The following is a 41,587-nucleotide window of genomic DNA, read 5'->3' on the forward strand; positions in this document are numbered from 1 at the left end:
AATCGAGTAGAGGTCCGAATGCATAGATTCGCACCCCTCTCACACCACCATACAAGCCGTTCGGCATATGGCGGTTCAACTTATATTACAGTATGCACTTTTAGATAGTAATCTAAGGCAAAGGGGATCCCTCTTTGCTTTAGTCGTTCATTGGATAGGGCTCTGTGAATCACTTTCGATAATCCAATAAATCGATAACCTTTTCGACAGTAGGTTAAGCCTTTGGCTTCTTCCTCTGGTATTCCCAACTGAACCAAGGAACAGATTCTTTTCCTATAGTTCTTCCACTGCTTCCAGATAATGACTCGAATTCTTGATCGAAGTTTAGCGTCTATTTCTGCGAGTTTCCTTTTCATTTTCGCTTTACGAAAATAGTTTACCCAACCATAAATGACTTGTTTCAGTTTCACGATTCGCTCATCAAGAGAAATACTTTTGTTTCTTTTGGTGAGCTGACGCAATTTCCGCTGAAATTTTTGGACAGACTCCTCATGGGGTTTTGGTTGATATTTCTTTGTGTGTTTGTCGTAGTAAAATCCAAAACCTAAAAATTTTGTTCCATTCGGACGGCTGATTCTACTCTTTTCCGCATTGACAATCAGCCCTAATTTCTTTTCGATAAAGGCCGTTATGGACTGTAAAACTCGATGTGCTGCCTTTTCACTCTTGACAAAAATAATACTATCATCTGCATAGCGAACAAAATGTAGACCTCTTGATTCTAATTCTTTATCTAATTCATTTAACATAATGTTGCTTAACAGAGGGCTCAGATTACCACCTTGCGGGGTACCGATAGGTGTGTCTTCATATTTTCCTCTTTTCATTACGCCACTTACTAGATACTTTCGAATGAGAGAAATGACATCTCCATCTTCTATTGTACGCGAAATAATTCGCATAAGTTTGTCGTGATGGACAGTATCAAAGAATCGTTCTAAGTCAATATCCACTAGCCAATCATATCCGTTATTCATATAATCCACTGTTTGAACAATTGCCATTTCACAACTGCGGTTTGGTCGAAACCCATAACTATACTCACTGAATTGTTCTTCAAATATAGGTGTAAGAATCTGACTAATTGCCTGTTGGATAACTCTATCGACAACAGTTGGGATACCTAGTTGACGCATTTTACCATTTCCTTTTGGTATTTCAACACGTAAGGCTGGTTGCGGATTGTACTTACGTTGGCGAATTTGAGAACGAAGTTCTTCTTTGTGTTCCCGAAGATGGGATTTTAATTCCTCCACAGTAATTCCATCCACACCGCTTACCCCTTTATTACGATAAACTCGTTTGTAGGCTTCGTTCATGTTCTGATTACTCAAAATTTGATCTAAAAGTTTCATACTCGTTTCCTCCTTCCTCTCACGTAACGAAAGACATTTCTCTTTTGATTATCTTCTGAGATACGCTCATACTTTCATCATTAACACATTCAGAAATGTATCTTTCGTGCATTTGTGGTGCAGAAACACTATAAGTAGTTCAGTCCTTCGTGGAAAAGTATTTCCACTACTATGACGTCGGCTGACTTCTCACGATAAACCTTTTTCGACCGATTTTCTTAATAGGGAACTCCTTAATCGTTCGTGAGACCTCCCAGGGTAAGACAACTAACTTTCATCTTTTACTCGCCTGATTTACTAGATAAGCTTACGCACATCTTTTGGACTTTAGTTTGTATTGGAACCTCATCCACTTATCTAGCCTTCGTATCAGATTTCTGTTCGTCGAGCCAAGAGTTTGATACACGCTTCCTTCAGCCACATCCTCATGGATGCCACCTTGCGTTTCTCTAGCGATTGGTCGATGTGTACCCTCGCAGTGGACTTTCACCACCTAGTTAGTTGCCATGCCTGGCGCACAATAAAAAAACACCTCAAATGAGGTGTTTAAAGTTCAACATTATTTTACAATATTTACTGCTTGAGGGCCACGTTGACCTTCTTCAATATCATAAGTAACTGCTTGGCCTTCATCTAAAGACTTGAAGCCTTCTCCCTGGATCGCTGAGAAATGTGCAAATACGTCATTTCCATCTTCTCCAGTGATAAATCCAAAACCTTTGTCTGAGTTAAACCATTTTACTGTACCGTTATTCATATATATTTCCTCCTGATACGTATATAATACGTGTTTTGTTGCAATTAATATTACTTTGTAAAAGGAGTTTTTATAGTGTGAATATATCGCTCAGATTACGTTTCAAATTAGATTACTTGTTTAGTATAACACGAATGTAATGGTAACACAAGGCTAACACGATTTAATATAAAGAACTATATTTAAGCATTTAGAAGAGTTAATTGCAGAACGAAAATACAAATACAATACTGATTAAAATTAAATAAAAAAACCACCTTTTGGAGGTGGCCCACAAGGGACGGCGTACTTACATTACGCTTAATAATTATTATCGTATTCCTTGTGTCGGCAGTGCGAAATTAATTCGCCTGTAAGTTAATCATAAAGTAACTATCTGCTAAATGCAATAGTTATGCTTAAAAAAATTTAGCTTATTTTTTAAGGCAACCTCATACAAGAATGTTCCGGTATATTTCTCATTTCTCTGTTATCAATCTTGAACGATGTCCATAATCTGTTTGCCAATATATCACTAGCTTGTATCAAATAATTATGTTTAGAATCGCAATAAGACACATTTATTTCTAACTTACCTTTCCAAATAGGTTCATAAAATACACCATAATTAAAATTATGAACACCATTTTTTAGTTCTTCATATACTGATTCTTCAAAATTATAATAGCCATTACTTGCAGTGGCTTGCTCATCCACACAGATACATAGCTTTAAGTCGTCCTCTGGATTCAATAATCCTCTATTTATCAGCAACTTAATTTTTTCTTTGACCAGTCTTTTTAATACATAATCTTTATATCTGTGTATTGATTTTTTATGATCTAAAATATTTGACTGTACCCTTTTGATATCAACTGTTAATCCCATACTATGTTCGTTTTTTAAAACCCTGTATAATTCGTATTTTTCACTTTTATCTAAATAACAAGCTTTTAATTCTTCTCTGTTACCTCGTTTGGTTTGGATTCGTTGAACCACTTTTTTATATTTTCTTTTTGCAATTTCTTTATTATCCTTGCCAATGAATGCGTATCCAGCGTAGACAAAAAATCTATTAGGTGCATTCCTATGCAAGACGCCTGAATCATCAAAAAATAAATGTAATTCTTCCAACAGCCGCTTCTCCGATCATTTGTTATAAATATATGTTAATTTTACATCTTAGCCGTCTTTATAACAATAACTAAAATTGCAGATGTAGCCTAATTATATGTACTGCCCCTCAACGAGGGGCCATTTTTTATCGTTGCGGAATATTTAAATACCAGCGTTTATCATGAAAATCTTGTGCTCCGCCTTTAGTGTTCCCTTCTGGATCATTCGTTGCCCGCATCATTACATAGACTTTCTTATTAGGAAAATTACGCATATTGAAAGATACATGATAACCAACATTTCCAGAAGTATTATAAGCTTGGTTTACATCTGGTCTATAAATTCCATCAGCTCTTACTCGAGCTAATTCTTTCCCAGTATTGTAGTCCATAATGAAAATATACTCGTATTTATAGTTAGCAATGTGCCATCCAGCCACATGCAAGTTTGCGTTTTCGATTTCCCCAAACTGATCAATGTGGGCGTAATTTGTTCCATCTGTCAGCGTAGGATTTGCTGCACCTGCTCTAGTTGGATCAATGACTGGTTTATCATCTGAAGTTGTCGGATTTTCATCGGTAAATCCATGAGCTAAATCATATGCTAATTTTTCTTTACTTACGCCCATTTCAGAAAGATAACCATAAGGATCTGTATGATCGCCCCAGATGTTTTGTGTTACCCATAAATGCGATTTGATTCCCGGTTGGTTATAAGGAGTGTCCAACGTTAATGGAATACCATATTTCATTGCTGAATCTCTAGCCAATTCAACGTATGCCTTGTAGTTTTTCTCAAACGTTGCTTTATCATGTGTTTGTTGTAACTCAATCTGCACAGGACTGTTGGCATTAGCATACGAACCAGCACCGTACTGTACATAACCAGGTTGTCCAACTTGGTAAACAATTCCGCCATCACCCACAATGTAAGCAGTGTAAGCACTGGTCCATGAACGTTGCATATACTGCGCTTCATTGCGTCCTGTTGCTGTTTCATTAGCCGTTTCATGCAGTAAAATGTACTGATTATTTGCTATTTGTGAGCTACCTTCATTTGCGCCCAAATTAAATTCATTATTGATCGTATAAGCAAAACCATTAATCGGCAATAAAAAAAGAGCCGTTAACAGGCTCATCGCAGTAATAGTAATTTTCTTTTTCATTTGTTTCCTCCTATTTTTTCAAATTATAAGCCGACACACCAGTGATAACGCCTAAAAATGTTGCTACTGCATTGATAGTGAGTACTGTCATATCTGTTCCATTCCATCCATAGGCTTTCCCTAACGTTGCTACTAACACAGAAGCAGCTGGCAATACTGTTAAAACTGTCCATTTAATGACTTGATAATACTTATCGGGTAAAATCATTTCTTCTTAACTCCTTTCTTTTTTACCTAGACTTTTCTCTAAATAAAGTTTTAATTTGTTGCGTGTGTTCCACCAATTTTTCTGCATGTGTATCTAATCTTTCATCATGTTTCTTCAATTCTTCATGAATAGTAATGCGATCAGATTTGCTTGCTTCTAAATCTTTAGTCAGTAAATCTAAATTTCGGCTTACTTTTGAAAGAGTCTCAGTAATCTTCGAGAAAGATGCAGTAATTGGTTTTATTACTAATAAAATCAAAGAAACGATAGCGGTTATTGATCCTGCTATCGCTCCCCATTCCCCTAAATTAATCATGCGACAACTCCTTGAATCAAATCGAGTAGAGGTCCGAATGCATAGATTCGCACCCCTCTCACACCACCATACAAGCCGTTCGGCATATGGCGGTTCAACTTATATTACAGTATGCACTTTTAGATAGTAATCTAAGGCAAAGGGGATCCCTCTTTGCTTTAGTCGTTCATTGGATAGGGCTCTGTGAATCACTTTCGATAATCCAATAAATCGATAACCTTTTCGACAGTAGGTTAAGCCTTTGGCTTCTTCCTCTGGTATTCCCAACTGAACCAAGGAACAGATTCTTTTCCTATAGTTCTTCCACTGCTTCCAGATAATGACTCGAATTCTTGATCGAAGTTTAGCGTCTATTTCTGCGAGTTTCCTTTTCATTTTCGCTTTACGAAAATAGTTTACCCAACCATAAATGACTTGTTTCAGTTTCACGATTCGCTCATCAAGAGAAATACTTTTGTTTCTTTTGGTGAGCTGACGCAATTTCCGCTGAAATTTTTGGACAGACTCCTCATGGGGTTTTGGTTGATATTTCTTTGTGTGTTTGTCGTAGTAAAATCCAAAACCTAAAAATTTTGTTCCATTCGGACGGCTGATTCTACTCTTTTCCGCATTGACAATCAGCCCTAATTTCTTTTCGATAAAGGCCGTTATGGACTGTAAAACTCGATGTGCTGCCTTTTCACTCTTGACAAAAATAATACTATCATCTGCATAGCGAACAAAATGTAGACCTCTTGATTCTAATTCTTTATCTAATTCATTTAACATAATGTTGCTTAACAGAGGGCTCAGATTACCACCTTGCGGGGTACCGATAGGTGTGTCTTCATATTTTCCTCTTTTCATTACGCCACTTACTAGATACTTTCGAATGAGAGAAATGACATCTCCATCTTCTATTGTACGCGAAATAATTCGCATAAGTTTGTCGTGATGGACAGTATCAAAGAATCGTTCTAAGTCAATATCCACTAGCCAATCATATCCGTTATTCATATAATCCACTGTTTGAACAATTGCCATTTCACAACTGCGGTTTGGTCGAAACCCATAACTATACTCACTGAATTGTTCTTCAAATATAGGTGTAAGAATCTGACTAATTGCCTGTTGGATAACTCTATCGACAACAGTTGGGATACCTAGTTGACGCATTTTACCATTTCCTTTTGGTATTTCAACACGTAAGGCTGGTTGCGGATTGTACTTACGTTGGCGAATTTGAGAACGAAGTTCTTCTTTGTGTTCCCGAAGATGGGATTTTAATTCCTCCACAGTAATTCCATCCACACCGCTTACCCCTTTATTACGATAAACTCGTTTGTAGGCTTCGTTCATGTTCTGATTACTCAAAATTTGATCTAAAAGTTTCATACTCGTTTCCTCCTTCCTCTCACGTAACGAAAGACATTTCTCTTTTGATTATCTTCTGAGATACGCTCATACTTTCATCATTAACACATTCAGAAATGTATCTTTCGTGCATTTGTGGTGCAGAAACACTATAAGTAGTTCAGTCCTTCGTGGAAAAGTATTTCCACTACTATGACGTCGGCTGACTTCTCACGATAAACCTTTTTCGACCGATTTTCTTAATAGGGAACTCCTTAATCGTTCGTGAGACCTCCCAGGGTAAGACAACTAACTTTCATCTTTTACTCGCCTGATTTACTAGATAAGCTTACGCACATCTTTTGGACTTTAGTTTGTATTGGAACCTCATCCACTTATCTAGCCTTCGTATCAGATTTCTGTTCGTCGAGCCAAGAGTTTGATACACGCTTCCTTCAGCCACATCCTCATGGATGCCACCTTGCGTTTCTCTAGCGATTGGTCGATGTGTACCCTCGCAGTGGACTTTCACCACCTAGTTAGTTGCCATGCCTGGCGCACAATAAAAAGACCACTCAACGAGTGATCTAAAAAAATCTAAAAGATGTTCATCAGTGTTTTAGACTTATGTCATTCATTTTTTTGGTCTTTTTCAAGTAACTCAATTATTTTATCAATAGAACTATCTAGTCCCGTGAATTTATAAACTCTTTTTGTTATTTTGCTTCCCTCGCCGCTTAATCCTAAATTACCAGATTTATTTTTTCCATCAATAGTAACTCCTGTACCACCTTTGCCATTACCTTCGAAATACTCTTCTATTTCGACAATTTCTGAATTATTGATACGTTCAGCAATTGCAATTTCTTTCAATAAATTTGCAATATCCATATTAACTGGTTTCGTTAAAATATCTGAAGTCATATCGCTTGCTTCTTGAGGATTCCCTTTTCCTTCATCATAATTCTCTTTAGTTTTGATTAAGCCAATTAAGTCAGAAACTAGATAGAAAGTCGGTGGCACACTTGCTTTCGCTACTGCCGCCCCAAGTTGTTTATAGTCAATAGGCATTTCTTTTTGCCTCCTTTTAGATTTAACAGTTTAATAATAACTAATAATTGTATAATAAAGCAAGTCTACTTTAAAACAGAAACTACTTGAAATATAGCCAAATAATCGAGTAGAGGTCCGAATGCATAGATTCGCACCCCTCTCACACCACCATACAAGCCGTTCGGCATATGGCGGTTCAACTTATATTACAGTATGCACTTTTAGATAGTAATCTAAGGCAAAGGGGATCCCTCTTTGCTTTAGTCGTTCATTGGATAGGGCTCTGTGAATCACTTTCGATAATCCAATAAATCGATAACCTTTTCGACAGTAGGTTAAGCCTTTGGCTTCTTCCTCTGGTATTCCCAACTGAACCAAGGAACAGATTCTTTTCCTATAGTTCTTCCACTGCTTCCAGATAATGACTCGAATTCTTGATCGAAGTTTAGCGTCTATTTCTGCGAGTTTCCTTTTCATTTTCGCTTTACGAAAATAGTTTACCCAACCATAAATGACTTGTTTCAGTTTCACGATTCGCTCATCAAGAGAAATACTTTTGTTTCTTTTGGTGAGCTGACGCAATTTCCGCTGAAATTTTTGGACAGACTCCTCATGGGGTTTTGGTTGATATTTCTTTGTGTGTTTGTCGTAGTAAAATCCAAAACCTAAAAATTTTGTTCCATTCGGACGGCTGATTCTACTCTTTTCCGCATTGACAATCAGCCCTAATTTCTTTTCGATAAAGGCCGTTATGGACTGTAAAACTCGATGTGCTGCCTTTTCACTCTTGACAAAAATAATACTATCATCTGCATAGCGAACAAAATGTAGACCTCTTGATTCTAATTCTTTATCTAATTCATTTAACATAATGTTGCTTAACAGAGGGCTCAGATTACCACCTTGCGGGGTACCGATAGGTGTGTCTTCATATTTTCCTCTTTTCATTACGCCACTTACTAGATACTTTCGAATGAGAGAAATGACATCTCCATCTTCTATTGTACGCGAAATAATTCGCATAAGTTTGTCGTGATGGACAGTATCAAAGAATCGTTCTAAGTCAATATCCACTAGCCAATCATATCCGTTATTCATATAATCCACTGTTTGAACAATTGCCATTTCACAACTGCGGTTTGGTCGAAACCCATAACTATACTCACTGAATTGTTCTTCAAATATAGGTGTAAGAATCTGACTAATTGCCTGTTGGATAACTCTATCGACAACAGTTGGGATACCTAGTTGACGCATTTTACCATTTCCTTTTGGTATTTCAACACGTAAGGCTGGTTGCGGATTGTACTTACGTTGGCGAATTTGAGAACGAAGTTCTTCTTTGTGTTCCCGAAGATGGGATTTTAATTCCTCCACAGTAATTCCATCCACACCGCTTACCCCTTTATTACGATAAACTCGTTTGTAGGCTTCGTTCATGTTCTGATTACTCAAAATTTGATCTAAAAGTTTCATACTCGTTTCCTCCTTCCTCTCACGTAACGAAAGACATTTCTCTTTTGATTATCTTCTGAGATACGCTCATACTTTCATCATTAACACATTCAGAAATGTATCTTTCGTGCATTTGTGGTGCAGAAACACTATAAGTAGTTCAGTCCTTCGTGGAAAAGTATTTCCACTACTATGACGTCGGCTGACTTCTCACGATAAACCTTTTTCGACCGATTTTCTTAATAGGGAACTCCTTAATCGTTCGTGAGACCTCCCAGGGTAAGACAACTAACTTTCATCTTTTACTCGCCTGATTTACTAGATAAGCTTACGCACATCTTTTGGACTTTAGTTTGTATTGGAACCTCATCCACTTATCTAGCCTTCGTATCAGATTTCTGTTCGTCGAGCCAAGAGTTTGATACACGCTTCCTTCAGCCACATCCTCATGGATGCCACCTTGCGTTTCTCTAGCGATTGGTCGATGTGTACCCTCGCAGTGGACTTTCACCACCTAGTTAGTTGCCATGCCTGGCGCACAATAAAAAGACCACTCAACGAGTGATCTCATATGTAATAGCAACCTACACACAAACAAGTCTGATACTTCCTGCACCTCACCACTGCCACATCCCTCGGTTGCTAACGAATACTGAAACAGAATACCGTCTCTGTTCATGACCAACGCGACAGTACAAAGCTTTGTCGCAAGCAGGTTATCGTATTCCTAATAACCCCAACTAATGTTTCTCTCCTAACCTACACCTGAGAGTGGCACACGTCTGCGCTAGTATTTTATGCCTTCTAACTGCTAGTAGCATCCCGACTAGTCAGCCAATTCATCGGCATCCGATAAGATGAATTGTTTCCGTAGGTTCCTTAAGTCACTGGCAATGAATCGAACATTGCATGGTCAAATCATAAAACGTTAAGGTTATCCCTCGACGTATTGACCTTATTTTTAAGCGTTACCCTTTCCGCCACAGTGACAAAATTAATATTGTGAAAATAAATACTAAGCGTATAATTTTAGTTATCAGCGAGTGGTCCGCTGAAATAAATTAAAAGGTGGTGAACCATTTGAAAAAAGTTAAAATTAAAGTTAAAACACCTAGTAAAACTAAAATCAGACGCGAATTAACTAAAGCTGTACGAAAAAACCTTCTTTGTTTTAATTGTGGAAGAAAATTACCTAGCGGAGTTGCTAGTACAGTTACTTGCCCAAGCTGTGGTGCAAAAACAAAACTATAGTCAATCTTCGTAAAATTCAATTTCTACTGCTCGCCCAATTGCTACTCCTATAGCGATTAAGGCGAGTATTTTTATTGTTTTTTTCATATTAACCCCTCCCTATTGCAATGAATGACATGACTAAATAAGACGACTAACTTCATTTGCTAGGGAGTTCATTTCAGCTGCTTTTTCTACCAAAGCAGTTGAGATACTTTCTAGCTTTTCTGATTTAACAGAATTAAATACTGGCGTCTTGATACTAATCGATACATCTTGACGAGGATCAGGACTCGTTGCTCTATTTTTTTGCACCACTGATCTGTACTTTTCTACTGAATGATACTCAATTACTTGTTCTAAATGTTTTTTGTACTCTTTACATACAGCTTCTTTTTGAATCAATTCTAAACGTTGTTGCTCAATAATATCAATCAACCGTTTTCGATCCATACCTTGATACTTTATTTGTTCGACTTGGTCACTAGCCTTGTTGAGCAGTTCTTTTAGTTCAGTCAAATCTAATTTGACAGTTGCTTTGATTTCTTTATCCATCAGCTTTTCCTCCAATACATAAATTAATAGACAGCAGCGGATGATAGATAATAAGAACAATTTAGAAGGAGTTAAAATTCACATCCTTATTCTTAATATTTCCGCTACTGTCTATCGAAGCTTAATTGTGAAACAATAATAAAACGATGTTCCTTTTATTATTATTTTATCTCAGACCTATCACTAATCTTTCGACACTATCATAATATCACTGGTAAATAGCTAAAAACCGCCATCATTCCGCCAAAAAACCGCCAAATTATTTATAAGCAATTATTCTTCCGTGTTTATATGCTTCTGCAAACTCTATTAGAGCTTCCGACTTCATCCGTTGTATACTTCTTTCTGAATAACCCACTTCACGGCTAATTCTGTAGTTTGAGAAGCTATCTGGCACACAAAAGCTATAGTAGAGTATCTGACGACTAATCAGACTAAGAGCCATCAAAGCCGCTAGAATCGCATCTCTCTCTGCTTCTATATCCATCATCTGAATGATTGCGTCTTCTGCCTTATTGCCGTGCTTCGGCGCCTTCGGCATATCCGTAATAATCGGCGACTTAATATCTATCAAAGAGCGACCTGCCATCCGCTCCAAACGCCGAAAGTTCTTCAGCACATCTCTCGCATTACATCTTGTCTGTTTGAAATCTACCTCTCGTAACAATTGCATCAAGTCAAACCGCTCCTTTATGTGATATAATAAACTTGTCGGATTTATTACATCAGTCGGAGCGATCCGGCTTTTTTTATTTGCCGAGTTACACTTCTCGACTTACATAGCTCACAACAGCTGCATAGTAATTTGCATAACCTCTCTTAGAAGTTGCTAAAGATATATGCTGAATCTCATTGTTTTTCGCAAAATCGTTTAATTCTTTTTCTAATTTATAGCGAGTGTCCTCTTCAAAGATTTTAAATTTCATTGTTTATAACCTCCATATCCACCAATCTCGCTACAGCTAAATTCTCTTTGCTTTTCGCTAACCACTTGTCACATTCCATCGTGTTTTCAATACGAATGATCGCTGAGTGATTATAGAGATGTTCTACATATCCACGAAACGGATAGATGAATCCTTCTGCTTCGCAGCGAACCATGTCACCGACTTTGACTTTTGGTTTCTTACGTGTTTTAGGATTCTTTGTCGGCATATCCAGCATTAAACCGCCGATACCATGACTACTAGCGTAAAATCCGTCTTTTAGTTTCATTCTTTCTCCTCCGTCGTTACCGTGATTTTTTTCAGACTCACTTCATGATCTGTATACTCATGAATCAATTCGATTAAATCTTTTACATAAACGTAATTACCACTCATGTTTTTAATGACATTTCCACCGCCCAAACTTAGCGACCCATCAACATTCAACCCTCTCACATAACCATGTCCAGAATCAATTGCGTAATATATTTCTTCTTTCACTCTGCTTCCTCCAATTTAATAGACAATGTTTTTGCAGTCGGTGATTCTACTTTTCTTAACTGCGCGATATCTTTATTTGCTGATCTTTCATCAAAATACTCCTGAGCTCTCCTCTTGTTTTTTGTAAAAACTGGCTTGCTATCATTCCAGTGATGGAAATAAGCTTTCTTAAACGAACCATCTTTGTAATCGAACAGATAAAATGCTATTTTGAACATTCATTCCGCTTCCTCCAAATCACTCGACTTCACGAATACACCATCTACCATTTTTCCTGTGCGCTCTTTGATTTCGTTGTATGCTTGGTTCAGACACTCGTACAAATCCATATCATTTTGCATAGCTAAAATAATCAAGGTTACTACTACGTCTCCAATTCCGTCTCTTAAACCATGTTCATCTTTTCTAGCTAGAGAAGCGGCAACTTCCCCAATCTCTTCGATCGTTTTTAACATTTGCTTGCTGGAATCAGCTTGATCCAATCCCTTATCTTTAGCCCACTGCTCTACTTTTGTGATTAGTTCGTCCATTATTCATTCTCCTTTATATATTTAAGTTGGATAATACAACTTGTAACAAATGAAGCTAATGTTAAAATTGTGCCGATTGGTGTTAAAAAACCGCTTTTTATCGTATTAATTAATATAGCTACAAATATCGTTATATAGAATAAAAAGTGAATTGACGCTAACATTAAATTAAACATCTAGTCCTCCTCGAAATACTCATTCAGTATCTCTCTATACTTTTCTACAAATTTGAAACGATCTTGATGAAGTTTCTTGCTCCAATTTGTTTGCCGATCCAGCTCACGCATCTGATCGAACCCTTTTTGAATTTCGTTGTAATAAAATTCAATGTTTGCTGCTGCTTTCCAATGCCTGCTACTTCGCACTCCTGCTCCTGTTTCAGCCATTTCCAACTTAACTAATTCCGCTCGTTCTTTTGATTTTCTATCTTTCTGAATTTTCATCATGATTTTCTTGAGGATGATGTCACTGTATTGTGTAATGAGATCCATTATTTCTCCTCCACATACTTAAATTGACGTCCTTTAGAATCAATATCCATATTCTTCGCTCTATCCCAGATGATGTTTTTGCTCAGACCAGTAATTTCAGATAACTGTTCAGCAGTACCCGTTACTAGAATTCGATCACCATGCCAGATTGCAATTTTTCTCGGCGTTTTCCGTTTGGGTTTTTCAGTCCACATTGATTTACCGAGCTTTTGGACTTCTGCAACTATTTCTTTGTCTTCTTGCCAAGATTCTGACTTAGTTAATTCAGCAATTCGTTTCATTGCTACTTTCTTATCCACATTCATTCCTCCAATCTACGAATTTCCCTTCTTAAATTCACTATGTGCAAATCGATTGCCTTTTTCGCCGTTTCATTGACCATCACTGCCTTTGTCCGTTCCAGATCGTCAATCTCACGTTGAATGCTTCGAATACGCATTTGAATCACTTCTTCTGTTGTCATGATGGACCACCTCGTTAAAAACGCTCTTCCTTGAACGTATTCCGATATTTTTTAGCTAAAATCAACGGCACTTGATATTTATGACAGAATAACTTTGCCTTGATCTTAAATTCTTTTGTCTGCATTCCTTTAACATCTACGACTTTAACAAGTTTGCCGTTTTTATAAAATGTGAAGTCAGGAATATACTCGATCTTGCGATACTTCTTTCCGTCTAGTTCAAATTTCGGCATCAGCTCAAATTTTTCCTGAAGTTTTACTTTCCAGCCATTCGCTTCAGCTTGCCACAAGGCTAGATCGTAATACTCTGCTTCTGCGATAGAATCAAACTTGATACCTCGATGAACAGTCTTTTTATTACGGTATTTATTCATGCGATACTACCTTTCACTGGTTTTATGCGCTTGTCTGCTGTTTGTTGGAATTTCAGCGCATAACCTTCTGAATTTTTAAATATCCTAGAAACAATTCTTTCACCGTAGGCTTCTCTTAGTTCAGGACCAGATAAGTTTGTTGTGATGATCGTTGCCTTGTTCTGTCTGGCTTCTAAGAGCGTGTTTAACGTGTTGTTTGTAAACTGCCTACTATTTGATACCCCACTACCTAATTCAGCTCCAATATCGTCAAAAACCACCAAATCAGTTGTTTTGATATCGGCTATAAGCGATCCTTCAATTTCTTTTCTCAGTTCAGCATTGTTATAAGAAAACTTTATTTGCTCTAATAACTCTTGATAGCTTATAAAAAGTATTTTCTTGTCATAATTTGAGCGCTCAAGTATTTCCCAAGCTGTCGCCATTGACAAGTGGCTTTTTCCGCTTCCTGATTTCCCTGATAGAATGAAATGTGCAGGATGGTTCAGTAAGACATCATTTACAAAGCTTTTAGCTCTTTCTAAAGCAATTTTCGTTTCTTGGTCCACTACGTGATAATTCTCCATTTTGCATTTAAACAAAGTTTTATCTGTTAATACCGAACCATTTTGAAAAAAACTCAAAGCTCGTGCTTTTAAGCTGTCGTTATATATCCTTTCGGTCTGTATATCCTCTTTCACACGTAACGCTTTATAACCACAACTCATGCATGTTGGTTTACAACGTTCTGAACCATCCTTATTTTTAGCTCGCCAACTATACAAAGGTTCGCTACATTCTGGACATTTTCCGCTTTGCACTAATACTCTTCTTATTAGTTTGTCCATAGCATTTGCTAGGCTTTCCATGTGATGCATCTCCTTTTTTAAATTGGCAAGTCGTCATATTCACTAGGATTGCTGTACTGTAGTTTTTGACTTTGCTTTTTATGATTATTCTTATCTGCTTTGATTTCGAATTTGAGCTTCTCAAATTTTTCTCTCAATTTCTTAGCACTTCTAATATTTCCAAACCAAAATTCATTTGTAGGTAGCCAATTGATCACATACTCAATCGCTTCTATAGATGCTTTATCTCTTTCTTCCATCAACCTGATTGTGTCTGCCCATTTTTCGATATCTACTTTATTCATTTCTTTTGGAAAATCTTCAGTTAAATTACTTTGCAACTTTTTAGCAAGGCGTAAGTGTTCGTCAGAATACTTACCTTTCTTTTCTTCTTTATCTATATCTATATCTTTCTCTATCTTTATCTCTAACTCTGGTGTAGTTTTGTCTGGACATTTGTCCGACACTTGTCCTCCAGTTATTAAATTCCGTTTTGCCTCTTCTATTTTCTTTCTGTATTCTCTTTTTCTATCTGCTTCAGTTGAGGATTTTCCAATGAAACTTTGTATATCAGACATATAAATTGCTCCGTTATCTAATACGTCAATAAGTTGCAAATCACGGAAAATTTGTACCGCTTTTTCTACGACTCCTACAGAATGTCTTGTAATAGTTGCGAGCATTGTAGAGTTAAATGGAATCCTGTCATTAAACATCAACTTACCTTCGTGTTTTAGACTTCTTAAATAAAGTTTGAGAAGAATATTAGAATAAATATAGCCATCTGGCATACTTTCTAAGAGAACCATCTCGTCACTATCGAAAAAATTCTCTTTTAGTTTTAAATAGTAGTAGCGTTTGTTGTCAGACAATATTTTTTACCCTCCTATTCTAAGTTTCTTAATTGTTTCCTGGTTTAACTTGATCCCTTTGATTTGATATTTATTTTTGAAATTGATCACACCTATCTTGTGTTTCTCCGTGTGATGGATTCTGCAGAGTGCTGCAAATGTGTACTCTGAATGATCAACTTCTTTGCGCTTTCGTCTTCCTAGCGCTTTGTCAAAGTGATCAATATCAGCTCCTGTTTTGCCACAGATGCAACAAACTCTTTTTGTAATGCATTTGTAGAAGTAGTACTCTTGGTTCGCAGGTAAAATCTCATAGCCTTCTTTGAAAGGAATATGATGTTCAAAGATGAAATCTAAAATGATATTTGCTAAGACGTTAGCATCACTCACAGTCGTATTCGATTCGTCTTTCAAGCTTATTTTGCGACCTGTGACGCCTTCAAAACGGAAGTAGAAGAATTCCTTCCAGAAGTCCGTTGGCATCCCTGTATCGATGAAAATATCGCCTATGAGTGCATAGATGAAGTTTCGTTGCTGTGCGGTGAACCGACGTGGATCAATAAAACGAATTTCAATGACTCGATCGCCATCGTAGCCGTCATACATCGTCTTTAGTCGATCAATGTTCACTTCTTCATTGATCGTTGCACCTATGTCTTTTCCTTTGAACTTTTTCAGAACCGCTGAATATGAATCGATTAATGGTTTAAACACTCATATCACTTCTTATCTAATTCTTTTTTCTTAGCTGCTATTGCTCGCTCCATCAAGGCACATTGCTCATAGCTTAACTGTTCAATAGTTTCAACGTTATCAGCTAAGAGCCCTAATTTATCTGTCTGCTCATTAACATATTCGATTAAGGTTTTGGTCATATCTTTGCCCATCTGCTCATTGAAAGCTTCTAGAATCGTCTCTAGCATGCTTAATTTCTTTGTATCGATTCTAGGTGGTGTTGGAATATCTTCCCCTTGAAATACATATAATCCCAGTCCGTGTAGAGCCAATGCTTTCACAAAGCATCGCTTCAATGAGTTATTGATTTGCATAGCATTTGGCTTAACAACTGGTTGGTTTCGATAATCTAAAACAGGAAATAATTCGGTTTCCGTATGTCCTTTAACCGTTACTGAGACAGATACATAAGTCCCAGTTTCATCCATAAGAAAAGGTTTATATTCCTCAACAAGAAAGTCTTGATGAGTTCCAGAAACAACCCTGTAGTGTTTATACTCATTAATAGTTACCGTTGCCTGTGGATCATTCTTTTTCATAATCTCCCACGCGTGAGCCCAAGATAAATAATCAAAATTTCCTTTTTTCTTGAGTATTTTATTTAACTTGCGACTAAAAAGTTTTTCAAAATTCGTTGTCCCTTTGTTTTCACTCATCAAATTCTACCTCCATTTCAGCAATGTATTTCTTACCTGATCCGTAATAAGAGATATCAATCAAGTTATCTCTGTCGTACTCTTCTAGTGCATCAATCAAGCCATCTTCGATGACATAGATGTATTCAGGTTTTCTTGGCTGCTTCCATAGATGGATAAGGTAGACATGTCCCCAAATACTCACAAAATTTCCCAAATCGTCTTGATCACATGCTAGTTCTTCATCCGTCAAAAGATTACGTCTGATTTTTCGATTGCTTGTTTCCTTGATATTCGATTTGCCCCAACTAGGATCAGTCAAATATTGATCTAGAGTGGAAAGTTCTTTTTTCATGTGGTAACATCTCCTTAGATGTATTTTCTTTGTGACTCATTGCTTTGGTCGGCTGAGTCACTTTTTTATTTGTTGCCATGCTTTTTGCTTATCAATATGTTGCTTGCTTAAAATAATAGGACGGCTATTTGCCCACCAATTATCAGCCATCACTTTACCGATTTTTAGCGCTTCAGCTCTATTCATTTTCATCACCGAAAAGTCTTTGTTGTCTGTTCAGTTGATCGATTTCCATGCGGATCGCAGTTTCTGGTAACCACATTTCAATAAATGAAACAGCATCATCGAATCTCTTACGAGGTAACTCGCCATATCTTGGGATTGAAAAGGTACGTTTAAATTCAGACCAAAATTTTGAGAATACTTTTTTGCTGATTTCTTCATAAGCTCGGCTTTCTTTACCTCCTAAAACTTCCATAACTTTCATATTTCCTTTTTGCTTAATTTCAAACTCTTGTTGTCCGCTAATTCGCATAGTATCTTTAAGCATGGAGACATCTTTTTTAACATCTTTCATTTCTTCTAGTTGGTAGATCATCATATCTTCAATTGTTTGAGGAACAGTATTCTTCCGAATAACATCTTCCATTTCGTTGAATGCTTCAATGTACTTCTGTTTGAAGTAAATAGCTTTCTTTCCTGTAAATCCCATAGCCAACAAGAAAAATCCATCTCTGCTAATGAAGAAAACTCGCCGATTTCTACCGTATGAATCTGGTTCATTACCTTCCACAAACATCTGCTCAAAATTGAGCACATCTTCTTTTAACTTTTCAATATCTCTCAAAACATTTTTGTGTTCTTTTTCAAAACTATCTGCAACTTGCAAACTCGTAGTCACAGCTTCTTTATTTTTCAAAATTACTAATTCTTGCATTATTTCTTCTCTCCTTTTTGATATAATTTGAGTAAAAAGGTGGTGAATTATTTGATAAAAATTTTGAGCGATTACCAAGTCGCTATTACTTTAATCATTTCTATTTCAGGATTTTTTTTATCCCTCTATAACTTATTTAAAGATAAAAGAAAAATTACGCTCTCCTATTTTTTAGTTAAGCATGATAAAAGTAATCGAATGATTCTTACTGGCGTAATTGCAAACCCATCAAAAATGCCAAACTCAATTATCGAATGTACGTATCTTTACAACGGTAATAAAATTGATTGTTCACATTATCACGATAATGGTTTTGATATGGGAAGCTTTCATAAAAGTAGCCTTTTATCTCCTATACCGTTGGCACAAGAAATCTCTCCTGGCTGCTCAGTCGCTTTTTCAGAAGTTTTAAAGATGAAAGATATATTACCTGGCGAAAAACTTGTAATGGTCATAAGAACAGCTAATTATCAAAAAAAATTCAAGTTAAAGCTAAAAGACTCATTTTAATTGAAAAATTTTTCTTTAATAATCAAATACAAATTAATTATTATCGATCCAATCCCACAAAACATAATTAACAGAAATACAATATCGTCCTTACTCATTAGTCAGTCCCTCCCGACTGGCTTTTTTGTTTTGTACTCAGCTTCATCAAGCCCCATAAAAATCCAGACCATGTAAACAATCGTTCCTATCAACGCTTGTCTGCTTCCCCAAAGACCTAAAGCGTAGATAATTAGTGGTGCACTGAATACTAGTGCTCTGTTGAATTTACCCATTAACCTTCACCTCTCAAAATGTTCTGTTTTTTATAAATCAACTAAATGCTTCTCGATAAATTCTTTAGGTGTTACCTTTCTTGTGCGTAACCTGTTATAGGATTTGAAAGACAAAAATTTATCGTATAATTCTGTATTGATCCAAACTTCTTGTCCTGTGACCCGTTCATATGCCGCTGAGAAAATTTCTGTATTTTTTAGTTCCGACATTCGACGTTGATAAGTAGATGGAGAATAATTGTATTTTTTTACAAAATCTTGTTTTTTTAGTTTTGTCATCGCCTATCCCCCTATCGGATGTCCAATATTTTTTTCACTGTTTCAATATGCTGTTGTGCTTTCTTTCCATCACGATTACCGTTTAGAATATCTGATAAATAAGCTCCTGAAATACCAACAAGCGCAGCTAGTTCTTTGAAAGTCATTCTTCTTTTTCTCATCTCCGCTCGAATTTTTAAGTCTAAATTCTCAGACATAAAAATAGCTCCTTTCTAAACAAATAATTTGTAAGCTAAAAAATTAGCTAAATCGTTGACATCTATTAGCTTTTAAGCTATTATGAATACATAGTTAAATAAGACTTATAAAAAGCCTCTAAAATAACATTTCTAAGTTTGGCGACCGAGAGAATGTTTTAAATTAGTAGAGTTTTTTGTTACTCTTATTTAGCTAACAATTTAGCTTACGAATTAAATATACTAGCTTAAAAGCTAATTGTCAACCAAAAATATAACTTTTAAGCTATTTATTTTCTTTTCAGCTTTGAAAGGTTGATAATAATGAGTTTAGTTACTAAGATTAAAGAATTAGCAGACGAAAAGCATGTGACTATAGCAGAAGTAGAAAGACAGGTGGGCATCTCTAATGGACAAATAAGAAGATGGGATAAAGCCTCGCCAAAATCTGAGAACTTAAAGAAAGTTGCTGATTATTTTGGTGTCACAACTGATTATTTATTGGGAAATAATAATGTACCCAAATGGGCTACAAAAGAGGAAGTGGTTGAACTTGATAAACTACTAGACTCAAATGTTAATATGTCTTATGGTGGGGAAACATTGACACCCGAACAAATACAGCGCGTAAAAGATATCCTGATAGCGACTTTCTGGGATATTGTGAAAGAAGACAAAGAAAAAGGCAAAAAGATGTGAGCTTATGGAGATGGATACGATTAATTTAGTCGAGGAGTTGAAGCGGAAATACCAGTCCGCTAATCCTTTTTATATTTGTGAAAAGATGGGCATTAAAATTCAATACGTTCCTTTTATCGAGAATCCCAAGGGGCAGTTTCAAGAAATTAGAGATCGTGCGATAATCTTTTTAAATAATGAACTGCGAGACTCTGAGGAAAGATTCTACATTTGCGCTCACGAATTAGGTCACGCTATTTTTCATCGTGGCTTATCCAGCTATTATGTATCAACAAGAACATCTAGAAGCAAATCTGAAAGCGAAGCTAATTGCTTTGCTGCTAATCTCATTGTTTCTCTTTATAAAGAAGATAATGATCAATATCCTAAAAAAATCGAGGAATTAAAGAATCTTTACGGGCTTCCAGAAAGCGCTTATCGTTTTCTTATATAAAAAAGCCCGTGTTAGCACACATATTACAAAGAGAAAGAGGAATTATAAAATGAAAAAAGTTAGCGTTATGTTGTTGTTAAGTACTGCTCTGCTACTTTCAGCTTGTTCAAATAATAAAAAAGCTGAATCAACAGATGCCACTTCTAACCAAGAAACAAAAGTAAGTAAAACAAAAGAAGCAACTGAAACCAGTTCCTCTACTAGCAAATCTACATCTAAGACAGATTCTAGTTCAACTGTTACAAGCTCCAACCAAGCTACGGCGGAACCTAGCCCAACAGTTATAAGCTCCAGTCAGGATACAATCCAAACCGCACCTCAAGAAGAAACATATGAACAGATGAAACAACGCACTTTACAGTCAACTCCAGCTGATCGTGCAAATTGGTCCAACAAAGAGTGGGAAGCTTTTGGCGTGGCCCTTTATGAAAATGGATTGACTACAGATGATGCTGGCAATATTATCAGTCAAGATCAGAAAGAACAACAAGCTGCATCTCAACAAAATCCAGAAGCCCAACAAACAAGCGCTCAACAAGACGCTGACACTTTATCACTTACTGATTTTGTTAACAAATACGGGATGTCGCCTGTTGCATGGAAAGTACAGAATGGAATGTCTGAAGAAGAAGCATTGCGTACAACACAGCAAAAGACTTCCGGTGAAGTTCAATTAGGATTTTCTAAATACGGAATTCAATAATATATTTTTATGCCCTACTATTTTGCCTATAATCTCTAAAAAAGTTATAAAGAAAAAAGCCCGTGCTGCAACACGGACTAAAATCTCGTTTCTAAGATCCTACATAAAAATAATATCATAGAAACGGAGAATAAAAAATGAAAAAAGTGATTTTAGGTTTGGTATTTACTAGCGTACTTTTGGGGGCCTGTTCAACAAATAAAGAGGCCACATCTGCTAAAGCTAACAGCACTACAGAATCTAGTTTAAGAAAAGAAGTTTCGGATCTTAAGTCCGAAAATGAAGAATTAAACAAAAGAGTAACAGAGTTAAAAAATTTAATTGAAAATTCTTCAACACAGGATAGTTCCGAGAATAATTCTGATTCAGCAAGTGGAAATGTAAAAATGGGACAGGCAGTTGAGTTTACCTCAGGAGAATCAATAACAGTTACAGAAGTAAAACCAGATGACAGTATTAGTTTGATGGATCCAGTAGACGGTGAACACCCTGTTGTTGTAACAGCTATTGTTGAAAATAAGACTAACTCACCTATTTCTTTTAACGCACATACATTTGACATATATGATGGAAACGATGAATTAGGAAGACTAGATGCAAATACTTATTCTAACAACATCCCTAATGAAATAGCGGGTGGAAAAAAAGCTACAGTAGTTATGTATTTTGGAGCAAAAGGAAATGCACCTTATACAATCGCATACGGTCCAGCAACTTGGAGCGAATAATAATTCATAAATAAAAACACGCCCCCTCCCTCGCCAAAGTTTGTGGACGTGATGAAAAATAAACCTGCTATAATCAGCTTACTTATCTATTCCTATTATAGCAACAAATAGGAGATGAAAACAATGTGGATCGAAACTAAAACTGATAAAAACGGAAAAAAAGTATATAAATATAATGAGCGATATATTGATCCAAAAACTAGAAAAAGAAAAAAAGTGAGCATTACTTATAAAAATAAATCTCGAGAAACTCAGAAAGCTGTCTCTTATACACATCTAGATGTGTATAAGAGACAGATTTAAAGCTCTATAACTTATTTAAAGATAAAAGAAAAATTACGCTCTCCTATTTTTTAGTTAAGCATGATAAAAGTAATCGAATGATTCTTACTGGCGTAATTGCAAACCCATCAAAAATGCCAAACTCAATTATCGAATGTACGTATCTTTACAACGGTAATAAAATTGATTGTTCACATTATCACGATAATGGTTTTGATATGGGAAGCTTTCATAAAAGTAGCCTTTTATCTCCTATACCGTTGGCACAAGAAATCTCTCCTGGCTGCTCAGTCGCTTTTTCAGAAGTTTTAAAGATGAAAGATATATTACCTGGCGAAAAACTTGTAATGGTCATAAGCTGTCTCTTATACACATCTAGATGTGTATAAGAGACAGGTGTAATTAAATCCAAATTGAATCTTCTTTTTTCATACGCTATGAAAAAAGGCTATATAGAAAAAAATCCTATCAACGAAGTAGTTATTGATTATAAACGAGAGTCAAAAACGATAAAAATTAAAGATAAGTTTTTAGAAGATGATGAATATAAAAGACTAGTAGCTTTCACAACTTCACACAATAAAAGATATTCTCTCCTTTTCCAGTGGCTATATTTGACTGGAATGAGACCTGGAGAAGCAATAGCATTAAGTAAAGATGATGTACACATTACCAATAATAATGCATCAGTAGTTATAAATGGGACGATGATGTATAGAGAACGTTCAATAGCTGATATGAAAAAATCTGATTCTACAAAAACTGCTGCTGGAATGCGAGAAATTGATTTACCAAAAAAAGCGATAGCTATTTACAATGAACTTCTAGAATTAAATCCGAATGGTCAATTTCTATTTCAAACAACGAAAGGAACTCCTTTCCAACTAACAGCAATTAACACCTATTTGAGAAATCATAAAGCTGACATGAAGATTGATAAAAAACTTAGTTCACATATTTTTAGACATACCCATATTTCAAAATTAGCGGAACTAGGAACTCCTCTGTATGCCATCCAGGATCGCGTTGGTCACGAAAATAGTGATATCACTGAAAAAATTTATTTGCATGTGACAAAAGGAGTAAAAGAAAAATTGAAAGAAGATATAGAAAAACTGTAACTTGTTGCCCCTTTTTTGCCCCTTTTTATTAATCAAAAATGTACCAAATAGAAATCGTTAATATAAAAAAACAGATAATAAAAAAAGAACCCTTGAATACCAAGGGTTCTTTCTCTGTCTGATAACAATGATTAACGACGGATTTCTTTGATACGAGCAGCTTTTCCGTGTAATGCACGTAAGTAGTACAATTTTGCACGACGTACTTTACCGTAACGAACAACTTCGATTTTTGCAACACGTGGTGTGTGTAATGGGAATGTACGTTCAACGCCCACTCCATTAGATACTTTACGTACAGTGTATGTTTCACTGATTCCAGCACCGCGGCGTTTGATAACAACACCTTCAAATAACTGGATACGTTCACGAGTACCTTCGACAACTTTTGCGTGAACACGTACAGTGTCACCAGGACGGAAAGCTGGAATGTCAGAACGTAGTTGTTCTTTTGTTAATTCTTCGATTAATGGATTCATTTTTTTCTTCTCCTTATTCCAAACATTCTTATGAGTTTCTTCTCACAGCGGAACATCGTAATAGTTAAGTGTGTTTACACTCACCATAAAATACTATCATACTATTATTTTGATGTAAAGAGTATTTTTTATTTCTTTTATATTGATGCTTCTTCTTGTTTGATTTCCGCGAGCATCTTTTCCATCTGTGGAGTCATTTCAATTTTCTCTAATAAGTCTGGACGACGTAGATACGTACGCCGTAAGGATTCTTTCAATTGCCACTCTTCAATTAAACGGTGGTTTCCATTGGTCAACACTTCTGGAACTTTCATACCTTTGAATTCCGCAGGTCGCGTGTATTGTGGATGCTCAAGCAGTCCTGTCGAATAAGAATCCGTTTGTGCAGAGATTTGATTCCCCAATACTTCAGGCAACAAACGTACGGTCGCATCGATCATGACCATTGCGCCTAACTCTCCACCAGTCAGCACATAATCTCCTAAAGACACCTCATCGGTCACTAAAGTACGGATACGTTCGTCATATCCTTCATAGTGTCCGCAAATAAAGACGAGATGCTCTTCTTTCGAGAATTCTTCTGCCATTTTCTGATCGAATTGTTTCCCAGCTGGATCAAGCAATATCACACGTTTTTTCGTTTCTGGATGTTTTTCTTCAATTGCTTTGATATTGTCATAGATCGGCTGAACCTTCAAAAGCATTCCTGCACCACCACCATAAGGATAATCATCTACGGTTTGATGCTTATTATCCGAATAATCACGGAAATTCGAGACATTGATTTCTAACAGTTCTTTTCCCACGGCTTTACCGATGATCGATTCTCCCATTGGGCCTTCGAACATACGAGGAAATAAAGTTAAAACATCAATCTTCATCATCAATCAATCCTTCTGGGATACTCACTCGAACAAGTCCATTTTCGATATCTACCTTTTCAACCACAGATTCTATATAAGGCAGTAAGACATCGGATTTCTTCGGTCGCTGTACGACCCAAACATCGTTTGCTCCTGGTGATAAGATTTCTTTTACTTTACCTATTTCCACTTCATTCTCATCGATCACTTTCAGTCCTATGATTTCATGATAGTAAAATTCGTTTTCAGTCAATTCAACTAAATTCTCTTTTGGCACTTTCAATAATCCATCTCGGTATTTTTCCACATCGTTAATGGAGGGATGGCCTTCAAAACTTAAGAGATCAAAATTTTTATGTTTCCGATGAGTTTTGACCACTAGTTCAACTGGAGCTTTTCCTTCTTGGAACAAGGTAAGTACTGCTCCTTTTTTGTAGCGTTCTTCAGGGAAATCTGTCGTAGAGATCACACGAACTTCCCCTTTGATCCCTTGGGTATTGACAATTTTTCCAACGTTTAAATATTCAGTCACCTTTTGTCCTCATTTCTTTTTTAGTTACACATTACTTTATAATCATAAGAAAAGCGTTGATCGTTCAGAATAGAATGATCTTTTTTGATAAATCCTTCTAAAATGAGTCATTTGCTCTCGTTTATTTTAGCATGTGCCTATGGGTAATTCTAGTCTTCTTTTACTATTGAGTCATTGATACAGCCATTTTCAGTGCATTCAGCGGTTCTTGATTTGTAATCGTATAAACTGTCGTAGGGTCTTGCCAGCTCACTTGTGTATGCTGATTTGAAGCATCAGTGCTGTCGATCATCACCACTCCTACTTGTTCAGGGGCAGGCAAGAGAGCAGATTCCAAATAGTTGACGATTTCTTTAGCTTGAGGTACTGGATCTTGCCCTTCGATATTACTTACACGTAAACGAAACCGCCAATTTCCTTCTTGCCACTCTAAATAAGAAGAACCAGCTGCACCTTGTTGAAAGCCAACAATTGAATGACCTAGATCTATTTTCCGTCCACCAGTGTCGATCGTAAATGGTTGGATCGTATTGATAGTTTCTTGGGAGGAAGCAAACCCATCACGGTAAAGATAAGAAGCTATCGGTGTTTCTTGATTTAGTGATGGATCATTTAAGGGTAGAGCTTTTTCCCCTTGATAATATTGGACAGAAAACCCTTGTTTTATTTGAGTTGCAGCAATGTTCAAGCTCCCTGTAGTAACTGGAATATCATTTGGCATTGGGATATTTGGATAATCCTGTTGCAATTGCTGTAATGCTGTCAGATTTTTCGTTGCTGGCGTATTAGAATATGAAGAACTCTCTTGATTCGTTGTTTCTTGATCCGACTTCGTAGCATCTGCGCTACTCACAGAAGAACTGCTTGTCGTGGATTCTTCGATTAGTTTATCCTGTTTTTGACAAGCCCCAAACAAAGCAATCGTACCTAGCAATAAAATGAGTTGTTTTTTCATACATCCCACCCTTTCTTATAAGTTAAGAATACGCTTTCTGATAATTTTTTGCCAACAGGCGAAGCAACAAAAAAAGCTGCTTCGAAAAACGAAACAGCTTTTTTTCAATCCTTTTTATCAACGATATTCAAACGCACTTTTTTTGGTGCATCTAGTCTGACACCATAAACGATAGTCCGAATGGCCTTCGCCACTCTGCCTTGTTTACCGATGATCCGACCGATATCTTCAGGAGCCACAGTCAGGTTATACTCGTAAAAATCATCTGACTCCACGATTTCTAACTGGACTTGTTCAGGATAAGTGACTAACGGACGAACGATTGTTAAGACTAGTTCGCTTAAATCTTTCATATCCGATCACCTTATTTCTTTGAGAATTTAGCTTCGTGGTGTTTTTGCATAACGCCTTCTTTTGAAAGGATGTTACGAACAGTATCAGAAGGTTGTGCACCTTTAGATAACCAGTTAAGTACTAAATCTTCTTTTAAAACTACTTCTGCAGGGTCTTTCAAAGGATTGTAAGTTCCTACAGTTTCGATGAAACGTCCATCACGAGGAGAACGTGAATCAGCTACGACGATACGGTAAAAAGGACTCTTTTTAGAACCCATACGTTTTAAACGGATTTTAACTGCCATTATATATTTCCACCTCCATTGTTTTATTCACAAGATGTAGTGTACCAGTTTTTTTTTACCCTGTAAAGCTTTTTTTCTTTACAGCTTTAAAAATTTCGATTTGTTTACGAAATTAAAGGATTTATTTAACTAAAGATGTTTCCATCTTCTATAATTTCACGAATTATAATAATTAGAGATGTCCTCATTTTCTCCCTTTTGATTTTTTCTAAACTTGGATAGCAAAAGTCTCTCTTCTATTTTTCAGATCGTTTCTGTTCCGAATTGTTTATCTTTGTCATTGCAAAAGTTACGAATTTGATAAAGAATATTCTATAAAAAGTGAGCATTTCTCATCCTTTTTCTTCCATTCTAGCACGAACTGATAGATTCGTTTAAGATTGCGAAGTGTTTTTATTTGCTCTGTTTACTTATTTTTAGTAAGATAAACGAGTAGAAAAAATAAAGGAGGAATTGAACGATGACAAAAAAGATTGGATTTTTTATCGGTAGTTTAAGAAAAGATTCATATAACAAAAAGGTAGCTGAAACTTTTGCAGATTTACTGCCAGAAGGTTATGAAAGTGTCTTTGTAAAGATTGATGATTTACCTTTTTATAATGAAGATTTAGAAACACCTGAAGATGCACCAAAAGAATGGACAAGATTCCGTTCTGATGTCAAAGACTTAGACGGAGTGATTTTTGTCTCACCTGAATATAATCGTTCTGTTCCTGCAGTTTTAAAAAATGCTTTAGATGTTGGTTCTCGCCCTTATGGTCAAAGCGTTTGGGATCAAAAACCAGGACTAGTGGTCACTGCCTCTCCCGGTGGGATCGGAGGTTTTGGTGCAAATCATCATTTACGTCAATCACTTGTTTTCCTAAATGTTCCGACCTTGCAACAACCGGAAGCATATATTGGTAATATTGCGAATTTAATTGATGAAAATGGCAAAATTAATGAAGGAACGGTCAACTTCTTCCAAACTATTTTAACAGCTTACTTAGATTTTGCCGGTAAATTAGAAAACTAAGAAGAAATTACATCAAGTAATGTCAACTATAACAAAAAAATAAGCGAAATAAAAAGCGATCGACCGATAAGTGCTGTTCTATCTTTTTAGGACAGTAGCTTGTCGATCGATTCTTTTTTTAGATTATTAGTCGAAAAAAATCAAACGGCAATTCATACATTTATGGGATCTCTAGGCTTTCCGAAAGCTTTTCCTGTTGGTATCTTTAATCTTAAGATTGTATGTCTATCCGTCTGTTTACAACATTGAATAATCCACTTTTTCCTTATCATTTTTGATCTAGTATAATTTTTATTTCTCTTGTTTTTTATAGTGTAATTCAATAAATTCGCCAAATTTTTGAGAACCAATGAATTCATAACGTTCATGATAGGATCCTTCTTGAAACAGACGGATTCCCCTACCAAGTAGTACAGGAGCGATTTGTATGAACCACTCATCAATCAAATGTTCTTCGATCAACGGTTTTAATAATGTCCCTCCGCCAACTACCCAGATTGTCCCTCCAGTAGTTTCTTTTAATTTCTTCAAAAAATCTACTGGCTCCTCATTGATAACGACCGCATCTTCTAGTTTTAGATACTCATTGGCCGAAAAAACATAATTTGTTTTTTCGGGGTAGATTTCGTTTGCTTTTAAATGTTTTTTAGCTTCTTCATAGGTTTTTCTTCCCATAATAGTGGTGTCAATCGATTGATAAAACTCTTCATAGGTAGTCTTTTTACCTGTTGGTGTATCGAAAAGCCACTGTAGATTGTCTGTATCGGTTGCTAAATAACCATCTAAGCTGATGGCACCATAGAAAACGGTCTTTCTCATGTAGAACTCTCCTCTCCACCTTTTACTAGTTGTTTTACTTCTTGTTTGCGAAAACACCCCTCTAAATGATCATTGATGATTCCTACAGCTTCTAAGAAAGCATAGACGGTTGTACTTCCGATAAACTTGAAGCCTTTTTTCTTCAAGTCTTTGGCTAATCGATCGGATAGATCACTGGTTGTCGGGACTTCTTCTTGCCTTTGATAGCATCCTTCCACCATTTGATTTTCCGTAAAAGACCATAAATAATCTGAAAAACTCATTCCTGTTTCTTGGATTTTTTGAACTGCTTGAGCATTCGTGATTGCCGCTTCAATTTTTCGCTGATTGCGGATGATTCCGTGGTTTTCCATCAGTTCATTGATTTTCTCTTCCGTATAACAGGCGACCTTCTCAATCGCAAAATGGTCATATGCCTCGTCAAATGCTTCAACCTTATTTAGAATCGTCTGCCAACTCAATCCTGCTTGATTGATATCTAACATCAGTTTTCGATACAAACGTTGGTCATCGTACTCTGGAACCCCCCAAACCGTATCATGATACTGCTTCATATTTACTGTTTTTTCACTCCATGGACACCGGCTCATACAAATTCCTCCTTTGTTTATCAAATCTGTTCCAATAGAAAACTATTTTTTTAGAAAAAGCCAAAGAATCCGAAAATAGCTATTCCTATTTTCAAGATCCTTTGGCTTTTTTCAATAGAAACAGACGTCTCTATTTTATCTTTGTTTCCTTTTATTTCTTTTTCTTTTTTTTCTTCTTCGCTTTTTTCACCATGCGGTTCATCGCCATTTTACCTAATTTGCCTTTTACACCTGTTCCAAACATTTGATCCATTCCTGGAATATTCATATCCCCTTTGGACATTTGTTGCATCATCTTGCGTGATTCTTTGAATTGCTTGATCATACGGTTGACTTCAACCACGCTATTTCCAGAACCAGCAGCGATTCTTCGACGGCGGCTCGGATTTAAAAGATCTGGATTTTCTCTTTCAGCAGGAGTCATTGAATAAACCATTGCTTTTTTACGTTCAACATCTTTAGGGTCGACTTTCACATTTTCGATTCCTGGCATTTGATTCATTCCTGGAATCATTTTCAGTAAGTCTTCAATTGGGCCCATCCCCATCACTTGATCTAGCTGTTCGATGAAGTCATTGAAGTCAAATGAATTTTCCCGCATTTTCTTGGCAAGTTCTTCTGCTTTTTTCTCATCATAATCTTGTTGCGCTTTTTCAATCAGCGTCAACATATCACCCATACCAAGAATACGACTAGCCATACGGTCAGGATGGAAGACTTCAAGGTCCGTCAATTTTTCGCCTGAACCGATAAATTTAATGGGAGCGCCTGTCACATAGCGAATCGAAAGCGCCGCCCCACCACGAGTATCGCCATCTAATTTAGTGATCACTACCCCAGTGATGCCTAACTGTTGATTGAAACTATCTGCTACATTGACTGCATCTTGACCAGTCATTGCGTCTACCACAAGTAGAATTTCATTAGGCTGTGTCAAGTCTTTGATTTGTTTCAATTCATCCATCAGTGTTTCATCGATATGCAAACGTCCAGCTGTATCGATCAGTACGTAATCATTTTTCTTTTCTTTTGCTAGTTCCATCCCTTGACGGACGATTTCCACAGGACTAACATCGGTGCCCATATCAAATACAGGTACATCTAGCTGTTGACCTAATACTTTTAATTGATCGATGGCCGCTGGACGATAAACGTCTCCGGCAATCAATAGTGGACGAGCATTTTCATTTTTCTTTAAATAATTAGCTAACTTCCCAGTAAATGTCGTTTTACCGGCACCTTGTAAACCAGCCATCATGATAACTGTTGGAATCTTTGGTGATTTACTTAATTCTGCTGTTTCTGATCCCAAAGTAATCGTTAACTCTTCATCAACGATTTTTACGATTTGTTGTGCAGGAGAAAGACTATCCATTACCTCTGCGCCAACAGCCCGTTCTCGGACACGTTTAGTAAAGTCCTTAACAACTTGCAGATTGACATCGGCTTCCAATAAAGCAAGGCGGATTTCCCGCATCATTTCTTTGACGTCCGCTTCTGAAACCTTTCCTTTTTTTCTTAATTTACCCATTGCCTGTTGAAGGCGCTCTGTCAAACTTTCAAATGCCATATTTTTTCATTCCTTTATTCTTCGATTTCTTGGATTTGTTTGACATATCCTTGAAGAACTTGATCTTCTGGATAATGTTCATGAATATACTCCGTCATTTTTTCTAATAATTGTTCACGAACGATATAATCAGAAAAAAGATGGAGTTTTTTTTCATAGTCCTCTAAAATTTTACTTGTACGTTTAATATTATCATAAACAGCTTGTCGGCTAACTTCGTACTCTTCAGCAATCTCCCCTAATGAAAAATCATCTGCGTAATATAATTCCATATAATTCATCTGTTTTTCAGTCAATAACGTAGAATAAAATTCAAAAAGGGCATTCATACGATTGGTTTTCTCGATTTCCATTCTACTCACCTCGTGTATTCAGCCACTCTTCTTCAGAGTAGACAGCGATCTTTTGTTGGAGAAAATAAGCGGTCGCTACTCCGACCCCTTCGATCAGTATACCTGAAAAACTGCCATCGTAGATCAAGTCCGAACCACATGAAGGGCTCTTAGACTTTAGGATCAAAGAATCAATGTGTTTTTCACGTAATTTTTGATAGGCTTTGATTGCACCATTTTTATAGGCTTCAGTGACGTCTTTTCCAAATGTAGTCCTCACTTTTGCTTTGTTATTCCACACATCAAATCCATCACCACCCACAATTTCGGCTGGTTCTCTAGGTACCGGAAGACCGCCTAGCACTTCAGGGCAAATCATGATTGCTTTTCCTTCAATCACAAGTTTTCTTAATTCAGGAACGGTTTTTCCCTGTCCATCATAACGGCATAAGACACCGCCTAGACAAGCACTGATACCTAGCATAGATCGTCCTCTCCTTTTGCTGAGCAAATTGCTATTCTATTATACCATTTATTTAGTCGGTAAAATAGTCCTTCTCTTTGATTCTATGCTAAAATAAGGAAGATGAAAAAGAACAAAAGGAGAAATTATGAAAAAAGTATTAGTTGTGGATGACGAACCTTCAATTGTGACATTGCTAACATTTAACCTAGAAAAAGAAGGTTATCAAGTGGTCAGTACCACTGATGGACAAAAAGGCCTTGATCTTGCGTTGGCTCATTCATTTGATTTTATTATTCTTGATGTCATGCTTCCGTCAATGGATGGCATGGCCATTACACAAAAATTAAGACAAGAAAAAAACGATACGCCAATTTTAATCTTAACTGCCAAAGATGATCAAGTCGATCGAATCATCGGTCTAGAAATTGGCGCAGACGACTATTTAACTAAACCTTTCAGCCCTCGTGAAGTCTTGGCGCGTATGAAAGCTATTTTTCGAAGAATCGAACCTCGACAAGCACAATCAGAAGAAGTTGAACCTGCATACTTAACAGTTGGGCAAATCAAAGCAGATTTAACCAATTATCAAGTAACGGTTGATGGCCAGGCAATCGAACTGACTCCTAAAGAATTCGAACTGCTTGTTTACTTTATGAAGTGCAAAGATCGTGTGATCGATCGAGATACACTATTAGATCGTATTTGGAATTTTGATTTTTCAGGTCAAAGTAGGATTGTGGACGTCCATGTCAGTCATTTAAGAGAGAAAATCGAACGTGATCCCAAACATCCTAAATATCTATTAACAGTGAGAGGGTTTGGGTATAAATTTCAGGAGCCAAAACGATGAGTATACGCAAAAAAAGTATATATGAAAGAGCATTTCTTCTCTTTGTCCTATTGTGTTTATTTCTTGGAGGATGGCAAACCATCTCTCATTACTTTCAGCAACAGATCATCGAGCAACAAGAAAGCTATCTCAAAAAAAAGGGACAGCTTCTGATTAACCAGTTGGATATGACAGAACTTGATTCGCAAAGAAATCAAGCAATATTAAAAAATTTTGTCGACCAGTCAACTGAACGAATCACCTTAATAGATAAAACGGGTGAAATTCTTTTTGACACCACTGATCCCATGTTGGCAGGCAAACGAAACTCACGTCCTGAAATTAAAGCAGTTCTAGAAGGTGGAACTCTTGGCACTGCTCTCAGAAAAAGTACCACTTTACATGAAGACTTCCTCTATGTGGCTTTACCTATCAAAGTTGACGGGCAACTTTCAGCGATCCTACGAATTGCTGAACCAACAAGTGGTTTTCTCCCTCGAACTGAAAGTTTTCGACGCTGGGTCTTTTTCTTCTTCTTGATTTTCTTTTTAGTATTGACCTTTACGATCTACTATTTGATTTATCAACGAAATCAGCCGTTAAAAACCGTGATTCCTGTGTTGAAAAAAATGGTGAAAAATCCCGAGCAAACAGAAATCATTATGCAAACATCTGATCAGTGGGAAGAACTCTATCAGACTATCAATGGCCTAAGTGAACAAATGAGTAAGATGTATCGTGCCTATACAACAACAGAAGAACAATTGTATAGTTTGCTGAATGAATTGATGATTGGCGTTTTTTTAATTGATTCGACTGCGACCCTTCGCTTGCTTAATCCAAAAATGCAAGTTCATCTTGGCGTGAAAGATTTCGACCCTAACCAGCATTATACAGAGGTCATCCGTGAGCCTAAATTGATTCAGCTGATCCATCAAGTCTCCCCCACTGAACCAATCGTGCATCAAGAGGTAACTTTAGCTGAAGGAAATCAAACCTTAGATATCAGTTTGCGTTACTTCAACAGTTCAGAGGATACAGGTCAAATACTGGGAGTCGCTTATGATTTAACAAAAATACGTCATCTTGAAAAAATACAAAAAGACTTCGTAGGCAATGTTTCTCATGAATTAAAAACACCTGTCACCTCTTTGATTGGTTTTACAGAAACATTACTTGATGGTGCAAAAGATGACCCAGCTACATTGACCGAATTTCTGTTGATCATGCAAAAGGATGCCTTGCGTCTAGATAAATTGATTCGTGAGATTATTCAATTGTCAAAAGATGAAGAAAGCTTGTATGAAACACAAACGATCTACATGGAGCCCTACTTCCAACAAGTGATACAAAGTTATCAGCCTATGATTACTAAAAAACATTTAGCTGTACAATTGATCGGTGAGAACACTGCATTTACGACCCATCCTGATTTATTGTATCCAATTATCAAAAATCTTTTTGAAAATGCTGTTCAGTATTCAAAGCCCGAAAGTGATATCATTATCCGTTATCAAGTGAATGGCCAGTTGACATTTTCTGTTCAAGATTTTGGTATTGGGATTGATCGTGAAGATCAAGAACGGATTTTTGAACGCTTCTATCGGGTGGACAGAGCCCGTAGTCGCCATTCAGGTGGGACCGGTCTTGGATTGTCCATCGTCAAAGAATATGTACACTTGCTACATGGAACAATTGAAATTGAGAGCCATCCTGGCATAGGTTCGACTTTTACAGTGACTCTCCCTGCTAGTTAGATTATAAAAATGAAAAAATACAAGAGCATGTAAAAAAGTTATCAAGTTCTAAAGATCTTTAAATAACTTTATTCATAAGCTCTTGTATTTTTCAATATGGTGATACTTTGCACCTGATTTTGCTTTCTTTGAAAGCGTATGTAATTTTTAATCCGTTTTCCTTATTTATTCATATAAAAAAAGAGTGACATCTGCCACTCTCTTCTAGAACCAATTAGATCAATTATCATTATTGATATTTATCATTCTAAAAATTATTTAACTTAAGTTCCCTTCTGCATCACGTTCAATTTTCATTGATGTGATGGGTAAGTAGCCCAAATCTTTTACTGGTCCTTCTTGAACTGCATCGGTCATCATGTAGTCTAAGAATTTCTTCACTTCTTTTGAAGGTTCACCCTTTGTATACATATGTTCATAAGACCAAATTTTCCAGCTGTTATCTGTTACATTTTCTGGTTTTGGTTCCACACCATCAATTTTCAATGCTGTGATTGAATCATCAAGATACGAAAAAGCAAGATAACTAATCGCACCCGGCGTTTGAGTAACGATTTGCCGAACAGTCCCTGATGAATCCTGCTCTTGCGATTGAATAGGTGTCGCCCCATCTAATCCCCAATGTTCGAATGTCGCACGTGTACCACTTCCGTTTGCACGATTGATCACAGTGATTGCTTGATCAGCTCCGCCTAATTCTTTCCAATTCTTGATTTTACCAGTAAAAATATCAATTAATTGTTCTTTTGTAATGTCTTCAACTTTTGTATCTTTGTTGACAATCGGTGCCATTCCAACAACAGCTACTTTATGATCGACTAATTTACTTGCATCAATTCCATCTCTTTGTTCTGCAAACACATCAGAGTTTCCAATTGTTACAGCACCAGTTTCCACTTGGCTGAGTCCAGTCCCACTTCCTCCGCCTTGGACAGAAATCTGATAATTGGGATTTTCTTGTGTAAAGCTTTCTTGTGCGGCATCAACTAGAGGTTGTAAAGCAGTCGAACCGACCGCAACGATTTTTACTTGATCATTTGAACTAGTAGAATTGTCTGCTGATCCATCCGCACTTCCAGAACTAGACCCGCATCCAGCTAAAATAATACCCAAGATTCCTAAAGAAAATAAAACTTTTTTCATGTGTTTACCCCTTTCTTGATTACAAACAAATTGTATCAATATACTGTAAATCCTACGTATGGAAGAGGTAAAGTTATTGTTAAGTTATGTAAAAATAAGGTAAAGTAAAAAAATCAATCCAAGTAAATCGTTACCTAGACTGATTTTTCGAAAATACATATTTAATTGAGTCTTCATGTGTATGTTGGAAATAAGTTGCTAATTCTTTTCAAAAAAAACTGATTTCAAACGCAATTCACTATAAAAGAAAAGACACACAGAACAGACGAAAGAGATAATTGCAATATAAAAACATGGCTTTATCGTCAAAAAATACATCGAAGAATAAGCTGTATCTTTCAGACCACTTTCGCTTAGTCCATTAGGGCCGATAATTATTCTTGGCAAAATAGAAAATATAGAAGTAAAAATCAGCATACAAGAAAATTGAATTAAATGCCAATTGAAATTATGAATAAATATTTTTGAAAACAAGAGACTAACACTGATTAAAAAATAAAAAATCGTTAGCACAGGAAAATTTCTGGAAATGATTAAGCCACTGCCGTTGATCAAACCTAAGATTTCTGCCCCTTGGACCACTGCATTGACCCACGTAAAAGGCAATAAAAAAATTGGGAAAAACCAAAAAAATAAATAAACTTGTTCGATCTTTATTCTCTCTTTCATTGAACTCCCCCTAACAGACACTTTCTCAATAATACTATAAATGTTTTGTCTAAAAAATTTAGGGGGAAAACCTATTTTTTTACATATAAAGCTATGAGATTTTATTCATTTTATCAAAAAAGCAGCTCTAGTAAATGAATGATTTGTTTACTTTTTTATAAAGACACATCTAAGTAGATCATTTATTAAAAACTAAAAGCAGCATGAACGATCTGCATAATCATTCATACTGCCGTATCTTTTTATTTATATTTCATGGACATAAATTTTCTTAATGATTACTTTATCAAATAATTGAGATTGACTGTCTTGTTCACCAATGATTTCAGCAACAACTATTTTTCCATTTGGTTTTCTTCGTAGTTGATAGTTGATCTTCCCAGTTTCTGTCAATTCAGTCAACATATCCACAACTCCACCAAAGCCAGTTTTTTTAGTGATGAAACCAAGTGCTACCATTCGTTCGTCAATGTGTTTAGCAGAAATCGTCACACCGGTAACCAAATATTGTTTTAGCTGCTGGACAATTTCTGTTAACTCATCAGAAGTTGCCTCGATTGCTGAAGGATCTTGAGCGAAAGAATCAGTTCCTTCTTGTTCTACTTCTTGTTCTTTAACAATATGACGAAGTGTCTCTAATTCTTGAAGTAAGGTTTCATATTGCGTCTGTGTCAACATCACACCTGCAATTTTTTCTCGATTAAAAATATAGACACCGGTTTCTGCTTTTCTAGCTTGATCAAACACATCCATCGGAGATCTTTTTACCTCTGTAATAGAAGATGTGGGAACCTCTAATTTCTTTAAAACCAATGCACTGCCTCCTTTACTAAATCCACCTTATTATAGCATATTCTATCGTTCATTGATCTTCCTGCTAAAAAAATCAGCTTTAGTAGTGATCCAATAGTCAATGTCTGTTAATAAACGTTCGATTCCTAATGAATTTTGGTAAAAATAGGTTTTTTGGTCTTTATTATGATCCAGTGGAAAAAAGTGATCAGTAATGATTAGCTGCGCATAGCTCGGTGGTTTATTCCTCGCACATACATGGATTGAAGTTCGTTTTCGATGCCGTAAAGTTTTGTCTAAAATAGCAGCCAATCTTCTTGCTTCTTCGTGATCATAACGAAAAAAAAAGACGATTTTGACTTCTGGCGGATACATTTCCAAATAACCTCGTTCTTGCAATAACTTCAATAACATTGCCCCCCACTCCATGGTAGGATGAAGAATCGCTTGTTGTAATGCTAATCGAAATTGATTCAATTTATCATCGAAATATGGTACCTTACTCACTATGTATTGATACGCTTGAAATTCATCTCGTACGAGCCGATCATGGATACCAATGGAGTATTTCATCCATTCTTGAAAAAGAATTCTAGTAATTTTGGTTTTATTTGAACTTTCAAATTCACTGGTCAGCCAAAAGAGAGAGTCAAGTTTTTCTGTAACGATAGTTAATTTGCGGTAAATTTGTGTTTTTTCAATACGTTTCCATCGTTTTTCTGTCACCAAATTACAACTTAAACGAATGATAGCCCGATAATTCTTTTCTTTTTGTGGTAAGGATTGTTCACTTCTAAATAGTAGTTCAGGAAATATTTCATGAAACAGTAATTGAGGATTACCTAAAAGCTCAATGGTTGTACTTTGCCTGCGTTGTTCTAAAAGTTGGATAAACAGCTCAGAAAAAGGTTGTTCTGAACCCTCGGCAAAGAAATGGGGAAATTCCTTCAAAAAACGAAATAACAAATAGCGAATTTTTCGTTCAGATCCATAAATCTGTCTTTTTTTATAGGAAAAAGACAGATGGTATTCACCTAACCATCTTCTCAGACGTTCCTGTGCAGAACGATCATAATCATATCGATCACTAATTTGTAAAATCAAGTCTCTCAATAAACAAAAAGAATCCGATTGAATCAAGAAATCAAAAAGTAAATAAGGTTCACTATATCCTTGATGATACACTAGTCGTATCTCTTTTTTATGAGAAACTAAGTGCAGCGGATAATCACCACTTTCTAATCGTTTTAAATATCGATCGATTGTTTTTATATCTACTTGCATTTTTGCTGCCAATTCCGCTTTTTTCCACGATAAATCTTTCATGTAATTAATCAATAAAAATAAATTTTGCGTATTCTTTGTCAATAATTTTTGCCAGTTCATGATTAGACCTCACTATGTATCATTATTTAGCTACTATTCGTTACAAGTTCTTTCTATATTAATTACGAAAAAGAATCTATTTTTATTTTTTATTTACATTGATTTAATCTAATCATAACTTAAATTAAAAAAAGTTTTAAGAAATAACAAAGCAATATAATTTCATGTTTTATTCGTATACGGAAAAATGTAGAGAAGAGTGGTAAATGGCATTTTTTAGAACAAGTCTTTACAAAAAAAGGTGCAACATATAGAAATAAGCCAAAGAAAGCAAAAATAGCTTCACCTATTTTCAACATTCCTTAGCTTATTTTCAGAAGAACAACTTTTTTTAGAAAAAATATATTTCGTTTTAGAAGATGGAGAATGAGAGAACGTTTATCGTCAGTTGGGTTCTGACAATACGTTCCCAATCATCTCTTTTAGAAAATGATCCTTAATCAATCTTCAAAGTTAACGCATTAATTGCAACCACCACCGTACTTAAAGACATCAAAATCGCACCGACTGCCGGGCTAAGTAAAATACCAACTGGTGCTAATATACCGGCAGCTAATGGAATGGCAAGAATATTATAGCCTGCTCCCCACCAAAGATTTTGAATCATTTTCTTTCTTGTTTTTTTCGATAAATCTAAGAAGTGTAGAATATCTTGGGGATCACTATTAATCAATACAACATCGGCTGAATCAATCGCAATATCTGTCCCAGCACCAATTGCCATACCAATCGTAGCACGTGCTAGACTAGGTGCATCATTGATACCATCGCCAACCATGATCACTTTTTTTCCCTCGTTTTGATAACGTTGAACGATCGCCTCTTTATCATCTGGGAGCAATCCCCCATAATATTCTTTGATACCAAGATATTCTGCAACCGCCTGTGCTGCATGGGAGTTATCCCCTGTCAACATCACCGGTGTGATATTTCGTTTTTTCAATGTTTGGATAAAGGCTTTGGCATCTTTTTTGATTTTATCTCCCAGCGCAACTAGACCAATCAATTGTCCATCGATCAGTAAGAAGCTAATCGTGTTTCCTTGTTCTTCATATGGTTTCAGTTGTTGTTCTTCAAGTTCCAATCCCAAATGGTTGATTTCTTTTTCATTGACAACTTTTACATTTTTCCCACTCACAACTCCCGCTATACCAATACCTGACAAATTTTGTTGTTGCTCTGCTTGATACGGTTTCACCCCTTGCTCAGTTAAATAATTCATGATTCCAATAGCTAAAGGATGATTCGCATTTGCTTCTAAGGCACCTAAATATTTTAAGAACTCTTCTTTTGTATAAGACGGGGCCAATACTTCGATACCTCTCACTGTGAATTTTCCTTCAGTCAAGGTACCAGTTTTATCCAACATGATAGCATCTAGATCATTGGCTTGTTCTAAAGCATTACGACTTTTTAAGAGTAAACCATTTTTAGCCGCTAGCGAAGTCGAACGAGCCACAACTAAAGGAATCGCTAATCCTAAGGCATGAGGACAAGCAATAATAAAAACAGTCACCATACGTTCTAAAGCATTTGGCAAATCTGTCAAGAAAAGCCAGACAAAGAATGCCAAGATTCCGGCTACCAACGCTACATAAAACAGCCATTTAGCCACTTTATCTGAAAGAGATTCCAATTTGGATTTTTCACTTTGTGCTTGTCGCACCATGTGCATGACTTTAGCCAAATAACCATTTTCTCCTGTACCAGTGACGATGATTTCAATTGTTCCATCTCCATTGATCGATCCGCCGATTACTTGATCAGACACTTGCTTTTTAACTCCTCGTGATTCGCCTGTTACCGCAGATTCATCGACAATGGTCTCTCCTTTTAGAATCGTTCCATCCGTAGGCATTTTGTCTCCTGCACGGACAACTAAATGATCTCCTTCTTTTACTTCTTTCAATGAAACAGTCTCTTCCGTGCCATCTTCTTTCAAACGTTTAACTGACTCTGGCAAGAGTTCTGCTAGTTTTTGTAAGGCATTACTAGCATTCGAGACCGCACTCATCTCAATCCAATGTCCTAAAAGCATGATGACGATCAATGTGGCCAGTTCCCAGAAAAAATCCATAACATGTGTATGAGGATTCAATTGATTAGCAATAAATGAGTATACACTATACACATACGCCACTGTAATTCCCATGGCAATCAAGGTCATCATTGCTGGGCTCTTTTGCTTCAACTCCATTTTTGCTCCACTTAAAAATGGTTGTCCACCATAGATGAACAAAATTGTGGCAAGAATCAATACTAGCCAATCTGAACCAGGAAACGTGATTTGGAAAGGAATCTCCATTCCCATCATGGGAGAAAAAAGAATAATCGGAATTGCTAAAATCAGCGAAATCCAAAACTTCTGCTTAAAATTCCCCATATGCATCGAATGGTCCATTCCCTCATGCATATGTCCATGATCCATCGAATGTCCTGCCATTTTCATGTGCCCGTGATCCATTGGATGGTCTTCCATATTCATGTGCCCGTGATCCATTGGATGGTCTTCCATATTCTTGTGGTCGTGATCCATTGGATGGTCTTCCGTTTTCTTGGGGTCATGGTTCATCGGATGATCTTCCATTTTCTTTTGGTCATGGTTCATTGGATGATCGTCCATCTTCTTGTGGTCATGATCGATTGGATAATCAGTCGTTTGTGGAATATGATGATTTTCTTGAGTTTTCCCCTTTATTTCATCATTTGATGGTTGCAGATCCATTGATAATGGATGTTTCGTTGTTTCATCATTTATTTCTTGTTTTTTCATTTTTATCCTATCCTTTCCGATTGTCCCTATCATCACTTCATTTTATTTAAATTTAAAGAATGAAGGACAATACTAGTTAAAAGAAATCTCAGTGCTTGCCAGTAGAGTGCCAGTAGAGTATTTGACAGGTCAAATACAGCAAAGGATGTTTTTAAGTGAATATCAATTAAATATTCCTGATTGATCTTATTCAATTTAGGCTTTTTACTAATAAGTAGTAAATGATTATTTATTACCGTGTGAACAAGTTTCTCTCTTACGTTTGCTAGTCCACTTTTTTGCAATACCAATAATAACAAATGCTTATTCTGAATCGTTATGAATACCTCATATTTTCACCATTTAAAAGTGGAAGTTTCTCAACTTGATAAACTTATTCTTCTGGTAACAAATTTACTTTATTATGCCTTTTGTCGGTGCTTTTACCTATCGCACGAATAACATCCTTAACTATATACCACTATTACTTGCTGGTGTCTTTTTTACATTAATCTACTAACAGAGTCAAATTGCCCAACCACTTTTACATAAAATAGTATTGTATAAAGTGTAACGCTTGTTATCTAAAAGATTCAAATGAAACGTTTATTTTGAATCTACTTTTTCTGAAAAAAACGATATTCTTTGAACAACACACAGAAATTAAATAACATCAATTATCGATAAAAAATACTGTCACTCTTTCTAC

Annotated in this window: 55 protein-coding genes and 2 pseudogenes; 10 read left to right on the forward strand and 47 right to left on the reverse strand. The window is 36.3% G+C overall.

Going from position 1 to position 41,587, the window contains the following annotated elements; translation table 11 throughout:
* Window positions 1–80: 80 nt before the first annotated feature.
* The 9 genes from ltrA (A5844_RS03300) to ltrA (A5844_RS03340) all read right to left on the reverse strand — a co-directional run bounded on the left by ltrA (A5844_RS03300) (window position 81) and on the right by ltrA (A5844_RS03340) (window position 8,757).
* Window positions 81–1,355 (reverse strand): group II intron reverse transcriptase/maturase, encoded by a 1,275-nt coding sequence (gene ltrA, locus A5844_RS03300; protein WP_086283872.1) that lies wholly within the window; start codon window positions 1,353–1,355, stop codon window positions 81–83.
* A 559-nt stretch (window positions 1,356–1,914) separates the two neighbouring features.
* Complete coding sequence (locus tag A5844_RS03305; RefSeq protein ID WP_002293041.1) at window positions 1,915–2,112, reverse strand: cold-shock protein; 198 nt, start codon at window positions 2,110–2,112, stop codon at window positions 1,915–1,917.
* Window positions 2,113–2,532: 420 nt separating this feature from the next.
* Entirely contained in the window at window positions 2,533–3,225 is a 693-nt protein-coding gene (locus A5844_RS03310; protein ID WP_002325016.1) for a DUF3800 domain-containing protein, read from the reverse strand.
* Window positions 3,226–3,352: 127 nt separating this feature from the next.
* Window positions 3,353–4,372, reverse strand: coding sequence for a peptidoglycan recognition protein family protein (locus tag A5844_RS03315; RefSeq protein WP_086283873.1), 1,020 nt, complete (start codon window positions 4,370–4,372; stop codon window positions 3,353–3,355).
* 10 nt (window positions 4,373–4,382) lie between these two features.
* Window positions 4,383–4,580, reverse strand: coding sequence for a phage holin (locus tag A5844_RS03320; RefSeq protein ID WP_002302122.1), 198 nt, complete (start codon window positions 4,578–4,580; stop codon window positions 4,383–4,385).
* A gap of 22 nt (window positions 4,581–4,602) precedes the next feature.
* A complete protein-coding gene (locus A5844_RS03325) occupies window positions 4,603–4,896 on the reverse strand; it encodes a hypothetical protein (protein ID WP_002339954.1) in 294 nt (97 codons plus the stop codon).
* A 99-nt stretch (window positions 4,897–4,995) separates the two neighbouring features.
* The gene (gene ltrA, locus A5844_RS03330; protein ID WP_086283872.1) at window positions 4,996–6,270 is read right to left on the reverse strand and encodes a group II intron reverse transcriptase/maturase; all 1,275 of its coding nucleotides are present in this window, start codon (window positions 6,268–6,270) and stop codon (window positions 4,996–4,998) included.
* Between the two features lie 588 nt (window positions 6,271–6,858).
* Window positions 6,859–7,299 carry a hypothetical protein gene (locus tag A5844_RS03335; protein ID WP_086283874.1) on the reverse strand — a complete coding sequence of 147 codons (441 nt, stop codon included), beginning with the start codon at window positions 7,297–7,299 and terminating at the stop codon, window positions 6,859–6,861.
* A gap of 183 nt (window positions 7,300–7,482) precedes the next feature.
* Window positions 7,483–8,757 carry a group II intron reverse transcriptase/maturase gene (ltrA, locus tag A5844_RS03340; RefSeq protein WP_086283872.1) on the reverse strand — a complete coding sequence of 425 codons (1,275 nt, stop codon included), beginning with the start codon at window positions 8,755–8,757 and terminating at the stop codon, window positions 7,483–7,485.
* A gap of 1,059 nt (window positions 8,758–9,816) precedes the next feature.
* On the opposite strand from ltrA (A5844_RS03340), the gene A5844_RS14135 reads away from it, so the two are divergent.
* Window positions 9,817–9,987, forward strand: coding sequence for a hypothetical protein (locus A5844_RS14135; protein WP_162831952.1), 171 nt, complete (start codon window positions 9,817–9,819; stop codon window positions 9,985–9,987).
* A 120-nt stretch (window positions 9,988–10,107) separates the two neighbouring features.
* Here the strand turns inward: A5844_RS14135 and A5844_RS03345 are convergent, their stop codons facing one another.
* From A5844_RS03345 to A5844_RS03420, 18 genes are all read right to left on the reverse strand, one after another.
* A complete protein-coding gene (locus A5844_RS03345) occupies window positions 10,108–10,419 on the reverse strand; it encodes a hypothetical protein (RefSeq protein ID WP_033704140.1) in 312 nt (103 codons plus the stop codon).
* A 361-nt stretch (window positions 10,420–10,780) separates the two neighbouring features.
* Window positions 10,781–11,194, reverse strand: coding sequence for an ArpU family phage packaging/lysis transcriptional regulator (locus tag A5844_RS03350; protein ID WP_002304479.1), 414 nt, complete (start codon window positions 11,192–11,194; stop codon window positions 10,781–10,783).
* 88 nt (window positions 11,195–11,282) lie between these two features.
* Window positions 11,283–11,447, reverse strand: coding sequence for a hypothetical protein (locus A5844_RS14140; protein ID WP_002304478.1), 165 nt, complete (start codon window positions 11,445–11,447; stop codon window positions 11,283–11,285).
* Complete coding sequence (locus A5844_RS03355) at window positions 11,437–11,736, reverse strand: hypothetical protein (protein WP_086283876.1); 300 nt, start codon at window positions 11,734–11,736, stop codon at window positions 11,437–11,439. Before A5844_RS03355 ends, A5844_RS14140 begins: the two co-directional genes overlap by 11 nt.
* A complete protein-coding gene (locus A5844_RS03360; protein ID WP_086283877.1) occupies window positions 11,733–11,948 on the reverse strand; it encodes a hypothetical protein in 216 nt (71 codons plus the stop codon). The genes A5844_RS03355 and A5844_RS03360 overlap by 4 nt, the downstream gene beginning before the upstream one ends.
* On the reverse strand, window positions 11,945–12,166 hold the full coding sequence (locus A5844_RS03365) for a hypothetical protein (RefSeq protein WP_010721541.1): 222 nt from the start codon (window positions 12,164–12,166) through the stop codon (window positions 11,945–11,947). Before A5844_RS03365 ends, A5844_RS03360 begins: the two co-directional genes overlap by 4 nt.
* Window positions 12,167–12,478 (reverse strand): MazG-like family protein, encoded by a 312-nt coding sequence (locus A5844_RS03370; protein ID WP_010721540.1) that lies wholly within the window; start codon window positions 12,476–12,478, stop codon window positions 12,167–12,169. It abuts the gene before it with no gap.
* Window positions 12,479–12,654: 176 nt separating this feature from the next.
* Window positions 12,655–12,969 carry a DUF1140 family protein gene (locus tag A5844_RS03375; protein ID WP_086283878.1) on the reverse strand — a complete coding sequence of 105 codons (315 nt, stop codon included), beginning with the start codon at window positions 12,967–12,969 and terminating at the stop codon, window positions 12,655–12,657.
* Window positions 12,969–13,274 (reverse strand): hypothetical protein, encoded by a 306-nt coding sequence (locus tag A5844_RS03380; RefSeq protein WP_086283879.1) that lies wholly within the window; start codon window positions 13,272–13,274, stop codon window positions 12,969–12,971. Before A5844_RS03380 ends, A5844_RS03375 begins: the two co-directional genes overlap by 1 nt.
* Window positions 13,271–13,432 carry an antitoxin gene (locus A5844_RS03385; protein ID WP_086283880.1) on the reverse strand — a complete coding sequence of 54 codons (162 nt, stop codon included), beginning with the start codon at window positions 13,430–13,432 and terminating at the stop codon, window positions 13,271–13,273. Before A5844_RS03385 ends, A5844_RS03380 begins: the two co-directional genes overlap by 4 nt.
* Window positions 13,433–13,446: 14 nt before the next feature.
* Entirely contained in the window at window positions 13,447–13,806 is a 360-nt protein-coding gene (locus A5844_RS03390) for a DUF1064 domain-containing protein (RefSeq protein ID WP_086283881.1), read from the reverse strand.
* Complete coding sequence (locus A5844_RS03395) at window positions 13,803–14,654, reverse strand: ATP-binding protein (protein ID WP_025478041.1); 852 nt, start codon at window positions 14,652–14,654, stop codon at window positions 13,803–13,805. The genes A5844_RS03390 and A5844_RS03395 overlap by 4 nt, the downstream gene beginning before the upstream one ends.
* A 17-nt stretch (window positions 14,655–14,671) precedes the next feature.
* A complete protein-coding gene (locus tag A5844_RS03400) occupies window positions 14,672–15,505 on the reverse strand; it encodes a phage replisome organizer N-terminal domain-containing protein (protein ID WP_086283882.1) in 834 nt (277 codons plus the stop codon).
* 6 nt (window positions 15,506–15,511) lie between these two features.
* Window positions 15,512–16,198, reverse strand: a complete 687-nt coding sequence (locus tag A5844_RS03405) for a putative HNHc nuclease (RefSeq protein ID WP_086283883.1) — start codon at window positions 16,196–16,198, stop codon at window positions 15,512–15,514.
* 5 nt (window positions 16,199–16,203) lie between these two features.
* A complete protein-coding gene (locus A5844_RS03410) occupies window positions 16,204–16,875 on the reverse strand; it encodes a Sak single strand annealing protein (RefSeq protein WP_086283884.1) in 672 nt (223 codons plus the stop codon).
* Entirely contained in the window at window positions 16,868–17,209 is a 342-nt protein-coding gene (locus tag A5844_RS03415; RefSeq protein WP_086283885.1) for a hypothetical protein, read from the reverse strand. Before A5844_RS03415 ends, A5844_RS03410 begins: the two co-directional genes overlap by 8 nt.
* A 57-nt stretch (window positions 17,210–17,266) precedes the next feature.
* The gene (locus A5844_RS14510; protein WP_256924511.1) at window positions 17,267–17,395 is read right to left on the reverse strand and encodes a hypothetical protein; all 129 of its coding nucleotides are present in this window, start codon (window positions 17,393–17,395) and stop codon (window positions 17,267–17,269) included.
* Window positions 17,388–18,086, reverse strand: coding sequence for a Rha family transcriptional regulator (locus tag A5844_RS03420; protein WP_002335866.1), 699 nt, complete (start codon window positions 18,084–18,086; stop codon window positions 17,388–17,390). Before A5844_RS03420 ends, A5844_RS14510 begins: the two co-directional genes overlap by 8 nt.
* Before the next feature lie 42 nt (window positions 18,087–18,128).
* Here A5844_RS03420 and A5844_RS03425 point away from each other — a divergent pair, with 42 nt between their 5' ends.
* On the forward strand, window positions 18,129–18,596 hold the full coding sequence (locus A5844_RS03425) for a hypothetical protein (RefSeq protein ID WP_229205984.1): 468 nt from the start codon (window positions 18,129–18,131) through the stop codon (window positions 18,594–18,596).
* A gap of 101 nt (window positions 18,597–18,697) precedes the next feature.
* Here the strand turns inward: A5844_RS03425 and A5844_RS14145 are convergent, their stop codons facing one another.
* Genes A5844_RS14145 through A5844_RS03435 form a run of 3 tightly spaced genes read right to left on the reverse strand, consistent with a single transcriptional unit; the run spans window position 18,698 to window position 19,344 of the window.
* Window positions 18,698–18,868 carry a hypothetical protein gene (locus A5844_RS14145; protein WP_002315386.1) on the reverse strand — a complete coding sequence of 57 codons (171 nt, stop codon included), beginning with the start codon at window positions 18,866–18,868 and terminating at the stop codon, window positions 18,698–18,700.
* Between the two features lie 30 nt (window positions 18,869–18,898).
* The gene (locus A5844_RS03430; RefSeq protein WP_086283886.1) at window positions 18,899–19,147 is read right to left on the reverse strand and encodes a hypothetical protein; all 249 of its coding nucleotides are present in this window, start codon (window positions 19,145–19,147) and stop codon (window positions 18,899–18,901) included.
* An 11-nt stretch (window positions 19,148–19,158) separates the two neighbouring features.
* The gene (locus A5844_RS03435) at window positions 19,159–19,344 is read right to left on the reverse strand and encodes a helix-turn-helix domain-containing protein (RefSeq protein WP_002337458.1); all 186 of its coding nucleotides are present in this window, start codon (window positions 19,342–19,344) and stop codon (window positions 19,159–19,161) included.
* 303 nt (window positions 19,345–19,647) lie between these two features.
* On the opposite strand from A5844_RS03435, the gene A5844_RS03440 reads away from it, so the two are divergent.
* From A5844_RS03440 to A5844_RS03470, 5 genes are all read left to right on the forward strand, one after another.
* Window positions 19,648–20,022 carry a helix-turn-helix domain-containing protein gene (locus A5844_RS03440; protein WP_002315392.1) on the forward strand — a complete coding sequence of 125 codons (375 nt, stop codon included), beginning with the start codon at window positions 19,648–19,650 and terminating at the stop codon, window positions 20,020–20,022.
* 4 nt (window positions 20,023–20,026) lie between these two features.
* A complete protein-coding gene (locus tag A5844_RS03445; RefSeq protein WP_086283887.1) occupies window positions 20,027–20,455 on the forward strand; it encodes an ImmA/IrrE family metallo-endopeptidase in 429 nt (142 codons plus the stop codon).
* Window positions 20,456–20,504: 49 nt separating this feature from the next.
* Window positions 20,505–21,158, forward strand: coding sequence for a hypothetical protein (locus tag A5844_RS03450; protein WP_065763642.1), 654 nt, complete (start codon window positions 20,505–20,507; stop codon window positions 21,156–21,158).
* Window positions 21,159–21,295: 137 nt separating this feature from the next.
* The gene (locus A5844_RS03455; RefSeq protein ID WP_073994859.1) at window positions 21,296–21,886 is read left to right on the forward strand and encodes a DUF4352 domain-containing protein; all 591 of its coding nucleotides are present in this window, start codon (window positions 21,296–21,298) and stop codon (window positions 21,884–21,886) included.
* 695 nt (window positions 21,887–22,581) lie between these two features.
* Complete coding sequence (locus A5844_RS03470; protein ID WP_256924512.1) at window positions 22,582–23,289, forward strand: tyrosine-type recombinase/integrase; 708 nt, start codon at window positions 22,582–22,584, stop codon at window positions 23,287–23,289.
* Between the two features lie 131 nt (window positions 23,290–23,420).
* Here A5844_RS03470 and rplS read toward each other — a convergent pair whose 3' ends face one another.
* From rplS to rpsP, 6 genes are all read right to left on the reverse strand, one after another.
* Entirely contained in the window at window positions 23,421–23,768 is a 348-nt protein-coding gene (rplS, locus tag A5844_RS03475; protein WP_002286913.1) for a 50S ribosomal protein L19, read from the reverse strand.
* Between the two features lie 137 nt (window positions 23,769–23,905).
* Window positions 23,906–24,649: a tRNA (guanosine(37)-N1)-methyltransferase TrmD gene (gene trmD, locus A5844_RS03480; protein WP_164498427.1), complete on the reverse strand. Its 744-nt coding sequence runs from the start codon at window positions 24,647–24,649 to the stop codon at window positions 23,906–23,908.
* Complete coding sequence (gene rimM, locus A5844_RS03485) at window positions 24,639–25,163, reverse strand: ribosome maturation factor RimM (RefSeq protein WP_086283891.1); 525 nt, start codon at window positions 25,161–25,163, stop codon at window positions 24,639–24,641. Before rimM ends, trmD begins: the two co-directional genes overlap by 11 nt.
* Window positions 25,164–25,326: 163 nt before the next feature.
* On the reverse strand, window positions 25,327–26,118 hold the full coding sequence (locus A5844_RS03490; protein WP_086283892.1) for a hypothetical protein: 792 nt from the start codon (window positions 26,116–26,118) through the stop codon (window positions 25,327–25,329).
* Between the two features lie 104 nt (window positions 26,119–26,222).
* Window positions 26,223–26,471: a KH domain-containing protein gene (locus tag A5844_RS03495; RefSeq protein ID WP_086283893.1), complete on the reverse strand. Its 249-nt coding sequence runs from the start codon at window positions 26,469–26,471 to the stop codon at window positions 26,223–26,225.
* An 11-nt stretch (window positions 26,472–26,482) separates the two neighbouring features.
* On the reverse strand, window positions 26,483–26,758 hold the full coding sequence (rpsP, locus tag A5844_RS03500; protein ID WP_005875628.1) for a 30S ribosomal protein S16: 276 nt from the start codon (window positions 26,756–26,758) through the stop codon (window positions 26,483–26,485).
* Between the two features lie 460 nt (window positions 26,759–27,218).
* Between rpsP and A5844_RS03505 the strand changes: the two genes are divergently transcribed.
* Entirely contained in the window at window positions 27,219–27,773 is a 555-nt protein-coding gene (locus tag A5844_RS03505) for an NADPH-dependent FMN reductase (protein ID WP_086283894.1), read from the forward strand.
* A gap of 291 nt (window positions 27,774–28,064) precedes the next feature.
* On the opposite strand, the gene A5844_RS03510 is transcribed toward A5844_RS03505, so the two are convergent.
* From A5844_RS03510 to A5844_RS03530, 5 genes are all read right to left on the reverse strand, one after another.
* Window positions 28,065–28,592: a dihydrofolate reductase family protein gene (locus A5844_RS03510; protein ID WP_086283895.1), complete on the reverse strand. Its 528-nt coding sequence runs from the start codon at window positions 28,590–28,592 to the stop codon at window positions 28,065–28,067.
* Complete coding sequence (locus A5844_RS03515; protein WP_086283896.1) at window positions 28,589–29,182, reverse strand: DNA-3-methyladenine glycosylase I; 594 nt, start codon at window positions 29,180–29,182, stop codon at window positions 28,589–28,591. Before A5844_RS03515 ends, A5844_RS03510 begins: the two co-directional genes overlap by 4 nt.
* A 151-nt stretch (window positions 29,183–29,333) precedes the next feature.
* Window positions 29,334–30,752 (reverse strand): signal recognition particle protein, encoded by a 1,419-nt coding sequence (gene ffh / locus A5844_RS03520; RefSeq protein WP_086283897.1) that lies wholly within the window; start codon window positions 30,750–30,752, stop codon window positions 29,334–29,336.
* 14 nt (window positions 30,753–30,766) lie between these two features.
* Window positions 30,767–31,105, reverse strand: coding sequence for a putative DNA-binding protein (locus A5844_RS03525; protein WP_086283898.1), 339 nt, complete (start codon window positions 31,103–31,105; stop codon window positions 30,767–30,769).
* Window position 31,106: 1 nt separating this feature from the next.
* Window positions 31,107–31,568, reverse strand: coding sequence for a 2-thiouracil desulfurase family protein (locus A5844_RS03530; RefSeq protein WP_086283899.1), 462 nt, complete (start codon window positions 31,566–31,568; stop codon window positions 31,107–31,109).
* 127 nt (window positions 31,569–31,695) lie between these two features.
* On the opposite strand from A5844_RS03530, the gene A5844_RS03535 reads away from it, so the two are divergent.
* Both A5844_RS03535 and A5844_RS03540 read left to right on the forward strand, forming a co-directional pair.
* Window positions 31,696–32,400: a response regulator transcription factor gene (locus A5844_RS03535; RefSeq protein WP_086283900.1), complete on the forward strand. Its 705-nt coding sequence runs from the start codon at window positions 31,696–31,698 to the stop codon at window positions 32,398–32,400.
* Window positions 32,401–32,402: 2 nt separating this feature from the next.
* Entirely contained in the window at window positions 32,403–34,136 is a 1,734-nt protein-coding gene (locus A5844_RS03540; protein ID WP_179190543.1) for a sensor histidine kinase, read from the forward strand.
* Window positions 34,137–34,394: 258 nt separating this feature from the next.
* Here A5844_RS03540 and A5844_RS03545 read toward each other — a convergent pair whose 3' ends face one another.
* The 6 genes and pseudogenes from A5844_RS03545 to copB form a co-directional block, all read right to left on the reverse strand.
* Complete coding sequence (locus A5844_RS03545; RefSeq protein ID WP_086283902.1) at window positions 34,395–35,279, reverse strand: phosphate ABC transporter substrate-binding protein PstS family protein; 885 nt, start codon at window positions 35,277–35,279, stop codon at window positions 34,395–34,397.
* 198 nt (window positions 35,280–35,477) lie between these two features.
* Window positions 35,478–35,948 carry a hypothetical protein gene (locus tag A5844_RS03550; RefSeq protein WP_086283903.1) on the reverse strand — a complete coding sequence of 157 codons (471 nt, stop codon included), beginning with the start codon at window positions 35,946–35,948 and terminating at the stop codon, window positions 35,478–35,480.
* A gap of 246 nt (window positions 35,949–36,194) precedes the next feature.
* Window positions 36,195–36,455, reverse strand: a pseudogene (locus A5844_RS14760) (type II toxin-antitoxin system Phd/YefM family antitoxin); the annotation flags it as partial.
* A gap of 101 nt (window positions 36,456–36,556) precedes the next feature.
* Window positions 36,557–36,761, reverse strand: a pseudogene (locus A5844_RS14765) (type II toxin-antitoxin system Phd/YefM family antitoxin); the annotation flags it as partial.
* A 42-nt stretch (window positions 36,762–36,803) separates the two neighbouring features.
* Complete coding sequence (locus tag A5844_RS03560) at window positions 36,804–38,126, reverse strand: hypothetical protein (protein WP_086283905.1); 1,323 nt, start codon at window positions 38,124–38,126, stop codon at window positions 36,804–36,806.
* A gap of 436 nt (window positions 38,127–38,562) precedes the next feature.
* A complete protein-coding gene (gene copB / locus A5844_RS03565; protein ID WP_086284077.1) occupies window positions 38,563–40,734 on the reverse strand; it encodes a copper/silver-translocating P-type ATPase CopB in 2,172 nt (723 codons plus the stop codon).
* Between the last annotated feature and the right edge of the window lie 853 nt (window positions 40,735–41,587).

Origin of the sequence: Candidatus Enterococcus wittei (assembly GCF_002140175.1) — a bacterium.
Lineage (GTDB): Bacteria > Bacillota > Bacilli > Lactobacillales > Enterococcaceae > Enterococcus_B > Enterococcus_B wittei.

Bases quoted from the DNA above. Each gene is read 5' to 3' on its own strand.
- ltrA (WP_086283872.1), bottom strand. From the start codon at position 1,355: ATGAAACTTTTAGATCAAATTTTGAGTAATCAGAACATGAACGAAGCC.
- A5844_RS03305 (WP_002293041.1), bottom strand. From the start codon at position 2,112: ATGAATAACGGTACAGTAAAATGGTTTAACTCAGACAAAGGTTTTGGA.
- A5844_RS03315 (WP_086283873.1), bottom strand. From the start codon at position 4,372: ATGAAAAAGAAAATTACTATTACTGCGATGAGCCTGTTAACGGCTCTT.
- A5844_RS03320 (WP_002302122.1), bottom strand. From the start codon at position 4,580: ATGATTTTACCCGATAAGTATTATCAAGTCATTAAATGGACAGTTTTA.
- A5844_RS03325 (WP_002339954.1), bottom strand. From the start codon at position 4,896: ATGATTAATTTAGGGGAATGGGGAGCGATAGCAGGATCAATAACCGCT.
- ltrA (WP_086283872.1), bottom strand. From the start codon at position 6,270: ATGAAACTTTTAGATCAAATTTTGAGTAATCAGAACATGAACGAAGCC.
- A5844_RS03335 (WP_086283874.1), bottom strand. From the start codon at position 7,299: ATGCCTATTGACTATAAACAACTTGGGGCGGCAGTAGCGAAAGCAAGT.
- ltrA (WP_086283872.1), bottom strand. From the start codon at position 8,757: ATGAAACTTTTAGATCAAATTTTGAGTAATCAGAACATGAACGAAGCC.
- A5844_RS03345 (WP_033704140.1), bottom strand. From the start codon at position 10,419: ATGGATCGAAAACGGTTGATTGATATTATTGAGCAACAACGTTTAGAA.
- A5844_RS03350 (WP_002304479.1), bottom strand. From the start codon at position 11,194: ATGCAATTGTTACGAGAGGTAGATTTCAAACAGACAAGATGTAATGCG.
- A5844_RS14140 (WP_002304478.1), bottom strand. From the start codon at position 11,447: ATGAAATTTAAAATCTTTGAAGAGGACACTCGCTATAAATTAGAAAAA.
- A5844_RS03355 (WP_086283876.1), bottom strand. From the start codon at position 11,736: ATGAAACTAAAAGACGGATTTTACGCTAGTAGTCATGGTATCGGCGGT.
- A5844_RS03365 (WP_010721541.1), bottom strand. From the start codon at position 12,166: ATGTTCAAAATAGCATTTTATCTGTTCGATTACAAAGATGGTTCGTTT.
- A5844_RS03370 (WP_010721540.1), bottom strand. From the start codon at position 12,478: ATGGACGAACTAATCACAAAAGTAGAGCAGTGGGCTAAAGATAAGGGA.
- A5844_RS03375 (WP_086283878.1), bottom strand. From the start codon at position 12,969: ATGGATCTCATTACACAATACAGTGACATCATCCTCAAGAAAATCATG.
- A5844_RS03380 (WP_086283879.1), bottom strand. From the start codon at position 13,274: ATGAATGTGGATAAGAAAGTAGCAATGAAACGAATTGCTGAATTAACT.
- A5844_RS03385 (WP_086283880.1), bottom strand. From the start codon at position 13,432: ATGACAACAGAAGAAGTGATTCAAATGCGTATTCGAAGCATTCAACGT.
- A5844_RS03390 (WP_086283881.1), bottom strand. From the start codon at position 13,806: ATGAATAAATACCGTAATAAAAAGACTGTTCATCGAGGTATCAAGTTT.
- A5844_RS03395 (WP_025478041.1), bottom strand. From the start codon at position 14,654: ATGGAAAGCCTAGCAAATGCTATGGACAAACTAATAAGAAGAGTATTA.
- A5844_RS03410 (WP_086283884.1), bottom strand. From the start codon at position 16,875: ATGAGTGAAAACAAAGGGACAACGAATTTTGAAAAACTTTTTAGTCGC.
- A5844_RS03415 (WP_086283885.1), bottom strand. From the start codon at position 17,209: ATGAAAAAAGAACTTTCCACTCTAGATCAATATTTGACTGATCCTAGT.
- A5844_RS14510 (WP_256924511.1), bottom strand. From the start codon at position 17,395: ATGAATAGAGCTGAAGCGCTAAAAATCGGTAAAGTGATGGCTGATAAT.
- A5844_RS03420 (WP_002335866.1), bottom strand. From the start codon at position 18,086: ATGCAAGAATTAGTAATTTTGAAAAATAAAGAAGCTGTGACTACGAGT.
- A5844_RS14145 (WP_002315386.1), bottom strand. From the start codon at position 18,868: ATGGGTAAATTCAACAGAGCACTAGTATTCAGTGCACCACTAATTATC.
- A5844_RS03430 (WP_086283886.1), bottom strand. From the start codon at position 19,147: ATGACAAAACTAAAAAAACAAGATTTTGTAAAAAAATACAATTATTCT.
- A5844_RS03435 (WP_002337458.1), bottom strand. From the start codon at position 19,344: ATGTCTGAGAATTTAGACTTAAAAATTCGAGCGGAGATGAGAAAAAGA.
- A5844_RS03440 (WP_002315392.1), top strand. From the start codon at position 19,648: ATGAGTTTAGTTACTAAGATTAAAGAATTAGCAGACGAAAAGCATGTG.
- A5844_RS03445 (WP_086283887.1), top strand. From the start codon at position 20,027: ATGGAGATGGATACGATTAATTTAGTCGAGGAGTTGAAGCGGAAATAC.
- A5844_RS03450 (WP_065763642.1), top strand. From the start codon at position 20,505: ATGAAAAAAGTTAGCGTTATGTTGTTGTTAAGTACTGCTCTGCTACTT.
- A5844_RS03455 (WP_073994859.1), top strand. From the start codon at position 21,296: ATGAAAAAAGTGATTTTAGGTTTGGTATTTACTAGCGTACTTTTGGGG.
- rplS (WP_002286913.1), bottom strand. From the start codon at position 23,768: ATGAATCCATTAATCGAAGAATTAACAAAAGAACAACTACGTTCTGAC.
- trmD (WP_164498427.1), bottom strand. From the start codon at position 24,649: ATGAAGATTGATGTTTTAACTTTATTTCCTCGTATGTTCGAAGGCCCA.
- A5844_RS03490 (WP_086283892.1), bottom strand. From the start codon at position 26,118: ATGAAAAAACAACTCATTTTATTGCTAGGTACGATTGCTTTGTTTGGG.
- A5844_RS03495 (WP_086283893.1), bottom strand. From the start codon at position 26,471: ATGAAAGATTTAAGCGAACTAGTCTTAACAATCGTTCGTCCGTTAGTC.
- rpsP (WP_005875628.1), bottom strand. From the start codon at position 26,758: ATGGCAGTTAAAATCCGTTTAAAACGTATGGGTTCTAAAAAGAGTCCT.
- A5844_RS03505 (WP_086283894.1), top strand. From the start codon at position 27,219: ATGACAAAAAAGATTGGATTTTTTATCGGTAGTTTAAGAAAAGATTCA.
- A5844_RS03510 (WP_086283895.1), bottom strand. From the start codon at position 28,592: ATGAGAAAGACCGTTTTCTATGGTGCCATCAGCTTAGATGGTTATTTA.
- A5844_RS03515 (WP_086283896.1), bottom strand. From the start codon at position 29,182: ATGAGCCGGTGTCCATGGAGTGAAAAAACAGTAAATATGAAGCAGTAT.
- ffh (WP_086283897.1), bottom strand. From the start codon at position 30,752: ATGGCATTTGAAAGTTTGACAGAGCGCCTTCAACAGGCAATGGGTAAA.
- A5844_RS03525 (WP_086283898.1), bottom strand. From the start codon at position 31,105: ATGGAAATCGAGAAAACCAATCGTATGAATGCCCTTTTTGAATTTTAT.
- A5844_RS03530 (WP_086283899.1), bottom strand. From the start codon at position 31,568: ATGCTAGGTATCAGTGCTTGTCTAGGCGGTGTCTTATGCCGTTATGAT.
- A5844_RS03535 (WP_086283900.1), top strand. From the start codon at position 31,696: ATGAAAAAAGTATTAGTTGTGGATGACGAACCTTCAATTGTGACATTG.
- A5844_RS03545 (WP_086283902.1), bottom strand. From the start codon at position 35,279: ATGAAAAAAGTTTTATTTTCTTTAGGAATCTTGGGTATTATTTTAGCT.
- A5844_RS03550 (WP_086283903.1), bottom strand. From the start codon at position 35,948: ATGAAAGAGAGAATAAAGATCGAACAAGTTTATTTATTTTTTTGGTTT.
- A5844_RS03560 (WP_086283905.1), bottom strand. From the start codon at position 38,126: ATGAACTGGCAAAAATTATTGACAAAGAATACGCAAAATTTATTTTTA.
- copB (WP_086284077.1), bottom strand. From the start codon at position 40,734: ATGAACCATGACCAAAAGAAAATGGAAGATCATCCGATGAACCATGAC.